At 47.1% G+C, this 57671-nt stretch carries 43 protein-coding genes, 2 pseudogenes and 1 other annotated feature (1 of these 46 running past the window's edge); of the genes and pseudogenes, 30 read left to right on the top strand and 15 right to left on the bottom strand.

Going from position 1 to position 57671, the window contains the following annotated elements; all coding sequences use genetic code 11:
• The 8 genes and pseudogenes from OXN25_15800 to OXN25_15765 all read left to right on the top strand — a co-directional run.
• Nucleotides 1–446, top strand: the 3' portion of a protein-coding gene (locus tag OXN25_15800; protein ID MDE0426316.1) for a thiolase family protein. 733 nt of this gene lie to the left of the window's left edge; only the last 446 of its 1179 coding nucleotides appear in the window; its start codon lies off the left edge, out of view; it ends in the stop codon at nt 444–446.
• Nucleotides 447–463: 17 nt separating this feature from the next.
• Nucleotides 464–1477 carry a lactonase family protein gene (locus tag OXN25_15795; protein MDE0426315.1) on the top strand — a complete coding sequence of 338 codons (1014 nt, stop codon included), beginning with the start codon at nt 464–466 and terminating at the stop codon, nt 1475–1477.
• Between the two features lie 11 nt (nt 1478–1488).
• Nucleotides 1489–2103: a dTMP kinase gene (gene tmk, locus OXN25_15790; GenBank protein MDE0426314.1), complete on the top strand. Its 615-nt coding sequence runs from the start codon at nt 1489–1491 to the stop codon at nt 2101–2103.
• A gap of 46 nt (nt 2104–2149) precedes the next feature.
• Nucleotides 2150–3106 (top strand): DNA polymerase III subunit delta', encoded by a 957-nt coding sequence (gene holB / locus OXN25_15785; GenBank protein ID MDE0426313.1) that lies wholly within the window; start codon nt 2150–2152, stop codon nt 3104–3106.
• A gap of 109 nt (nt 3107–3215) precedes the next feature.
• A pseudogene (gene metG / locus OXN25_15780) lies at nt 3216–5114 on the top strand (methionine--tRNA ligase).
• Nucleotides 5115–5136: 22 nt separating this feature from the next.
• Nucleotides 5137–8235, top strand: coding sequence for a PD-(D/E)XK nuclease family protein (locus OXN25_15775; protein ID MDE0426312.1), 3099 nt, complete (start codon nt 5137–5139; stop codon nt 8233–8235).
• A 148-nt stretch (nt 8236–8383) separates the two neighbouring features.
• Nucleotides 8384–8989, top strand: a complete 606-nt coding sequence (locus OXN25_15770) for a superoxide dismutase (GenBank protein ID MDE0426311.1) — start codon at nt 8384–8386, stop codon at nt 8987–8989.
• A gap of 395 nt (nt 8990–9384) precedes the next feature.
• Nucleotides 9385–10359: a hypothetical protein gene (locus OXN25_15765; GenBank protein ID MDE0426310.1), complete on the top strand. Its 975-nt coding sequence runs from the start codon at nt 9385–9387 to the stop codon at nt 10357–10359.
• Here the strand turns inward: OXN25_15765 and OXN25_15760 are convergent.
• Complete coding sequence (locus OXN25_15760) at nt 10328–13009, bottom strand: DNA methyltransferase (protein MDE0426309.1); 2682 nt, start codon at nt 13007–13009, stop codon at nt 10328–10330. The genes OXN25_15765 and OXN25_15760 overlap by 32 nt on opposite strands.
• A 326-nt stretch (nt 13010–13335) precedes the next feature.
• Here OXN25_15760 and OXN25_15755 point away from each other — a divergent pair, with 326 nt between their 5' ends.
• From OXN25_15755 to OXN25_15730, 6 genes are all read left to right on the top strand, one after another.
• Entirely contained in the window at nt 13336–13659 is a 324-nt protein-coding gene (locus OXN25_15755; GenBank protein MDE0426308.1) for a hypothetical protein, read from the top strand.
• 48 nt (nt 13660–13707) lie between these two features.
• Nucleotides 13708–13991, top strand: a binding site (T-box leader).
• Nucleotides 13992–14073: 82 nt separating this feature from the next.
• Nucleotides 14074–15750, top strand: coding sequence for a biosynthetic-type acetolactate synthase large subunit (gene ilvB / locus OXN25_15750; protein MDE0426307.1), 1677 nt, complete (start codon nt 14074–14076; stop codon nt 15748–15750).
• 100 nt (nt 15751–15850) lie between these two features.
• A complete protein-coding gene (ilvN, locus tag OXN25_15745) occupies nt 15851–16348 on the top strand; it encodes an acetolactate synthase small subunit (GenBank protein ID MDE0426306.1) in 498 nt (165 codons plus the stop codon).
• 4 nt (nt 16349–16352) lie between these two features.
• The gene (ilvC, locus tag OXN25_15740; GenBank protein ID MDE0426305.1) at nt 16353–17345 is read left to right on the top strand and encodes a ketol-acid reductoisomerase; all 993 of its coding nucleotides are present in this window, start codon (nt 16353–16355) and stop codon (nt 17343–17345) included.
• A gap of 97 nt (nt 17346–17442) precedes the next feature.
• The gene (locus tag OXN25_15735) at nt 17443–17865 is read left to right on the top strand and encodes a GNAT family N-acetyltransferase (GenBank protein ID MDE0426304.1); all 423 of its coding nucleotides are present in this window, start codon (nt 17443–17445) and stop codon (nt 17863–17865) included.
• Nucleotides 17866–17886: 21 nt separating this feature from the next.
• On the top strand, nt 17887–19002 hold the full coding sequence (locus OXN25_15730) for a VCBS repeat-containing protein (protein ID MDE0426303.1): 1116 nt from the start codon (nt 17887–17889) through the stop codon (nt 19000–19002).
• 31 nt (nt 19003–19033) lie between these two features.
• On the opposite strand, the gene OXN25_15725 is transcribed toward OXN25_15730, so the two are convergent.
• Nucleotides 19034–20125, bottom strand: a complete 1092-nt coding sequence (locus tag OXN25_15725; protein MDE0426302.1) for a hypothetical protein — start codon at nt 20123–20125, stop codon at nt 19034–19036.
• 449 nt (nt 20126–20574) lie between these two features.
• On the opposite strand from OXN25_15725, the gene OXN25_15720 reads away from it, so the two are divergent.
• Complete coding sequence (locus tag OXN25_15720) at nt 20575–23556, top strand: leucine-rich repeat domain-containing protein (GenBank protein MDE0426301.1); 2982 nt, start codon at nt 20575–20577, stop codon at nt 23554–23556.
• A 194-nt stretch (nt 23557–23750) separates the two neighbouring features.
• Entirely contained in the window at nt 23751–24599 is an 849-nt protein-coding gene (locus OXN25_15715) for a phytanoyl-CoA dioxygenase family protein (protein ID MDE0426300.1), read from the top strand.
• Between the two features lie 5 nt (nt 24600–24604).
• On the opposite strand, the gene OXN25_15710 is transcribed toward OXN25_15715, so the two are convergent.
• The 5 genes from OXN25_15710 to OXN25_15690 all read right to left on the bottom strand — a co-directional run bounded on the left by OXN25_15710 (nt 24605) and on the right by OXN25_15690 (nt 31093).
• Complete coding sequence (locus tag OXN25_15710) at nt 24605–26074, bottom strand: ABC transporter permease subunit (protein ID MDE0426299.1); 1470 nt, start codon at nt 26072–26074, stop codon at nt 24605–24607.
• 30 nt (nt 26075–26104) lie between these two features.
• Complete coding sequence (locus OXN25_15705) at nt 26105–27592, bottom strand: ABC transporter permease subunit (protein ID MDE0426298.1); 1488 nt, start codon at nt 27590–27592, stop codon at nt 26105–26107.
• Nucleotides 27593–27605: 13 nt separating this feature from the next.
• On the bottom strand, nt 27606–28394 hold the full coding sequence (locus tag OXN25_15700; protein ID MDE0426297.1) for a phytanoyl-CoA dioxygenase family protein: 789 nt from the start codon (nt 28392–28394) through the stop codon (nt 27606–27608).
• Nucleotides 28395–28410: 16 nt separating this feature from the next.
• On the bottom strand, nt 28411–29436 hold the full coding sequence (locus OXN25_15695) for a dehydrogenase (protein MDE0426296.1): 1026 nt from the start codon (nt 29434–29436) through the stop codon (nt 28411–28413).
• Nucleotides 29437–29500: 64 nt separating this feature from the next.
• Nucleotides 29501–31093: an ABC transporter substrate-binding protein gene (locus tag OXN25_15690; protein ID MDE0426295.1), complete on the bottom strand. Its 1593-nt coding sequence runs from the start codon at nt 31091–31093 to the stop codon at nt 29501–29503.
• 353 nt (nt 31094–31446) lie between these two features.
• Here OXN25_15690 and OXN25_15685 point away from each other — a divergent pair, with 353 nt between their 5' ends.
• Complete coding sequence (locus OXN25_15685; GenBank protein MDE0426294.1) at nt 31447–33423, top strand: tetratricopeptide repeat protein; 1977 nt, start codon at nt 31447–31449, stop codon at nt 33421–33423.
• 3 nt (nt 33424–33426) lie between these two features.
• On the opposite strand, the gene OXN25_15680 is transcribed toward OXN25_15685, so the two are convergent.
• The gene (locus OXN25_15680; protein MDE0426293.1) at nt 33427–37284 is read right to left on the bottom strand and encodes a S8 family serine peptidase; all 3858 of its coding nucleotides are present in this window, start codon (nt 37282–37284) and stop codon (nt 33427–33429) included.
• A 279-nt stretch (nt 37285–37563) separates the two neighbouring features.
• Here OXN25_15680 and OXN25_15675 point away from each other — a divergent pair, with 279 nt between their 5' ends.
• Both OXN25_15675 and mtnA read left to right on the top strand, forming a co-directional pair.
• The gene (locus tag OXN25_15675; protein ID MDE0426292.1) at nt 37564–39201 is read left to right on the top strand and encodes an acetolactate synthase large subunit; all 1638 of its coding nucleotides are present in this window, start codon (nt 37564–37566) and stop codon (nt 39199–39201) included.
• Nucleotides 39202–39275: 74 nt separating this feature from the next.
• On the top strand, nt 39276–40316 hold the full coding sequence (gene mtnA / locus OXN25_15670; GenBank protein MDE0426291.1) for an S-methyl-5-thioribose-1-phosphate isomerase: 1041 nt from the start codon (nt 39276–39278) through the stop codon (nt 40314–40316).
• Nucleotides 40317–40337: 21 nt separating this feature from the next.
• Here the strand turns inward: mtnA and OXN25_15665 are convergent, their stop codons facing one another.
• Entirely contained in the window at nt 40338–41627 is a 1290-nt protein-coding gene (locus tag OXN25_15665) for an amidohydrolase family protein (GenBank protein MDE0426290.1), read from the bottom strand.
• A gap of 893 nt (nt 41628–42520) precedes the next feature.
• Here OXN25_15665 and OXN25_15660 point away from each other — a divergent pair.
• Both OXN25_15660 and OXN25_15655 read left to right on the top strand, forming a co-directional pair.
• A pseudogene (locus OXN25_15660) lies at nt 42521–42721 on the top strand (cold-shock protein).
• A 761-nt stretch (nt 42722–43482) separates the two neighbouring features.
• On the top strand, nt 43483–44052 hold the full coding sequence (locus OXN25_15655) for a YkgJ family cysteine cluster protein (protein ID MDE0426289.1): 570 nt from the start codon (nt 43483–43485) through the stop codon (nt 44050–44052).
• 6 nt (nt 44053–44058) lie between these two features.
• Here the strand turns inward: OXN25_15655 and OXN25_15650 are convergent, their stop codons facing one another.
• A complete protein-coding gene (locus tag OXN25_15650) occupies nt 44059–44391 on the bottom strand; it encodes a DUF971 domain-containing protein (GenBank protein ID MDE0426288.1) in 333 nt (110 codons plus the stop codon).
• 118 nt (nt 44392–44509) lie between these two features.
• Nucleotides 44510–44767, bottom strand: coding sequence for a 4Fe-4S binding protein (locus OXN25_15645; GenBank protein ID MDE0426287.1), 258 nt, complete (start codon nt 44765–44767; stop codon nt 44510–44512).
• A 406-nt stretch (nt 44768–45173) separates the two neighbouring features.
• Between OXN25_15645 and recJ the strand changes: the two genes are divergently transcribed.
• Nucleotides 45174–47750, top strand: coding sequence for a single-stranded-DNA-specific exonuclease RecJ (recJ, locus tag OXN25_15640; GenBank protein ID MDE0426286.1), 2577 nt, complete (start codon nt 45174–45176; stop codon nt 47748–47750).
• Nucleotides 47710–49914: a bifunctional (p)ppGpp synthetase/guanosine-3',5'-bis(diphosphate) 3'-pyrophosphohydrolase gene (locus OXN25_15635; GenBank protein ID MDE0426285.1), complete on the top strand. Its 2205-nt coding sequence runs from the start codon at nt 47710–47712 to the stop codon at nt 49912–49914. Before recJ ends, OXN25_15635 begins: the two co-directional genes overlap by 41 nt.
• A gap of 49 nt (nt 49915–49963) precedes the next feature.
• On the opposite strand, the gene rpmB is transcribed toward OXN25_15635, so the two are convergent.
• Nucleotides 49964–50173: a 50S ribosomal protein L28 gene (rpmB, locus tag OXN25_15630; GenBank protein MDE0426284.1), complete on the bottom strand. Its 210-nt coding sequence runs from the start codon at nt 50171–50173 to the stop codon at nt 49964–49966.
• 251 nt (nt 50174–50424) lie between these two features.
• On the opposite strand from rpmB, the gene OXN25_15625 reads away from it, so the two are divergent.
• The 6 genes from OXN25_15625 to OXN25_15600 all read left to right on the top strand — a co-directional run bounded on the left by OXN25_15625 (nt 50425) and on the right by OXN25_15600 (nt 55132).
• Nucleotides 50425–51714: a glycosyltransferase family 4 protein gene (locus OXN25_15625; GenBank protein MDE0426283.1), complete on the top strand. Its 1290-nt coding sequence runs from the start codon at nt 50425–50427 to the stop codon at nt 51712–51714.
• Between the two features lie 64 nt (nt 51715–51778).
• Nucleotides 51779–52246 (top strand): hypothetical protein, encoded by a 468-nt coding sequence (locus OXN25_15620; GenBank protein ID MDE0426282.1) that lies wholly within the window; start codon nt 51779–51781, stop codon nt 52244–52246.
• Between the two features lie 167 nt (nt 52247–52413).
• Nucleotides 52414–53028 (top strand): RNA polymerase sigma factor, encoded by a 615-nt coding sequence (locus tag OXN25_15615; GenBank protein MDE0426281.1) that lies wholly within the window; start codon nt 52414–52416, stop codon nt 53026–53028.
• A 39-nt stretch (nt 53029–53067) separates the two neighbouring features.
• A complete protein-coding gene (locus OXN25_15610; GenBank protein ID MDE0426280.1) occupies nt 53068–54462 on the top strand; it encodes a hypothetical protein in 1395 nt (464 codons plus the stop codon).
• A gap of 47 nt (nt 54463–54509) precedes the next feature.
• Nucleotides 54510–54884: a DUF2752 domain-containing protein gene (locus OXN25_15605; protein MDE0426279.1), complete on the top strand. Its 375-nt coding sequence runs from the start codon at nt 54510–54512 to the stop codon at nt 54882–54884.
• Nucleotides 54881–55132, top strand: coding sequence for a hypothetical protein (locus tag OXN25_15600; protein MDE0426278.1), 252 nt, complete (start codon nt 54881–54883; stop codon nt 55130–55132). Before OXN25_15605 ends, OXN25_15600 begins: the two co-directional genes overlap by 4 nt.
• A 13-nt stretch (nt 55133–55145) precedes the next feature.
• Here the strand turns inward: OXN25_15600 and OXN25_15595 are convergent, their stop codons facing one another.
• The 3 genes from OXN25_15595 to OXN25_15585 form a co-directional block, all read right to left on the bottom strand.
• Nucleotides 55146–55502: a transcriptional regulator gene (locus OXN25_15595; protein MDE0426277.1), complete on the bottom strand. Its 357-nt coding sequence runs from the start codon at nt 55500–55502 to the stop codon at nt 55146–55148.
• A gap of 5 nt (nt 55503–55507) precedes the next feature.
• Nucleotides 55508–55846: a type II toxin-antitoxin system RelE/ParE family toxin gene (locus tag OXN25_15590; protein MDE0426276.1), complete on the bottom strand. Its 339-nt coding sequence runs from the start codon at nt 55844–55846 to the stop codon at nt 55508–55510.
• Between the two features lie 634 nt (nt 55847–56480).
• Nucleotides 56481–57071, bottom strand: a complete 591-nt coding sequence (locus OXN25_15585; GenBank protein MDE0426275.1) for a Uma2 family endonuclease — start codon at nt 57069–57071, stop codon at nt 56481–56483.
• A 170-nt stretch (nt 57072–57241) separates the two neighbouring features.
• Between OXN25_15585 and OXN25_15580 the strand changes: the two genes are divergently transcribed.
• On the top strand, nt 57242–57671 hold a 430-nt coding region (locus OXN25_15580; protein ID MDE0426274.1), incomplete at its 3' end, for a hypothetical protein.

The raw sequence follows: 57671 nt of genomic DNA, 5'->3' as shown, positions 1-57671 counted from the left end.
CCTCGCAGATGAGCGACGCTGCTGCCGCTGTCGTCCTGATGTCTGAGGCACGCGCGAAAGCGGAAGGTTACGAACCCTTAGTCCGTTTCGTCAGTTACGCGACAGCCGGTGTTCCTCCTGAAATCATGGGGATCGGACCCGTGCCCGCAATCCCAAAGGCACTCACATCCGCAGGACTCACTTTAGCGGATATAGATATTATAGAACTCAACGAAGCATTTGCCGTGCAAGCCTTGTCTGTAATTCAAGAGGTGGGATTGCCGACTGAAAAGGTAAACGTCAATGGGGGTGCAGTCGCTCTGGGACATCCACTCGGTTGCACTGGCGCGAAACTCACGGTAAGCCTGATTAATGAGATGCGTAGGCAAAATCACCAATACGGTATGGTAACAATGTGTGTCGGCGGAGGCATGGGTGCCGCCGGTATTTTTCAGATTTTTTCTTAAGAGGTAATTATAAAAATATGCAAACGCACGTCTATCTCTCTATAGCAGGAGAAAACAGAATCGCTATCTATACATTCGATGTCTCTAATGGTAGTATTGAATTACAGGAAAATATTGGTGTTAGTGGCTCTCCGGGTCCCTTAGCACTCTCGCCGTGTGGCAACTACTTATACGCCGGGCTTCGATCGAGTCGAGAAATCGCAAGTTTCCGTATTGATGAAGGGACGAGACATCTTTCACACTTGCGGACAGTCCAACTTGATGCCGATACGTGTTATATTGCAACGGACAAAACGGGGAATTTCCTATTATCTGCCTATTACGGTGCAGGCAAAGTTACCGTTCATGCAATCGGCGACGATAAAACTGTCCAAGGCGAACCGCTTCAGACCGTTGAGACCGATATACACGCGCACTGCATTGAGACAGATGCCTCAAACCGGTATGCCTTTGTCCCGCATACTGTCCCTCGCAATGCTATCTATCAGTTTCATTTCGACGAGGAGACAGGCACGCTCGCCCAAAATCCGGTTGGGAATCTCAATCCGGGTGCGCCGGTTGGACCACGACATTTCTGCTTTCATCCGAGCAAGCCAATCCTCTATTTCTCAAACGAGCAGGGATCCAGTGTCTCAGCGTATACGCTTCAAGAAGGGGAGCATCCAGGAATCTTGATGGATTTACAAGAAGACCTTTCTACTCTCCCCGCAGATTTTGAGGCAGATAACACCTGCGCCCAAATCCACATTGATCCGCAGGGGACGTTTCTCTATGTCTCCAACCGCGGGCATGACAGCATCGCAGAATTCACAATTGATGCAGAGAGCGGCAAATTAAGTGCTGTCGGTCATCAACACACTGAACCGACGCCGCGCGTTTTCAATATTGACGGAACAGGCAATTTCCTGTTTGTCGGTGGACAAGGCTCTGGCAGACTCGCCACCTATCGCATTGATCGAGACACCGGCAAATTATCGCCACTTGCAAACTACGCAGTTGGTGAAAATCCGATGTGGGTGCTTTTTATCTAAAGAGAGGAAATATGGCACGACGCGGAATTTTCATTACATTTGAAGGCGTAGAAGGCTCTGGCAAGACTACACAGGCACAACGGCTCGCAACCGCCTTGGGCTCAAATGTGCTACTGACCCGTGAACCCGGTGGCCCGCCTATTGCTGAGCGTATTCGCGATATTTTCCTCACATCCGAAGGCATAACGCCGATGACAGAGTTGTTGTTAATCGCTGCCGCACGGGCACAACACGTCCAAGAACTTATACACCCCGCATTGGCAGCGAACCAAATTGTCATATCTGATAGGTTTATTGACGCTTCAGTGGCTTATCAAGGCTACCGTGGCGGCATTGATCTGGCGTTTATTCACCAGTTAAATCGCATTGCCACGGGTGGGTTGACCCCTGACATCACCTTTATTCTCGATCTGCCCCCTGAGATCGGACTATCACGCCAACAGCAAGGGGGGGCGCATCGTGACCGTCTGGACAGAGAGGCGTTGGAATTGCATCGTAAAGTTCGCGAAGGATATCTATCTGTTGCGAAGGCGAACCCACATCGCGTCAAACTGATAGATGCTACGCAGTCTCCAGATGTTGTCCACGCCGAGGTCTTAGCCGAATATCAAGATTACGCATGGTAAGCGCGGTTTCCGAATTGCAGGTGCTTCTCCCTTTTTGGAAGGAAAAATGCAAAACCCAGTCATTGGACATCAACATATTATTGAACAACTCCAGCGAACCGTGGCATCGGATCGTATCGCGGGGGCATATCTTTTTGTCGGACGAACGGGTGTTGGAAAAGAGATGGTCGCTCGCTATTTCGCACAGCTGATCTTCTGCCAACAAGACGCACAGCCCCCTACGGTATGCGGAACATGTCTCGCTTGTCGGAAAGTGGATTCTGGAAACCATCCAGATCTACAGTTCATCCGACCTGAAGGCAGCCTACTGCGGATAGGACAAATTCGGGAGTTGCAAAAACAGATTATCTACGAGCCGCTTGAAGCGAGTCGGAAGGTTTACATCTTGACGGACGTGGAGCGGATGAATGCAGAAGCGGAGAACTGCTTGCTTAAAACGCTTGAGGAGCCGCCTGCCTCTTCTGTTTTGATTCTGCTTACGTCGAACATTCAAGTACTGCTGCCAACGACGCGTTCTCGTTGTCAGATCCTCCAATTTCACCCGATGCCGACGCAGGAATTAGTAGCGGTTTTGACGGATAGATTTTCAGTCACGCCGGAGCAGGCGACAACACTTGCAATTGCCGCAGGCGGGGCAATTGGAAAAGCAATCACCCAACTTGAAAAGGGGGGTGCACTTACCGAAGAAATCCCTGAGATCCTCAAGGAGACGGATTTATTGGCTGCTTTTAGGCTCGCCGAGAACTTCAAAGATAATCCTGAAACTTTAGATAGTTTGGTCACATGGTATCGCGACTTACTTTTTTTGCAACAAGGCGCACCACTCGAATTAATAACACATATTCATTCCGTTGAAGAGCTCCAAACACTTGTTCCCCATTATTCTCATCTGCGTATCCAACAAGCCATCCAGATCGTTTTTGATACCAAATCCCTTATCGAAAATACAAACACAAACGCCACCTTGGCTTTGGAAGTGATGTGTTTAAAATTATTGAAGTAGATTGTGTTTTTCGGTTTTAAGGGTAACAAAATTAGGCAGAAGCGGTTTGACAGACCGGTTCTCTTATGCTATAATTTTTTAACAAAAACCGGACTCCGAAAAAGGAAGGACAATGAGCACCTTTTACGTCACCACCCCGATCTATTATCCTAACAGTGAACCACACGCGGGAAATGCCTATACCACTATCGCTGCTGATGTCTTAGCGCGATATCACCGTCTCAAAGGCAATGAAGTTTGCTTTCTTACCGGTGTTGACGAACATGCTGCCAATGTATATAACGCTGCGAAAGAGGAAGGCCTCTCACCGCAAGCCTATTGTGATAAAATCGCGCCAACGTTCGTTAAACTCTGGGAACGCCTGAACATTTCACATGACATCTTTTTTCGGACAACAAGTGATGTGCACAAGCGCGGCGCGCAAAAATTCCTGAATGTGCTCTATGATAACGGTGATGTTTATAAGGGGAAGTACGAAGGGTATTACTGCCTCTCGTGCGAAGAGTTCTTTTCAGAGAAAGAACTAACGGACGAAAAAGTCTGTCCTGTTCATAAGCTACCACTGCAATGGTTGGAAGAGGAAAATTACTTTTTTAGACTTTCCAAGTATCAGGATCGTTTGCTCGCACATATCCACGAGAATCCGAACTTCGTCTATCCGCCAGCGCGTCGTAATGAGTTATTAAACTTTCTGGAATCTGGATTACAAGATGTAAGTATTTCTCGGGCTTCCTTATCTTGGGGAATTCCGTTTCCATTTGATCCGCAGCACATCATCTACATCTGGATAGAGGCTCTGAGTAATTATATTACTGCACTCGGTTATGAAACTGATAGCGAGCAGTACCGTACCTTTTGGCCCGCCGATGTTCACATGATGGGAAAAGACATCACCCGTTTTCACGCCCTGCTTTGGCCCGCAATGCTAATGGCTGCGGACTTGCCGCTTCCTAAACATATCGTCGGACACGGTTGGTTGACTAAGGACGGTGAGGCTCTGAGCAAAACGCGGGGTATCTTCATTGATATGGATGGCGACATCGCGACTTATGGGGTTGATCCCTTCCGTTATTACTTGCTGCGCGAATTCAGTTTCGGAAACGATGGTGACTACCGTCCTGCCCGTTTGCACGCCCGCTATAATGCCGATCTCGCAAACGATCTCGGTAATCTACTTAATCGCGTCCTCGGTCTACTCAACAAAAACTTTGAAGGCGTGCCTGCGCCAACAACACCCGGGGAATTCGATGACGAAATCAAAGCCATGGCGCAGACTACGATTGACCAGTTAGATGCGCATATAAAGACGTTCGCCTTTGATGCAGCGTTGGAAACCATCTGGGAGTTTGTCCGCCGCATCAATCGGTATGTCCAACAGACCCAAGTCTGGACGCTCGCGAAACCTGAAACGAAACCGAGAATGGGGACTGTCCTTTACAACAGTTTAGAAGCACTTCGGATTATCTCTGTCCTGATTTCACCTTTTCTTCCCGAAACGGCAGAGAAAATTCAGAACCAAATCGGTTTGACGACATTCGATACTGCCACAGAATGGGGAGGTCTATCCGTAGGAATACAGGTCAGCAGGGGTGAACCTATTTTCCCACGCATTGATACCAAAAAGCAAAAACAGCCGCAGCCGAAACCCAAGGCGAAACCGCAGCAGAAGCAGGAAAAGAAAACCACGGGCTTGATTTCCTTTGCTGATTTCCAGAAACTTGACTTACGGGTTGCGAAGATTCTCGCTGCTGAACCTATTGAAGGTGCCGACCGGCTCCTCAAATTACAGGTAGACCTCGGCACTGAAAAACGGCAACTCGTTGCTGGCATTGCTGAACATTACACCCCAGAAGTGTTGGTCGGAAAACAGGTCATAATCGTCGCAAATTTAGAACCCGCCACGATTCGCAACGTCAAATCACAAGGTATGGTGCTTGCAGGAAGCGGAGATTCTGTAGTTTTGGCAACCCTTGAAAAAGAGATGCCCCTCGGTACGCAAGTAAGGTAGCAAAAGGTTCTTAACTCGAAATATGGAAGGTCCAGGAGGGCTTTCCCCTCTATTCTTCCATACTTCCAATCGCTTTCCTTCATTTATTGAACAGATGCCAGGTATTGAAAATATCCTTAAAACCCGCATTCAGAGTAATAGAGCACACACCTTTGTCGTTGTTGTGCCGACCGATTCCGCACGTTTGCATCGCCAACGCGAATTGGTTGGTTATCATCCCAACCAAGCGGTTGCCAACTTGCGGGTCTATACACTCGGAAATTTCATTCAAAGGCTATATAACCAGGTCCGTCCAGCAAGACTGAACATCTCCCAAGGAGTCCAAAACCTCTGGCTGCATGAAATAGCAAATCCTCAATCGGTCAACCCTAATTCCCACCGTTATGATACCTTCCGACCCAGCCAAAACATTCCTGTGCCGGACAGCACGCTCTCTCTCATCGCAGACACAATTAACCGCCTTAAGGAATATGGAGAGAACGCGCTAAATATTGGAGATGGCGAATCACAAAATCCAACCGAAGATGACTTCTTTCGCATCTGTAACGATTATGAAACCAAACTCGGAGACCGTTGGATAGATGAACAAGGCAAGCGTCTGCACCTTGCTAACGCTAACAACTTTGATTCACTTATGATCGGGGCATTTCCAAGCATCAATCTTGTTGTTGTTGAAGGATTTACCGCCCTTTCTAAAGCCGACATCAAAATCTTGACTCACATTGCCAAGATACCCCAGATAGAAATGTGGTTCCGTACCGACTGGCTTGAAGGAAATGAGGGTTTATATAAAAACATCACCGATCTCGTCTCGCAATTTAGGACCGCAAGCGCCTACATTGATCCGAACTATGAACGCGATACCGATCAACATCCGCATTTCGCCGAGAACCTCTTTCGTGCCGATGCTACGTCCACGCATCTGAACCATAATGCTGATGACCCACCTCAGATTACAGTCCTGAAACCCGCTGACCGCTCCGAAGAGGTTGAGGAAATTGCACGCGGTATCCAAAAACACGTCTCAGACGACGACTGCAAGTTGAGTGAGGTCTGCGTTGCCTGCTACAATATAGGGTTGTACCAAGACCGTATCGCTGAGATTTTCCCTGCTTATGGGATCCCCTATTCGCTTAGGGAAAGCACGCCGCTGACAAAGTCAGAGGTTGCCAAATCAATCTTTTCTCGCCTTTCGTCAGATCGTACGCCACTAAACGATACTTATTTTTCTACGGTAAAGCCTGTATCCGACACACACCGGTTTCACCCAAGTAAGTTTCAGGAGTATGTTGATCACTTACTCAAAAAGGGAGAGGTCCTCCAGCGTATTCTAAACCCGATGTTCGGAAGAAGCCCGGAAGTTGTTGAAGCCGAAGTTGAGGCATATCGCCAATTCAATAGGATTGTTAAGAACCTCTGCAGCGTTTTAATGTCGGAAGGCGTTGGGTCTGATTTCCTTGGTAATTATATCCAGAAACTCCATCACATTGCAAAGCACACAAGCTATCAAAACAGAGTAATAACAAAGGCAGAAACCGTCAAAATTACTCGACTCAGTGAACTGAGAAGTTTGGAGTTTAACACGGTCTTTTTATGTGATTTTGTAGAGGGCAATTTTCCAGAGAATTATAGTCCGGACCCACTGCTTCCAAGTCACCCGTATCGGACTGAAGAAGAGCATCTGTACAATAATCGGTTTATGTTCTATGGGGTCCTCAAATCTTTTCAAAAGCGATTATATCTCCTTGTCCCACAACGTGAGCGTGAAGCCGAACTCATCCCTTCACCATTCCTTGAGCAATTGAAGGCAGTTGCTAAGATTAAGGAGGTTGAAGAAGTCGATGATTCCATGCAAGGCAGTATCCCCAGTTTCCTCAGCACCTACGGCAAGCACGTATGGGCAGCAGATACGCCCCTTGATGGGATATTCCCCAAGCGTTTAGAACACATGCGCCCCCTAATAAAGCATGTTGTTGAAGTCGAAAAAAGTCGAGAGGAGATACATGACCTTTTGGATTATGAAGGGGTGTTGACAGCAGGTTCGCTTTCTACCCAAAGCGGAGATCGTTTAAGAAAACGGAGACAGTGGACCTATTCCATCACAGATTTGGAAACTTACGCTAAATGTCCATTTCAGTATCTTGCATCTGAAGTTTTAAAACTCGGTAGCGAAGATGAAGAAGAAACTGAAGGCTTATCTGCCTTGGAAATGGGCGAGTTAGCTCACAACATTCTCGCTGAATTCTATGACCAGCGTCGAGAACAACCGGCTATTAGTCAGTGTGACGAAGCAGGCTTTGAAGCAGCAAAACGGCAGTTATCTGATGTCATAGATAAGGGGATCGGGGATCCTACATCCGAAGATCTATTTCGGGAGGTAGACAAAACACTCTTAAAAGTTAGGTTGAACCAATGGCTTGCAGTGGAACGACAATGCGATGTAACCACTGCCCCGCGCTATTTTGAGGTCAGCGTTGGCCGTCGGAAAGGCATAACCGATTCAGTCCTTAGCCGGGTCGAACCTATCTGTATCGGTGATGTGCCTCTCAATGCCAAAATTGACCGTATTGATATAGGAGAAGGTGTTTTTAATGTTATTGATTATAAAACCGGAAGTTTAACACCTGGAATCAAAGATATTCTTGAGGGACGAGCTCTCCAATTGCCTATCTATCTTGAAATTGTGAGGCAACTACTAGGGAATGGATACGAATCGGCAGCAGGCTTGTATCATAAAGTCAGGTTGAACGACTGCAAAATTCAACTCGGTATTGGAAAGGAATCTGCCAGAGGAGAGACATACGTGTTATCCCGAAGAACACAGCAGATGTTATCCGACGAGGAATTTGATAGGGTAATCACCCGCGTGAATGGTTATCTTGGACAATATGTTAACGAAATAAGCGACGGCAACTTCCCACTCATTACCCGCGTCAAAACCTTTTCACCGACCGACGCAGACAGCGTTGTAGAGACTGATGAATACGGGTTTGTGGATTCTGAAGAGCATGGTGATAAGCCATTGACCCCCCGTAACAAAACGCAGCCCTGTAACTATTGCGCCTATAAGCGGGTTTGCCGTGTCGGCGCAGTTTCTGAAGATAACCAATCGAACGACTAATCTCCGTCTATTATTTTTGACCCGTAAAGTTTGAAATCGCGCCCTTCAGAAAAAACTTGCACACTTCCGATAAATCTGTTATACTTTCCCTGATTGTTAAGCACTTTGCTTGAATATCAAAAAACACTATTAGGAGGCTATTTTTTAAATGGCACACACATTACCAGCGCTCCCTTATGCTCACGATGCTTTGGAGCCTCACATTGACGCACGAACCATGGAAATCCATCACGGTAAACACCATCAAGGTTACGTTAACAACCTCAACGCTGCCTTAGAAGGACTCGGGGCTGTCGCCGATATGGATGTTAACGAATTGCTCGCCAATCTTGATCAGGTGCCTGAGGATAAACGCCAAGCTGTCATCAACAATGGCGGTGGGCACGCCAATCATTCGCTCTTTTGGTCTACTATGAGCCCCAACGGTGGCGAACCCGGTGGAGAAATCGTAGCAGCTATCACCTCAACCTTCGGCTCGCTTGAAGCTGCAAAAGAGCAGTTTGTCACAGCTGCGACCACACGTTTCGGTTCGGGTTGGGCATGGCTCGTCCTTGGGGATAACGGCTTGGAGATCTACTCCACTGCGAATCAGGACAGTCCGATCATGCAAGGGCACGTTCCCCTGCTCGGTCTCGATGTCTGGGAACATGCATACTATCTAAAGTATCAAAACCTACGTCCAGACTACGTTGAAGCATGGGGAAACGTCATCAATTGGACGCGAGTCAATGAACTCTATGTAGCAAACGCCTAATTTGTAGTAGATTTCGGATTTCAGTAGCGGGAGGAGTGAAGGTGTTTCAATCCTACCCGCTATTTCTTCCTATTCATCTCAAACCGCTTCGCAACGACACAAGCCGTGGACCCAACTGGCAAAATTAGTGTCGTATGGGGCAGACTAAAATCTCGTCGATAGTTTCTACTTTAAGACTTGCGCACGAAAAGAATGATAAGTTCGGTTTGCAACGGTGCCGAATTCTGTGGGAATCGGTGTCTAATCATATCAGAATTGGTGTTCTAACGCAATTTTGCGTAAGTCCTATATCATTTTAACTGACCGGAACTATTGCGAGGGTAAATATGCCGAGACGCAAACCGTATACAAAGGTCGTTAAAACGAATCAGATTCGTGCAGAGCATGTTCGCGGCATGGGAGACGTGGTTTTCAAAGGGTTCCAGTGTTTAAATAGCGAATGTCTTGAATTTATCTTCGTTCGTAAAGACGAAATTGGCGATGATTTTGAAATTACCTGCCCGACTTGTGAAATAGTTATGTTATCAGGCGACGAAACTCAATTCTATGCGTACAAACTGGAAGACCAGAGAGACCACTCCATTATTGAAGAAGGGACATTTACGATTCTGCACGATGATTATATTGAGGAAGCGCGGGAATATAAGTATTGTATCATCTGTAATACGATTAAATCGCTTGATTTATTTGACCGACATAGTGATCGAAGGTCTGGCCGTCAGAGCGAATGCAAATTATGCAAAGCAGTTTACAACGCCATTAAAAATAAAACTCGGTTGACAGATCAACACCGTGAAGCTGCCCAAAAACGGCGAATGTATTTGGATCTCTCTGGAAGCCGAAAAATTGAAAGCGAAAATATCTACAAACGTTTTAGTTATCGTTGTTTTAAATGCGGGAAAGACCTACAAGGAGTTGGTACTAAAGAACGTCCACTTGATCATACCCTTCCTGCCGTTTTTTTGTGGCCCCTGACAACTGAAAATGCAACACTATTATGCAGAGAGCATAACAGCGAGAAGTCAGACAAGTGGCCTTCAGCATATTACTCAGATAGCGAATTAAGGAACCTTGCTGTCCTCACAGGCGTTCAGTATGAAACGCTTGCTGGGCAACCGCATTATAATCCTGAAGCAATTAAACGCCTTAGTATCTCTGAACAAGTAGATCAACTTTTAACAAAATATGCGCCTTATAGGTCAGAAATTATCAAACTACGTAATCGGATTTTACAGTATGAAAATTTTGATTTTTTTCAGCATTCGACAATTATTTCGCCTGCTTGGGTACGTCAAGCCAATCAGGAGTACCAGCAAGTAATTCATCAGGAGGTGGATTTTAATACAGAACAAGATACTGATGAGATGTAACTGTTCCTTTGTCGCGAATACCGTGAGATTCACAATGGGCAACGCTTTCGTCAAAAAGGTCTATTGACCGAAACCACCTCTTACCAAGTTCTCGTAAATGAGCCGCCATATTGCACTTAGCACTTTTGCCCAGATGCAAGACAACCACACCATTAGATTTAAGACGTTCTTTCGCTTGGCGAAGAATCGGAATATATACATCAAAACTACTTTTCTGTTTCTCATCAACAAAAACTGATGGTCCTGTTTTGAAATTATCAGCGGACCAGCCAGAGAACCATAATCTTAACCAATTCGCGGAATAGAATCGGGTGCTATCGAAGAACGGCGGGGACGTAATAACGGCATCTAATTGCTCTACTTCTCTAGGCCACCAATTCGTTGCATCTTGGAAAAGTATCTTTCCCTGCCGAAAATTCGTAGGCAAATCTTCAGCCAACCCTCGCTGAACTTTTGCCCGTAGTTGATTGATTAGGGAACGATATTCATAAGGTCCAGTGGGTTTATAAGGCGTAAGTGGATGAGAGCGGCGGCTAAGGGCATACGGACGATTACCGTGCAAAATATGGAGCAACGAGGCAAATACAAACCATTCCTCAGGTGTTTCTGGTGGATGAATTTGAAAATAGCGTCGTGCCAAGAGAACTTCCGCCAAAGTTTGGGACTCATAGTATTCCGTTACTTTCCCATTGAACCCGAAACGTTTCGCTTCAGTGATTTCTGCGTCTGTAGTTGAATGGCAGCCGATGAAATCTTCCACTGTTTCAATAACCGTTGTACAATCTTGTTCTGTAGGTGCTTGAACCTTTGCACTGGCGATCGCAAAAGCGGCAGGGCTTATCTCAAAACCGTAGGCGTGTTTGCCAGCCAGTGTTGCCTCGAATGGAATTGTACCAGCACCCGCGAATGGATCTAAAACTCGTCCATCTTCTGGAACAAATGTTTGTACCAAATGGTGGGCAATAGCCGGTTTAAGTTTACCGGGGTAAGAGCATAACGAATGCCGCACATGTCCCCAGTTCCGTTTTATAAAGGGGGTTTTCTGGTGAGGTAGGTTTTGCTTGAAGGTACCCCATTCAGTATGCCATGTCCCAACTCGTTGGTTAGATTTATATCTTCTTTGTTTCAAAGTGTGCCTAAAAACAAGTAGTGATTGTTTGAGCAACATTCCGCCTCTAGATTTGCGTTTTCGTAACGTCACGGAATCTTGTTGGACAAAATCCAGCTCTTGCAAACATGCCGACAACAACTTATCTACTGGAACATGAGTGCCCGCATAGCAAGAGTCCCCAATGTCGATTGCAACAGTCGCATCAGAAGTCAAGTGAGGGCGAATTGCTCGGAATACTTTTGTTATTTCGCCAAAATAACAGGCAATCATGCGTGGAATACGGGAATCATAGGCATTTTTTTCCAGTTTAGAAACAATCTTTTGAACATCTGGATGAGATGCCGGAGGCGTTTTAGAAACGGTCACATCGTTGATACCCGCCGTTAAAGAAGCCTCGCGAAATCTCGTCAAATCTTTCTTCTCTTTTAAACACCCTAAAAACCATAATTCTATCTTTGTGTTGCGAAAATAGTTTGTTCCATTCACATAGGGCGGGCTTGTTATTACGGTATCAATACCTAAAGGTGAGATACTATCTAACGAACGGGCATTTTCGCATATTAGCAACGGCTCATTTCTCAATCCGTCCACATCGTTTCGGATGTCCTGAATCATCTGATCAATATTTTGACAAATCCCTTCAACGAATGGGACCATTTGCCTTTCAAGTTCCTTGATTGTTTTGTATCTCAAATCGCCAGATCGTTTCATTCGAGATGAGGGGACAAGTGCTGACAGGGCCGCAACTGTGACGAGGGCGGCTAAGATCGGGTTTTCAAGAGAGATTTCATCAATCCACGAACGGATCTGTAAAACTTGGTCGTAAACGAGATCGTGAAAAAATAAACTATCACCAAAAGTTCGTATGTAGGCTTGGTGGAGCGTATGATTTAGTGGATATTTTTCAAGTTCTTTTAGTGAAACTTTGGCTTGTGCCAGTGCCTGAGCCAGTGTGGAACGTTGAGACGATTTTAATCGCCTGACTCGTATTTTAGTCAAACTTATAAACTGCAAAACCGGATTTACTTCGCAGAAATAGGCAGTTTTGTTGAGTTCTGACGCAGCGAAGGCAGTTGTTCCTGTTCCAGCGAATGGATCAAGGATGGTTTGGGCATCCGGAGCGTACCTTTCCAAGATAGATTCCACGAATTGAGTGGAATAACCTTCTAAATACGGGTACCATCGAGCGAAAGGCTCTTTTCGTCCACCCTTAAAAGTTACACTCACTGGATCGAATAATTCCGTTTTGGCATTGATGCCCGGTAGTTGAAGTTGAAAGGCAGGCTCTTGAATGAGATTTATGGATTCCTCTAATTGGTGAAGACAGTAAGTATTCAGAGGTAAGTTATCGGCTTTAGCATTCGCTACAAGAACCTGATAGTCACCACCTAATAGTTCACGGAGTTCAGCACTTGAAAGTCCTTTAACACATTCATAGATTTCATCTGTTTCCTTGCCGAATGCCAAAGTTAGAGATTTTTTCTGAGGTGTTTCCCCTGGATGCTCGGGAAAGTAGATAGATTTGTATTTTTGAGCCATCAATTTTATACTCCGGTGCTAAAAGTCATTGATTTTATACTATGATGCTGTTTATGTATATACTATCATAGTATGGTAGTTTTGTCAAAAATTAAATGTCCTAAACTGTTACATATAGAAAACATACCGCGCTACTTTAGGGCATGTTGATTAGATGTCTCTGTCCGAGTCCTGTTATAATCAATTTATTTTTATCAAACGAAATTTTATAAGCAAATCAAATTTCGTTTGACATCTCCCTTTAAATGTGTTATACTTAATAAGGTGTAAAGATAATTCCGTTCGGAAACGTCGTTAGCTGCTTTTTCAGGTGGAGGTGACGAAACATGGATGGAGCTATTATCGGTTGGATTGGTGGTATCTTCGGAGGTGTAGTCGGTACCATGGGTGGTGTACTTGGGACCTATCTGAGCATAAAAAGCGCGAAAGGTCCGATAGAACGCGCCTTTATAAGGAGGACCGCTGTTATTGCTTGGATCACGGTTTCGGTATTTCTTGGCTTACTTTTCACGATTCCTCAACCATATAATTTTTTGCTATGGATTCCGAACGTGATTCTGTGGTTAATCTTTGTCCCTAAATTGCGAAAAAAGCATACCGAGATTAGGCGATCAGAGTCAGGTGATGAAACCTTTATTAGTCATTTGTAAAATTGCTATCTAAAACGGCGTGCTTAATAAAAAATTAAATAGATTACCCAAAAAGCGTTGAAGGGGAGGAGTAAGTCGTCAAGGCTTGCAAGAGAGGGAGACTCACGGGCTGAAAGGTCTCCTCAAGTTCCCACGACTGAAGGTCGCCCTGGAGCTGCGAATCTGAACAATAAGTAGGGTTCGCCGGTATGATGCCCGTTATTGCGTCCCAAAGAGTGCTCTTTCTCGTGACAGATGGACTTTGTAAGTCCTAATATCGTCAATAAAAATGAGAAAGGGAATTGGAGTGGTACCACGGTAAGGTCAGTGTAAGTGTCCTTCTCGTCTCCAAAGTTGGAACGAGAGGGCTTTTTTAATTTCAATGAGCTACGGCACAGCGGAGTGTGCCTACTACCATTTATGAGGGAAATTGGCATGGAACTTTCAGGAGCGCAGATCCTCATTGAGGGTCTCAAACGGGAAGGTGTCGAATATATCTTCGGTGTGAATGGTGGCGCAGCGATGCCGATTTTCGATGCCTTATACAGCGAGCCAGACATCAAATTAATTCCGATGCGGCATGAGCAAGGAGCTTCCCACGCTGCTGACGGGTATGCCCGCGTCACCGGAGATGTCGGTGTTGCGCTCGCCACCTCTGGTCCCGGAGCAACCAATCTTGTTACCGGTATCGCTACTGCCTATATGGATTCAATTCCGATGGTCGCAATTACTGGACAGGTTTTCACACACTATATCGGCAGCGATGCCTTCCAAGAGTGCGATGTTATTGGCGTAACCCGACCGATCTGTAAACACAGTTACCTCATCAAAAGTAACGACGAGATCGCAGATGTTGTTGCCGAAGCGTTTCACATCGCCAAGACCGGGAAACCCGGGCCAGTTATCATTGACATCGCCAAAGATGCACAGATACATAAAACACTGTTTCAGTACCCAGAATCGGTTGACATCCGCGGCTACAAGCCACAAGTACACGGCGAGCCAGCGCAAATTGCGAAAGCGGCGGAACTGATTAAGGAAGCCAAGCGTCCGATGCTTTATGCCGGTGGCGGTGTCGTGCTTGCCAACGCCAGTGAGGAATTGCGGCAGCTTACTCTTAATACACAAATTCCGATTACTGTTACTCTAATGGGGCTTGGTGCGTTTCCTGAAACCCATCCATTGGCGATGGAGATGCCCGGAATGCACGGCTCTTGTTGTGCGAATTACGCCTTCACCGATGCTGACCTTGTTGTCGCTATCGGCGCGAGGTTTGATGACCGCGTTACCGGCGATCTCAGTAAATTTGCGCCCAACGCCAAGAAAATCCACATTGATATTGATGCGTCGTGTATCGGGAAAAATGTGCCCGTAGATGTTCCTATCGTCGGTGACGCCAAGAACGTTCTAACCGAACTGAATAAGTTAGTCGGTCCGACAGATATTGACCCATGGCGCGCCCAAATCCAAGAATGGAAGCAGAAATATCCATTTGAATACGAGCAAAAGGGTGATAAGGTGATGCCGCAATACGTCATTGAACAGATTTATAAACATTACAGTGATGCAATTGTCGTCGCTGATGTTGGGCAACACCAGATGTGGGCAGCGCAATACTTTAAATTCACTGAACCTCGACAGTGGCTCAATTCCGGCGGACTCGGCACTATGGGCTTTAGCCTCCCAGCCGCTATCGGTGCACAGCTTGGATGTCCAGACAAAACCGTCGTCAATATCAACGGTGACGGGTCTTATATCATGACAATCCAAGAGTTGGTGCCAGCGATTACGATGAAACTTCCACTTAAGGTCTTTATCATCAACAATATGTATCTGGGGATGGTGCGTCAGTGGCAGGAACTGTTCCACGGTAAACGCTACTCCGCTGTCGATTATCATGATAATCCTGATTTTGCCCTGCTCGCAGAGGCGTTCGGTGCTACCGGAATTCGCGTCGAACACCCGGAGGATGTCGAACCGGCATTACAGAAAGCAAAAGGAATCAATGATGGTCCTGTTGTCATTGACTTCATCGTTGATGAAGAGGAGAACGTCTTCCCGATGGTGCCAGCAGGGGCGGGTCTTGGAGATGTTATTCGCGGGTTATCGTAACGATTTTAAGGGGTGCGTAGCAACCCCGGTTCATGCCACACGGTATGAATACCGTTGATTCAAGGCATTCATACCGTTGATTTACTGAAAACTATAAAAAATGAACTCAGAAAAACGACACATTTTTTCCGTTTTGGTCGAAAACCGATTTGGGGTTCTCGCGCGCGTCGCAGGGCTTTTCAGCGGACGCGGCTTTAATATTGACAGCCTCAACGTCGCCGAAACACATGACAAGGGTATTTCACACATAACCCTTGTTACGCATGGAGATGCCCAAATTATCGATCAGATTTACCAGCACTTAAACAGGCTCATTGACGTTATTGAGGTAACCGACCTCTCCACCGGAACGCATGTTGAACGAGAGCTTGTTCTTATCAAGGTTGCCATTGATGACCCGCAAAAACGCACGGAGGTTCTGCAAGTCGCAGAAGTCTTTCGAGGGCGCGTCATCGATATGAAACCTGCCTCACTTGTCCTTGAAATTACAGGTGATGAGGGTAAATTGAAGGCAGCAATTGATATTTTCAATACTTATGGTATCCTTGAATTATCGCGTACCGGCAAGGTAGCGATGCTACGTGGAAAGGAAAACTAAAAAAATGGCAACAATTTATTACGATAGTGATGCCAATTTTGATTTACTAAAAGAGCGCACTGTTGCTGTCGTCGGCTACGGCGCACAAGGGCGCGCACAATCCCTAAACCTCAAAGACAGCGGTGCAAACGTTGTTGTCGGACTATACGAAGGCAGCCGTTCAAAAGCACGCGCCGAAGCGGAAGGGTTAACCGTCAAAACCGTTGAGGAAGCCGCAGCAATGGCTGACATCGTTCAAGTTCTCATTCCAGATGAACGCCACGCTGCCGTCTACCGCGACCAGATCGCTCCCAATATGCAGGCAGGAAATATGCTGCTCGTTTCACACGGGTTCAGTGTCCACTTTGGACAGATTGTTCCGGCGAGTGATATCGATGTCGCAATGATAGCCCCCAAGGGTCCCGGTTCTCTTGTCCGTGAGGTTTTTGAAGGCGGTGGTGGTGTCCCGTGCCTCATCGCTATCCATCAAGACACAACAGGACTTGCGCGCGATGTTGCACTCGCTTATGCAAGAGGCATCGGCGGCACACGAGCAGGTGTCATTGAAACGACGTTCCGTGAAGAAACCGAAACCGATCTCTTCGGTGAGCAAGCCGTCCTCTGTGGTGGAACCGCTGCACTCATCAAAGCGGCTTTTGATACACTCGTTGAAGCTGGCTACCAACCGGAAATGGCTTATTTTGAGTGTCTCCATGAACTCAAGTTAATCGTAGATCTCATCTACACCGGCGGATTGAGCAAAATGCGCAATGATGTCAGTAACACCGCCGAATACGGAGACCTCACACGCGGTCCACAACTTATTGACGACGACGTTCGAGACAAGATGCGCCAAATTTTGAAGGACGTTCAGGGGGGTGTCTTCGCACGCGAGTGGGTCTTGGAGAACGAGGCGAACCAACCCGTACTCGGCGCGCTCCGTCGACAGGAAGAAGAATTACAAATTGAGGAAGTCGGCAAAAATTTGCGGAGTATGATGAGCTGGCTTGACGAATAGGAACCCTCGACTAAGGTAGGTGCGGTTTCTAACCGCACCGATTTGCTCTGTGGCAGCACCTAACTCATTTTTATCTTCATGAAATCATGCTAATGATATGGATACGGGTACTTTCTTCATCCGGGAATGCCGCCCAGAAGAAGCAGAGGCACTCCTCGCATTGTGGGAGGCTGCTGGGACGTCTCCAAGTGTCACGGATACAATTACAGACATCCGAGGGGCGATAGAAAGTTCAGCATCGGTATTGGTCGCTGAAGCGGATTGCTGCATCGTCGGTTCCCTCATTGCAACTTTCGACGGGTGGCGCGGCAACATGTATCGGATAGCCGTCCATCCTGACTACCGACGACGGGGTATTGGACGCGCCTTGGTTAGGGAAGGTGAGAGATGTTTGGCAGAACGTGGCGTTAAACGTATCACCGCACTCGTGGAGGAAAAATATCCGTGGGCTACTGCCTTCTGGTCATCGGTCGGCTATGAGATAGAGCCTGGGATAGTCCGATTTTTTCGCAATCCCTAAACAAACGGCAGGAGGTCAGCTATGAAGTTCAAGGGGTATCTACTTGACGACACCGTCAGAAGCGTTTACGGATTAGCAGTCGCTGATATAAACGGCGACGGTCAGCTCGACATCATCGCCGGTTCCACCGGTGAACCCATTATCGCTTGGTACGAAGCACCCGACTGGAAAAGACATCTCGTAACCAATCAGGGCAGCGGTCACATTACTATCGCGCCTTATGACTTGACTGGCAACGGCACTCCTGATCTCATCGTTGGCAGCGGTTTTAACCGTGGCGTAAACGCTGCCGAGGGGTACCTCCAGTGGCTTGAGGTGCCGGCAGAAGATGGGCAAAATTGGAAAAGCCACCGCATTGCGGATATCCCCTTCATTCACCGCGTCGCCCTCGCGAATCTTTCTGGAAACACTTCAGCAGCGTCTCCTTTTCTCATTGTCGCTTCCATCCGCGGTGAGGACGGCAAACCCGGTGAATGGCACAGTCCCGGCTCTGTATGGTGCTATGAATTGCCAGATACCCCACGAGACATATCCTCTTGGAAATCCCACCTTCTTGACGATTCCCTCCACATCAATCACGGCTTAAGTATTAACGACGTTGATCAGGACGGACGCGATGATGTACTAATTAGCTGCTCTGAGGGGCTAATTTGGTATGAACCTCCGGCATCGCCTATGACGGAAAAGTGGGGCAAATGGATCGTCAGTGACCGTGAGTGCAGCGATACATTTGCCGCTGATATTGACGGCGATGGTGTTAACGAAATTTTAGCAATTGAACCGTGGCACGGAAACAATCTCGTCTGGTATAAAGCCACTGGAGATCTAAGAACCGATCCGTGGCAGCGGTATCTCATCGACGATACACTTAACCGAGGGCATTCGCTCGCTGCTGTTGACGTTGATGATGACGGTGTACTTGAGATTATCTCTGGTTATAACGGTGAAGGCACAAGTTTACATCTCTACCGTCCAGAGAATCTGGAACAGAACCGATGGAGTAAAGAGACAATTGACGATGGTGGTATAGGTATCGGTCAGATGCACGTCTTGGACATGAACGGAAACGGTAGGTTAGACATCGTCGCCAGCGGTCTCAGCACGGGGAATGTCAAGTGGTATGAGAACCAATTTTAATGGATATTTACGGACAACTCATGCCTAACCACTATCCCTCAATCGCTTCAACATTTGCTCGAGGCAAAGTCGTCTCTTGACCATCTTCGAGTTCAACCCGCAACACCCGCACCCGTGCCTCTGTCTCCAAATTCTGAAGTTCTATCGGCAATTCCGTGACGCGTCCCAGTTGCCCGAAATACGGCTCCCGAATAATACGCACCGAGCTCCCAACCTCCAAAATGCCTTCCATGCTTCCATCCTTCCCAACTTCCACAGTTTCTACAGTGTCAGATACCAACGGAATCACGATCTCCGGACGCACAACGCCAGCACGAATCTGTGTTGCACCGTTAATAGAGGTTTTCATACCTTCCCGCGCTTTTAAAAGCGTGAATGTCTGTTCAGCCATCGCAATATGTCCAAACCCTTCTGTGATAACCAACGTAATCCCAATCTCCTCGGAACCCGTAATCGCCACACCGAGTTCATAGCCGAGAAGTTCCCGGAGGTCCGCATCGTCAATCCCACCGGCGATGACACCTCTCACACCGTTCTGGATCGCTTTCTGGATGGCATCCGTCGTGACCAACGAACCGCCCACCAAAATATTATCTCGATGTTCTGGGAGAATCTGTTCAGCCGTCAACTCATCATCCGACGATTTGGCGACAACGACCAAGTCTCCTACTGTCTCGCCACCAACCCCAAAGATGCCTTGGATATACGTCCCGTACGTCTCTACCGTGACCCCTTCGGTTGGAGCAGTCTCTGTTACGGTGCCGTCTGTGTACGCCTTGACTTCGACAGGGATAGGCGGTTCACGAAGGATGACTTGTCCTGTGACATCAGAGACGGCTTCAATTGTGCCATCAATCGGTGCGCGCGCCTGTGATTTGAAAAGCCCAAAGAGTCCTTTTGTTGTGGCGATAATCTCGTCTTTTGAGACAGATTCACCTACCGGTTTGAGCATATATTCAGCGACTTCGTTTGGAGGGACACTGAGTAGGTTCGCGACGTTCAAGAGTTGAACATTACCCGGCAGATCCGCCTTTGCAACGACATCTTCTGCCTTGACTGTCGCACCGGTTTCCACAAGCACTTCGCCTTCGAGTGGGAGCCGGCGTTCTTTTTTAATTGTCATCCCCTCGGTCACCTTGAGACCAGGGGTATATGCATGCGCCATTAAAAAGCCTCAATTTCAAGATATAATCTGTAATCTAAACTTCTCTAAATATATTATACCACTTTCGTTGCATTTGTGGTAGAGCGAAATCAGATTCCCGACTTTTTCTTTTTGAAAATTGAATGACCTTAAATTTTTATTGACATAATTTGCATTTTCCCGGAAAATACCGTATAATTCAGTTGTTTATAGACTTTTCATTTTAACTTGATAAATAAGAAAAATAGACCTATAATAACTGGATGGCGACACGTTCAACACACAGAAAACCCTAACTTGACCGTGTGTGCTACAAACAGAGCGTCGTAAATGTATAAAGTGAAGGGAATTTTAGGAAAATCGTAGAACCTTTTTTCGTCTATCCTTATATCCGTGATTTCAAACTTTTAAAGGAGCTTATGATGAAAATGTTATCTGAAAATAAAAGATATATCACATCAATATTCCTGGCACTTTTAATAACTTTTTGCGGACAAAACTTCGCTTATGGGGTTAACGTTGCTGAGAGAACGCCACAAGTGCGGGATGCGATTGTTGCTGCGCTGCCAGGTGTTCACAATGCCAATGATGTGACCGCAGCCCACCTCGCAGCGATTACATCCTTGAATCTGTCAAGTAGGAAAATCAGGACTCTGAAAACCGGTGATTTCAAGGGACTCACCGCACTCTTAACCCTCGATCTGAATACCAATTCAATCCGTGATATATCCGCACTTGAAGACTTGACCGCATTGAGATATCTCTATCTGTCTGGCAATTTAATAACGGATATATCGGCGCTTGAAGGGTTAACTTCCCTAAGACATCTCTATCTGCATGAAAATTCGATCAGTGATATATCACCGCTTGAAGGATTGACTTCCTTGACACGGCTCAGTCTGCATAAGAATCGAATCCGTGATATATCGGCACTTGAAGGGTTGACGGCACTGATAGGACTCAATCTGAGTCACAATGCGATTAGTGATATATCCGCCCTTGAGGACCTAACCGCACTGACATCGCTCTCTTTGCATAACAACTCGATCGGTGATATATCCGTCCTTGAAGGGTTAACTTCCCTGAAACAGCTCGATCTGGGTAAAAATTCGATAACGGATATATCCGTGCTTGAAGGCTTGACTTCCCCGATATCGCTGAATCTGTGGAAAAATGCGATCCGTGATGTATCTGCCCTTGAAGGATTGACTTCCCTGAGAGAACTCTTTCTGGGGGGTAATGCGATTTCGGATTATGGTCCCTTGCGTCGTCTCAAGGCAGCGATCGCTACGATTGCGAGTCATCGAGGTTTCTTCTTAGATATTACAATCCCTGAAGTCACTAATAATGCGCCTGTGTTTACCGATGGTGCCAGCACAACGCGTTCTGTTGCGGAGAACACGGCATCGGGTGAAAACATTGGGTCTGCGATTGGTGCGACGGATGTGGATAGCGACGACACCCTCACCTATACGTTAGGTGGCAGGGATGCGGGTTCCTTTCGTATTGTTTCGACCTCTGGGCAGCTGCAGACGCGTGCTGCGTTGGATTATGAAACCAAGTCGTCCTATACGGTTTCTGTTTCAGATAGCAATGGCGGTAGCGATAACATTGACATCACTATCGATGTCACAGACGCAGCTGATGCACCTGTGTTCACGGACGGCGATAGTACAACCCGCTCTATAGCAGAAAACACGGCATCGGGACAGAATATCAGCACGCCTGTCACCGCGACAGATCAGGATAACGATGTGCTTACCTATACACTAAGTGGCATAGATGCTGCTTCGTTTCGCATCGTCGGCACGACCGGGCAACTCCAAACCCGCACAGCCCTGGACCATGAAACAGACGACTCCTACTCGGTGACTGTTACTGCTTCTGATGATAATGGCGGTAGCACCGACATCGCCGTCACTATCACTGTGACAGATATTAACGATGCTCCCGTGTTCACCGATGGTGCCAGCACGGCGCGCGCTATAGCAGAGAACACCGCAGCCGGGCAAAACATCGGGAGTGCTGTTGCTGCGACAGATGTGGATGCAAATACCACTCTCGCCTATACACTCAGTGGCACGGATGCGTCGGCGTTCAGTATTGTCCGCACATCAGGGCAACTCCAAACAAATGCAGCCCTCGACTTTGAAACCAAGTCGTCCTACTCGGTGACGGTCTCTGTTTCCGATGACAATAACGGTAGCGATAGCATTCCCGTCACGATCAATGTCATACTTACAGTCAGTGCCCGCTCGGCACCTGTGCGTGATGCGATTGTTAATGTGCTTGGAACTCCTGATGTGTCCTTAGCGCAGCTCGCGACGATTACAACGTTGGATCTATCAAACAAGAAAATCGGTTCTCTGCATGGAGATTTCAGTGGGCTCACCGGACTGACAGTGCTCTATCTACAGAATAATTCCATCACGGATATATCTCACCTGAGTGGTTTGACCCAGCTGAGCTATCTCAATCTGGATAACAATAATGTCAATGATATATCTGCCGTGAGTGGCTTGATCCAGTTAAGCTACCTCAATCTGGATAACAATAATGTCAATGATATATCTGCCGTGAGTGGCTTGACCAAACTGACAGATCTCAATCTGTCTGGGAATAATATCAGGGATCTATCTCCGTTGAATAGCTTGTCTAACCTGATGTTTCTACGGATCAAAGGTAATCCAATTTCAGTTTCAGATTACAACCTTCTCAAGAAACTTCAGAATGACCAATCTCTGTCGTGGGTTGATATTAATTTATATAACAACCCACCTGTGTTCACAGAGGGCAGTAGCGCGACACGCACTGTTGCGGAGAATACGGCATCTAACACAAACATTGGAGATGCTGTGTCAGCCACCGATGCGGATAATGATACGCTTACCTATACGCTGGGTGGCACGGACGCGGATTCGTTTAGCATTGTCAGCACTACCGGGCAGCTCCAAACCAGTGCAGCTTTGGATTTTGAAACCAAGACATCCTATACGGTCACCGTCGATGCTTCTGATGGGAACGATGGCTTAGATCGTATCACCGTTACCATCGATGTCACGGATGAAGCCGCTGCTGCGCCATCGGTTGAAACACCTCCACCGCCTGTGATTCCTGTGCATACCGCACTCTTGACCAACTACCCCAACCCGTTCAATCCTGAAACGTGGATACCGTATCAACTCGCTGAACCGGCGGAAGTTACACTAACGATCTACGACATACGGGGTGTTGTGGTACGGGAGCTGAAGTTAGGGCATCAACCTGCGGGTATGTATCATACTCGGAGTCGTGCGATCCATTGGGATGGCAGAAACGGTGTAGGTGAGAAGGTCGCGAGTGGTCTCTATTTCTATACACTCACAGCCGGCGATTTCACCGCGACACGCAAGCTGTTGATACGGAAATAGGAGTGTATCACCGAATTGATGCACGGATAAATCTATTAACTGTAGGGGCAACCCTTGTGGTTGCCCTATATCTGTTGTCGTTGCTGCTGTATTCGTTGTGGTTGCCCTGTATTTGTTAATGACCCTAATATATTATACCATTTTCATTGGATTTGTGGTAAGATGGAATCAAAAATTAGACAAGGCGGAACAATATGGCAACCCAAGGCGTAACTTACAAAACCGATAAAGTCATGCCGACGTGGGAACAACTCGCTGAAATGGGACGCGACCTGCAGTTCCATCCCAGTATCACTGAACACCCCAAGCTGCTGACGCAAGAACAGTTGGCGGATTTCAACCGCCTCGGCTATATCAGAGGCATCCCAATTTTCAATGAGACCGAGATGAACGAACATCGGCAGTATTTTGATAAGCTCTTAGCCGATGTCCTCTCGGCAGGCGGAAGTAGTTACTCAATTATCTCCGCACACCTGAAATATGGAAAGGTTTATGACCTCCTTACACATCCGAAGATTGTCGCCTGTGTCAAAGACCTAATTGGCGAGGACGTTATCGGTTGGGGTGCCCACTACTTCTGCAAAATGCCGCACGACTCGAAAACAGTTGGCTGGCATCAAGATGCCGGTTACTGGCCCCTCACGCCATCCAAAACCGTTACCGTCTGGCTCGCAATTGACGATGCCACGGTCGAAAACGGGGCGATGCGCTTTATTGCAGGTTCGCATCACTCAGGGCATTTGACCGCTCGACACAGCACACCCGATGAAAACAGCGTACTGGGTCAAATCGTTGAAGAAGCCGAGCAGTACGGCGAAACTGTTGATGTTGAACTCAAAGCGGGTGAAATCTCTATCCATACCGACCTACTGTTGCATGGATCAAACGCCAATCCTTCACCGAGGCGACGGTGCGGTTTAACCTTACGCTACTGCTCCACCGATGTCCGAGCTTCCTTTCGATGGGATAGAGAGGGAGTCGTCGTGAGCGGAAAAGACAGAAACGGACATTGGGGGAACCCCTCACGTCCAACCGTCGATTAACCTATCTATTTCACATCGCTCCGCATAAATCCCAAGATTGCCGCCATAAATAGGAGTAGCATCAGTGAGACCAACAACATCAGATCCAACGCTGCCCCACTGAAAGCGGTGCCCAAGGTCAGTTTGTCTGAAAACTTAGGAATGCTATTAAGGATGACAGGTTTTTGGGATAATCCTTCTTTTACAAGATAAATGTGGTAACTTTCGTTATCCCCGCTGTCCTCTGATTGGATGAAATCAACAAACTGGTTTCTGTAGCGACGTGCTTCTTGGACAAATCGCTTATGTCTGGTAAATCCTGTGCCAGCCAGAGATTCTATAGCATATTTATAGATAGCCGCCGGAGACAGCCGTGTAATTTGTTGCGTGAACTCAATCTGCACAAACTGTTTGTTAAGATGCTCATCGTTGATGCTGCTCTTTGCAGTGGCATGTTCGTTTAAATAGTCAGCCCACATTCTTAACACCTCAATTTTAGGAGGCGGGTCGGAAGGCGAACCTGTTCGATAAAGTTTGTTTCCTTCTTTGTGCCGCGCGTCAATTTCTTCTTCTTGTGCTTTCTCTATCCGAGATATTTCGCTTCGGGAAGGAACCTGCTTGAAGCCGCTCGCCAAAACTCCCATTGTGTTTGGGATAAGCACCACAAAGACGATCCAAATTAGCAATAATACCAGCAAACTGCTGGACGAATTAGAAAATTGGCTTGAGATAAACAGTCCAAGCCATAAGAATATTGAGATGTAGATCGCAGAAATAACAAAAATTATCCCCACCCGCGCCCATTCGTCTCCGCTAAGCGACATCAATCTTGATGCATTGACAATCATTAGGTTAAGCAATATTCCAATAAACAAGGGAAGCAAGATTGTCAGAAACGCCCCGATGAATTTTCCGAGAAGCACAGTTGCACGGGACACGGAATTAGACATGAGCAAGCTTAACGTTCCTGTTTCACGCTCTCCAGAGATGGCATCGTAAGTGAACAGGATCGCCATAAAACTCATAATCAACCCGATGATGAACGTCCAATCCAATTCTGTGAAATTCGGCAATGAATCGTTTTTGCGGGATGTGTCCTGCGGATACTGAAGCCACCAGTTTGCTGACCAAGAATACTGGAAACTAAAGTCAGGCGTTGTCATACCGATACCGTAGCCGCCACTGGAGTCTCCTTCAACACGCTTCGGTAAGTTCGCATCTTTACCGGTAGCAATGAAGGTTAATGGACTCACGGATTTGTACAGATTCCCAGGACCTTTTACCGCAAGTTCACCTAAATTACTGCTTTTCTTTTCCAGCGATTCGACGGCTTTGCGGATATCTTCGGAATATTCCGCGATCCTTCTCGGGTATTGACTGCTCACGAATATCACGGCATTCATCACCATCAGCACCATTACCAGGATCAGGGTGAGTGCAAATCGAAAACGCGTCAAGTTATCAAGGATTTCTCGTTTTGCGATGTGCCAGATCATATCGCTTCCTTCCAGACAACTCAGAATCCGCTATACAACGTCGTAGCGTAGGAATGAAATGAATGCGCCCATAAAGAATAGGACGTTTAGAACCGCGAGTATCATAATGTTTAACCTCGCGCGTTGTAGACTGTTGCCAATGTCTTCGCTCTGTTCCTTAAATCTCGGAATTTTGCGCAAGTCAAAAGATTCCTCAAATTCAGTCGTGAACCATCTGCGTGAAGAAAATATTTCTTCGTCTCTCAGATAGTCGAGCCATTCACGCCGATACTGTCGCGCCTGCTCCATAAATCGCCAGAAACTGCCTAAGTCTGTTTCTGCAAGAATCGCAGCAGCATTGTAATAAACCGCTGCCGGAGATATACGAGACACGTTCAGTGCCAATAGGGATTGTCGGTTCGGATTTTTGTCGAGATATTCTTTGCGTATCTGCCATATCCGATCGGCGTATTGCGCTCGAAGATTTTCCTTGAATCCGTAACATTCTTGGGCAAAAGGTACACCCTCTTCGCCTCGAAAACCACTTACGCTGACTGTCTCGCCACTGTCGTAGTCGTTGACCCCAGAATTAACACCAACACCACCAAAACTGGCGCGATCCAGTGGTTTCTCAACCCCCCGTTTCTCAAAGTAATCTTTGACTTCGGCTTCGTATTGCTTCCACTGGTCTCTCGCCTGCTCTTTATAGGATTCCTCCGATTGTATGGGACTCGCATGTTCCACCAACAAAACCGTTAGATTCGGAACGATAAGCACGAAAAGCACCCAGACACACATTGAAAACATCAAAGTGATAGAGGATCGATCTGTCCGGGTAGAGAGAAAAAGTCCAATAAGAAAAAAGAGGGAGACATAAAGCAGTGACGCGAGGAAGATTAACAGTATCCGTACCCAATCCGAACTACTAAAAGAGACGTAAGGGGAGAAGTGTATCACCAATAAACCTGCCACAAAACTCGCAATGAGTGGAAGAGAAATAGACACCATTCCGGCAATGTATTTTCCCAAAAGCAGCGTCGGTCTTGAAACTGCGCCTGAGAGTGCCAATCTCAAGGTCCCGGCTTCTTTTTCCCGCGATATCGCGTCGTAAGCGAAGAGTAGAGCGAGTAGACTCATCACGACTTGGCAGATGACCGTAAAATCAATAGAGGAGAAGATGTTCAGATAGGGGTTATCAGAACCGTGTTGTTCAGCAACAGCAGGGACATAACCATGTGCGACGGTTACTGTGTTTCCCTTCCTTTTATCCACACCTTCGTTGAAAATGCTCAGTAGTTTCGGACTTCTATCACACTTTAGCGTATGCGTGAGTCCAAACTGAGAGTATCTCTCGACCTGACTGATCTTATCTTCATTTTCTCGAATCGCCGTTCGGTAACTTTGCAGTCTATCCTCATAGCCTCTGGTCAAAACGAAGAGATTTGTCACAATCAAGGAAAAATAGATGAGGAGTCCCATGAGGAATCTGAAACTCAAGATATTTGCCGTAATTTCTCTTCTAACAATTGTCCAGAGCATTACATTGCCTCAGTTATTGCAGAAATTCCAGTTCACGCAACCGGTCAATCCAACGTTGTCGTTTTTCACTGCCAGTTGGATTCGCGACCCAATCTGGATCATAAAGCGAAGCACCCGGTCGGTTGAAGTGTTCAGGGCTTTTGGCGTTGCTGCGTGCTCGATTGCGTGTGGCAGCCTCTTCCACTGAGGTCTTCGGGTTGTTGTAGTAGACCACCGTACACATGCGGCGATCTTCACTACCGCCCCAACTCGCATGCCAGCACCGCATATCGAAAGCGACTACATCCCCTGGCTCCGATTTACAAACATACCCTGGAACATCACAAATCTCCAGTCCCAATGAATTCAAATTCTCGCGCAGATCATCGTGTAGTGGGTTCTTGTGAGAGCCGGGAATCAGTCGCAGCGCCCCGCTTTCAGCATCAACAGGTTCAAGATAGTACGCAAATTTCACCCCATAGCAATCCTTGGTTGGATCGACATTATGGTCTGGGTGCCAACCCGTATTTCCTACATAACGGTTCGCGTCCGAGACAACAAAAAATACATCGTCGCCGTAGAGCTGTTCTGCGACTTCGCTGAATCGCGGATCTTCTGGCAGATTCGCGAAGAATGGCGTTTCAGGTGCCATCATCGGCAGCCAATGTCGGTGTGTCCCATCAAACGGCGCATGATGATACGCCGCCTCCATCGCTGCTTCAAACTCGGTGTGTATTGTGTTCAGTTCGTCTTTGCTGAACACTTGCCGAAAAATTAGGAAACCCAAGGTGTGAAAGTGCTTGATTTGCTGTTCTGTGAGCATGGTGTGCCTCCATGTTTTACCTCGCTAACTTTCGCTGTAGTTTTGGGCTATCTATAACATCTCGATTGACAATATACGAAGGGGTTTGCCCAGAAGCCACGTTGATGATACTCCCACACGCACTTTTGGCGTTGCCGTCAAAACATTCATCCGTCCAACAGATACTGTGCGGTGTAACAATAACGTTGTCTAACGTCAGGAGCGGATCGTTATCGTCAATCGGCTCCTGTTCAAAGACATCAAGCCCCGCCCCTTGAATCCGTCGATTCTGGAGTGCTTCTGTGAGTGCTTTCTGATCAACGATGGGACCCCGTGCAGTGTTAATGAAGTAAGCCGTCGGTTTCATTAGTCCGATACGTCTCGCATTGACGAGTCCGTGTGTCTCCTCGTTGAGTGGGCAGCAGACACACACGAAATCAGCAGTCCGCATCAAGGTGTCCAAGTCGACGAGTTCTACGCCGACTTCTGCCGCCTCAGCAGCCGTAACGTACGGATCGTAGGTGATATGACGCATGCCGAAAGGTTTCGCCAGTTGGAACGCCTCTTTCCCAATGTTCCCCATACCGACGAGTCCCAGCGTTCTACCGACCAACCCCATGCCTCTGTAGTTTTGTGTATTTCTCCAGCCACCAGCACGGATGAGTCGGTCCTTTATCAACAGCATGTGACTCAGCGATAAGACAAAAGTCATGATGGAGGTGGCAACAGGACGGCGGACACCGTCGGGAGCAATCGTGAGCAGCACACCATTTTCGGTACATGCTGGTACATCCACCTTATCGTATCCCACGCCGAATCGAGCAATAACAGCCAATCTGTCAGCATCTGTGAAAGTTTCTGCTGTGATGCCTGCTCCCAATACCAAGAGTGCGTCATAATCCTTCACTTGTGCAGCTTGTAATACCGGTGTGTTCTCTGCAATATATTCCCACTGTAGACCGGCTTCGTCAAAAAGAGGCCCGGCAATATCGTCTAAATCGCTCGTGCCATCGGATCCCAAAAAGTCCCGCGTGATACCCACGCGAAATACGGATTTATTCATTTGTTGTTCCTGTCTTTAGAATTCAGTATGATTGATGAATTGTTATTAGATACCCAGACTTCCTTTATTTTTCCAGCCAAATTTGGCGGAAGTATTTCCACATTAAAGGATGGAGTTTAAGTCCCTTAACCTTTTTGTTAATAACCAAAATCTGCTGCGCGTGCGCTAACGGCACCCATGGGGCATCTTTGTGAAAAATCTGCTGCGCCTCTTGATACAGCGAAACGCGTTCCTCTTGGTCCGTACTTGCCCTCGCCCGCTCAAGCACGTCCTGCATTTCGTCACTTCGATAAAACGCGATATTCCCAGCAGGTTTTTTGGCAGCGGTTTTGCTTAAAAGATAGTAAAAAAAGTTATCTGGATCACCTAAGTCGGCAAACCATCCTAACATTGCGATGTCGTGCTCCCCGTTTTTCGTTTTTTCCAAATAGGTGCCCCAATCGTAGGTCACGATTTTTGCCTCGATACCGATGTTTCGGAGTTCGGATTGCAACACTTCAGCGAGCGCGCGTCCGTCTGGGATATATGGACGTGGGACGGGTAGTGCCCAGAGGGTTGTCTCAAACCCATTGGGATAGCCTGCATCTGTGAGCAATTGCTTCGCTAATTCCGGGTCATAGGCGTAATCTTCAATCGAATCGTCATAACTCCAGAGCGTCGGTGGGATCGGATTTTTCGCTGGAACCCCCATACCTTGATATAGATGTTCAATAATCGCTGGTTTGTTAATGGCATGATTGATCGCAAGCCGGACCTTGAGATTATCGAATGGCGGTTTGTCCATGTTCATTGCAAGATAGCCGACACTCATACCGGGTTGCATGATTAACTCAAGCATCGCGTCATCTTGAATCTGTTGAAAGTCATCGGGGTTGGGAAACTCCATCGCATGAAGGCTGCCCTCTTGGAGTTTGATGAGGCGTACCGAATTATCGGGAATAGACTGAAAAATAACCCTATCCAACGGCGGTCTGCCACCCCAATAGTCGTCATTCGCTTCAAGCACAACCTTATCGTTCCGGTCCCATCGGACGAACTTGAAAGGACCCGTGCCAACAGGATGATTCGTAAAATCCTCACCCCATTTTTTCAGTGCTGTCGGACTCACAATTGCGAAGGCAGAGATCGCAAGTGTTGGAATGAACGGCGCATAAGCCGTTTTAAGGCGAATTTGGATTGTGAATTCGTCAAGGGCAGTAATTTTGTCCACAACTTCTGCTAAGCCGGTGTCTATCCAATAGTTATAGGCACCACCGACTTTATGGAATGGGTGTGTATCCTCGTGTTGTCGGTTAAGCGAGAAGAGGACAGCTTCGGCGTTGAAGGGGGTTCCGTCATGGAAAGTCACGCCTTGACGCAGTTGGAAAGTCCATGTTAAACCGTCTTCTGTACTCTTCCAACTCGTCGCGAGTGCCGGTTCAAGTTCCGTGCTTTCATCTTTGTATTGTATGAGTGTATCGTAAATATTTTCGCAGACTTTGAAGGATTCGCCATCCATCTCATGTGCTGGATCGAGCCCGATAGAATCGCCGCCGCGCCCGAAGATTAAAGTGCCGCCCCGTTCTATATGCGAGTCAGCAAGTGCTGATGAGAGGATTGTAAAGGGCAATATCAGAAGTGTAAGTAACAAAAAATGTGTAGAAAACCTATTTTCCATAAGTGCCTCCATATTTATTAAAAAGTTGTATTTATAATACAAACTACGCTGAGAAATGTCAAGTGTCCTTTGGAGAAAATTTGTTAACAGCATACCAATGTTTAGAAGTCAGAGATGCTTTAAAGATGAAAGCCTGCTTGACTTCCACACAAGTTAACCAAGTACCAACAACCAACAAGCAAATAAATGTATCCTTTCTCTATAAAAATCGTATTATTAAATGGATTAGTGTCTCAATACAGGGGTAAGGTTCTTCTGGGTTTGGCTAATTTTCAGTCTAAAAGTGTGTTCAGAACTTTACCGACAAAGGGCGAGCAAATACTGTTGGCAATAAATACTTCTATTAAAAAATTATGCCATCTTTTGACCAACTCATTCAGAATTTAACAGATACAACGCAACCGGTCGTCGTGCGTAGCAGTGCTATTGAAGGTCTTGCTGTTCAAGGGGACGCTCGCAGTGTAGGGTTCTTAATTGAGGCACTCTCCGATTCTGATTCGATGATACGGCGTGAGGCAGCGAAAGCACTTCAAGGTCTTGGGGCAACCGGGGCAATAGAACCTCTCCTTGAAGCATTGCAAGCTGAATCCAAAGATTTGACAGTTTGGGCAATGCTGGAAGCTATCGGTGAGTTGGGAAATCCCGAGGTCCTTCCGACCTTGGAATCGCTGAGCAACGTTGACTCTATGCTTACACGGATAGAGGTCAAGAAATGCATTAGTAAGATTCGCGAACGTTATGGTAACGGAAACACGCCTCAGCAGCTAAACCAAGAGGCGACTGTTCCTGCTCAAAAGCGTACTATCCAACCTCCTGAATCAACGCTATCTGAAGATACGCCGCGCCCGGACCCAGACCCTGTAGAAGTCGAAGAGGCGGAAAAGGGGCACGACTCACTTTTACATTACCTACTCAATAGGAGTAACCCGCGTACCTCTCGCGATGCTGAGACAACAGATAAACTGGATCAGGAACAAACAGAGGTTGCTGTAGAAGATACCTTTGAAGAACCTTCAGTAGAATCAGACTTAAGAACTGAGATTGAACCCGAAGAAATAGTAGATGAGGACGACTATAACCCATCTACTGAGACACCAGAGGAGACCGTAACGGAAACGGAACTTTCAGAAAACCGGATGCCAGATGCGGAGATGCCAGAATCGGATGAGGATAGCGAAATCCAGGATCCAGGGCCCTCAGACCCCGAAGCAGATACAGAGATTCCGGAGAAAAAATACCGAGATCCAGATGAAGATCCAGAAATAGACGATTTAGTGAAATCAATCTCGCAATCGCCGCGGCTTGCGGGTTCGTCTGTCGCGCTTCCTGTATTGGCACCGAATGCCGCCACTGTTCCATATCATCCGGATGTAGCACCCTCCGAAGAGGAACATGAGAACTTTTTTCTTGCTGTCCTGCACCCTGGAAAATACCTCTCCAAAAGGTGGGTGTCCCGTTCGCGCGTCTACCTGATTTTGTGGAGCATTCTCCTTGCCACCACAATTGGTTTTATGCAATATCAAAAGTATCGCGGCGCAAAGGAGACCCCTTTATTGAGTATGGGACTCTCGGCTACCGAAGTCCCGGATTTAGTAAAACGCTCTTTGGCTGAAGGCGATTTTTACATCCAAGAGGGACACTATAGACAAGCCATTAGTGCCTATCAGTTGAGCAGAGACCTTGGGGCACTCCCTATCCATTTCTATAGGAAACTTGGATTCGCATATTTCAAGGAGGGACAGTATGCGCTCGCAGCTGAAGCGTATGAATTGTTTCTGGAGGAGCGGGAGAATGTCCATCCAGGTGTATTTACCGCTGAAGCCTCGCTTAGCGGCATGTATCCAACGACTACTTCTGCTGAAGCAAAAGTTGTGCAGGACTACGAGACCTATAACATTCTTGGCACTACCTATATGAAACTTGAGCGTCTGCAAGACGCACAGCGCGCTTATGAACAGGCAATCCGTCTTGCACCGAAATATGGAGAAGCGTATAACAATCTCGCACGTCTCTATGTTGACGGTTACCAACAGAAACTGAACCTTGCTGAGACGTTAGCCTATACCGCTGTCACGTTAAATCCGAATGTCGCCGCTTATCATGATACCCTCGGTTGGGTTTTGGCGAAACGTGGGCAGATGAATAAAGCCATGAAAGCCTTAGAACGCTCCATCAATCTTCAAAGTGATGCTGTTGAGACACACTACCACCTCGCACAGGTCGCCTTAAAAGCAGGAGAACGAAAGAAGGCGATAAAATCAATTCGGAACGTTCTCAAACTCAATCCTGCCTATGTACATCTGAATGCGGGTCCCAAAAACTATAGATGAGACTTAACGGATGACCGAAAGTTTGCCGATACGTCGATCTGTCTCTGATTTAAGGACATAGACATAAATTCCGCTACTAATTCCAGAAAGATCCCAAACCTTTCTATCCCTCTCCCGTTCCGTCCTCTCAAACGCAGCGATGCAGTTTCCAGCGACATCGTAAATGTAAATATTCGTTCCAATAGGGAGTTTATCAAAAGTAACCGCATTGCCTTCCGCTGGATTCGGATAGACGATTGTCTCGGTTAGCGTCGGTGCTGGCAGTAGGACTGTCAATGTTCTCGCGTCGTCTGCAAGTTCCGCACCGTCCATATCCGAAAGTTGTAGTGCCTCAATCTGATAGCGATTTCCTGTGCGGAAAACGGCAGGGGAAAATGTAAGCACGACCCGATGTCCGGACTTATCCAGAATTGCTGAAGTCGGTGCATAACTTCCTGCATGACTCTCTGTTCCTTCTTGTTTGTGCAGCCGGTAACGTCCAGCGTGCGTCGTTGACAATCCCATCGGTTTGTCAAACTGTAGCAAGAGCTGATTTGGCGGTGAATAATCGGCTGCATGTAATCTGGGGCGTCGCGTCGGCGTAACAGACACCAAAGTGGACCCGCGTGAGCGTCTGCCGTTTGAGTCCTGCGACATAACCGCATACCAATAAGTTTTTCCCATTGTGAGTCCACTATCTGTAAACGCAGTTTCCCGAATCCCTTCACGAATCGGCTGCAGCGAGTCCCGACGCTCTCCACGATAGAGGATGTGTGTTACGGATTTCTCCGAGGTGTGCCATGAGACCAACACGGAACTTTCGTCAACCGGTTTCGCTGTAATACCCCATGGTGTGCTAAGGAAAATTTTCGGCTGCGAACTTGAAAATGCCGAGGCTTTAAAGACCGCTAAGGCGTTATCGCTATTGAACAACAGTGCATTCATCCTATCCCCGTTGATGTCAGCCACGATCGGATTAGAGGTGTTTGTCGCCGGATGGTGCCAGAGCGGATGGTAGCCTCCGTTATCGTATTGAATAACGTAGAAATTTGGGGCAGTGGCGAGGCACAATTCATTCCGTCCATCGTTGTTTATGTCCGCAATAACCATTCCGTTTCCACCATCACGCACGTCACGAATCCGTTGTGTCCATACAGCGCGATAGGCATCATTACCTTCCGAAGTGAAAATGGTCAATACCCAGTGATAGTAACGAATATCCAATGGTGTAGTGCCGATTGCGGTGCCGGTCTGCGCACAGATAGCGAATTCCGCTTTGCCATCGCCGTCCATATCACCAGCGGCAAAGAGTTGTGGATCACCTTCAGGGAGTGCGTGAACCCATGTCTGTCTGTATGTGTTGTCCCCAATTGCCTCGTACAAAAATAGTTCACTGTCATTATCGCCAGCTAAAATTTCTATCTGCCCATCGCCATCGAAATCATCCGTCACAAAATTTGCGCTGAGTCCATTGTGCCCTAACGTCGGGTTTTCGAGTATAGCCGTCCTATAGTAGTTGTTATCTCCGTTTGCCTCATATACATAAATGGCGTCAGTAGCGTCGTCGCGCGCGATAATTTCATCTATCCCATCCGCATCCGCATCTATAATCGTTTTGCTCCAATTCCCTTGGACCTCCCAAATGCGTTCTGTCGGGAACATGCCCTGTGCGGGTTGCTCCAGTAAAAAGATTACGTCTAAAGCGTTGCACAATATTTCTATCCGTCCGTCCCCGTCGGTATCTGATATTGCCCGGGGCCATAGCGGTTCGGCGAATGAAAAGATTGCCGCAAATCTGCCGTTATCTTGTATCTCAAAAATCTTTGCGGAACCCGTGTCTATTTCAGTGGCGATAATTTCCAATTTCCCATTTCCGTTCATATCCACTGGCGCGACAACTGCGTGCAACCCCTGTTCAGCGGATGCGGCTTGCAAGAGGGGCAACGGCTGAATCCGGGTATTCTGTGTTTCAATCTGATACAGTGACCCGTTGTTATCATCGATGCGTAGAAGTCCAACGCGGTTTGCCACCAACAATCGGTACATATAGCTGCCCGGTGGGATACCTAAATCGGATACATTCACAATATGGAGAAGGTTCTCTGAATCTGAGCGGGCAGCCCTGCTAATGTTTCCCGTTATATCAAAAATCTCAATCTCACCGATGGATACTTCGTCGGTTTGCCACGTAACGACCGAGTCGGTTCTGTCGCCTGCAAGCCATGTCTGTAATTCGTGTCTTGAAATGAGCGGTGCTGTGTGACTCACGTCAACAACGACTCTGTCTCTCTTGATTTCGCCGTTTTCTGTTTTGACGCTAAGTCTTAGTGTGTATCGGTTCTCCGCTAAGTCAGAAGTGTCCCACTTATGCAAACAGGCATTAAACTTAGGCTTCGTTTGCACAGGTCCTAAAGGCAACCATAAATTTGGGACTTCACCGACCCCATACTCCAGCCAGTATTCAATAAATCCAGATCCGCCAGCACTGCCGAAAATCTCGATATTACTGGATCCTTCAACGTGGGATGCTATTTGGTGCGCGTCAATTTGAGCGATGACCGCTGTTGAAGTCGTAAGCACGGCGTATGCGTCAAGTGACCCCGCACCGACGAGAGAATTGATAAATAATGGTTCTGCAGTGGCGGTGAGGGCTTCTTGGACTTCTGTGTTGCTATAATTTGGGTTCGCAGCGATTACCAAGCCTGCGATGCCAGAGACATGTGCCGCTGCCATTGACGTGCCAGACCTGTTTTGGTAACCACCGTCAATATCTGTACTCGGAATTTCTTCGCCCGGGGCAGCGATGTCAATTGTTGCCCCGAAATTAGAATCGCTATACAATTGTTTTTCCTGCCCAAGTCCAGCGACGGAGATAACGGTTTTAAGACCGGCAGGATAGTAAGATCCCAGTGATCCTGAGTTTCCCGCGGCACCGACCAATACGCAACCGCGGGCATAAGCGTATTCTAAACTCGCTTCTATGATGAAGGCGTTCACAGTATCTCCCCAGCTCATATTAATCACTTGTGCCCCATTATCCGCTGCATAAACGATAGCCGCAGCAAGATCGTCGTTTTGGAGATACTCACCGCCCCCAAATTTGAAACCGGCTCTCAACGGCATGAGACGACATTCCGGGGCGATCCCGGCAATCCCAAGCCCGTTGTTTGCTTTCGCAGCGATAATCCCGGAGACATGTGTCCCGTGTCCAGTCTCGTCCTCAGGTTCATTGTCGCGCACCCTCCAATCACCACCACCGGGTAGCGTCGGCGCATCGCTAAAATCCCAACCGTTGATGTCATCAATATAACCGTTTCTGTCATCATCAATCCCGTTTTGAGGTATTTCACCCCTATTTTGCCAGAGTTGTGAGCGGAATTCAGGATGTCGTGTCGCTATACCACTATCCACAACAGCCACTGTTACCTGTGGACTTCCTTGCGCAATACGCCACGCTTCTATCATATTTATTAATCTCAGGTTCCACTGCTCGCTATAACCCGGATCATTTGGCACCGTTCCTACACAAGGCTGACTGAGACGGTTCAATTCGACTGCTTCAACAGCAGGATGTTGTTCATAGTGCTGCAGCAACGGCTCTAATGCCCATTGTATTGGGAATCGGATGAGGTAGGTATTCTTAAGACGCGGGTGTTGTCCGGCAGGTGTCGCTGGTGAGAAAATAGGGGCGGCAGATACAGCACCGAGCCGTTTATTCAACCTGTCAAGTGCTCCAACGGAAGCATCTGAATGTAGGCGTACAATGAGTTCACCAGGGGTGTTTGTGATATGAAGGAAGCCTTCTGAATTACTTTGGGCAAAAACGATTTGTGTGTTTACGAATAACACGAGAATGTAGAGATAGATAAAATTTATTTTCATGAGCCTTCGTATATTTATTTACAGAATGATGTGGGCGAATTTATCTGTGGATGCCCGAACTTGTTCGGGATGTTGTAAAAGCCATCATGAATAGTTCTGTGCTCTGGATTTAAGTCTGTATTTTTTAGACGCAATCTGTTATATTATTGCACAGGACGGAATCGAAAAAAACAAATTTTTGCTGATTGTCATCAATATTTCTAAGTTTAGCGTTAAGAAATTCTGGAAACTAACTTAGGACTCATTATCTATTAGCAATACATCTAAGGAAGTCGAATCATGAAAGCATCAGAACTCACCGTTAAATGCCTTGAGAACGAAAATGTTGACTATATTTTCGGAATACCTGGCGAAGAAAACTTGGATTTGATGGATGCCCTCTTGGAGTCAAAGATTCAATTCATTCAGACACGTGATGAACGCGGGGCCGCCTTCATGGCGGATGTCTACGGTCGTCTCACTGGACGCGCCGGTGTCTGCCTCGCTACCCTCGGGCCCGGTGCCATGAACCTTGTTACAGGCGTTGCGGATGCCAATATGGATCGGGCACCGCTCGTCGCAATTACTGGACAAGCCAGCCTCGACAGGATGCACAAAGAATCGCATCAATACATGGATGTTGTCTCCGTCTTCAAACCGATGACGAAATGGAACACGCTCATCCACCTACCCGAAATCATACCGGAATCTATCAGTAAAGCCTTCAAAACAGCAACGAGTGAGAAACCCGGGGCAACCCACATCGATTTTCCCGAGGATGTCGCAGAGATGCAGATTGATGCCGAACCTATCCGACACGACTATCCGAGCGAAGCGGAACCTGTCGCATCCTGTCTGGAGCGCGCTGCGCAATTGATTAACGATGCAAAACAGCCTATCATCCTTGCAGGAAATGGGGTCGTCCGACAAAAAGCCTCACGAATACTGACCCAATTCGCTGAAATGACAAACATTCCGGTTGCCCACACTTTTATGGGGAAAGGGAGCATCCCGTGGACACACCGGCTCTCCTTACTCAGTGTTGGATTGCAAGCCAACGATTTTGTCTCTTGCGGGTTTGACCGGGCAGATCTCGTCATCGCTATCGGCTACGATATTGTTGAATACCACCCTCGGCTCTGGAATCCAAATCGCGACAAGAAACTCATTCATATTGATACCGACGCCAGTGAAAGTGATGCCGCTTATGTCACTGATGTCGAGATGGTCGGGAACATTCGGCAGAGCCTCAGACATCTGATGGCAGAAGAAATTTATCCTAAAGATTCGGAATATGCCTCAAATACTTTGCGGAAAATTATACTCGATCAACTCGATGAACACCGAGATGACAAAGGATTTCCGATAAAACCCCAAAAGATATTGAGTGATGTCCGTTCTGTACTTGCTGAAGACGATATTCTCATTTCCGATGTCGGTGCACATAAAATGTGGATTGCGCGGATGTATCCGTGTTATAAACCCAATACATGTATCATCTCCAACGGATTTGCTGCAATGGGCATCGCTGTGCCGGGGGCTATCGCCGCCAAACTTATCTATCCTGAACGTAAATGTTTAGCCGTCTGCGGCGATGGCGGATTCTTGATGAACTCTCAGGAAATTGAGACTGCTGTCCGAGTCGGAGTCCCTTTTGTCACACTCATCTTCAATGATGAAGCTTATGGGCTTATTGAGTGGAAACAGATGAACGGATTCGGAAGACCTGCACATATTGATTTTACGAACCCTGATTTTGTCAAATATGCTGAAGCCTTCGGTGCCAAGGGCTACAGGGTTGAAAGTAGTGACGAACTCGTTCCTATCCTCAATGATGCTTTCAACCAGAAGGTCCCATCAATCATCGATTGCCCAGTTGATTACACCGAGAACCTACGGTTGACCGATGAACTGGGTCAGCTGACATGTCCGATTTAAAGGATAATTTTAGTTTTTTGTTTCTTTACTTACCAACATACTTCGTTTTTTTTAGGGAGGGGATGCTGCGAAAAATGGCATTTTCAACAATTGAATGGGCGGATGGTAGAATCCGACTCATCGACCAGACGCTGTTGCCCAACGAATTTAAGCAGATTTATTGTGACGATCTTCCATCGATCTGGGAAGCGATTAAGTCGCTGCGGGTGCGAGGTGCCCCCGCAATCGGCATTGCCGGTGCTTTGGGTACGGTGCTCGGAATCTGGAATTCTACGGCGAAAACTTATGACGCTTTTGCGGCTGAACTCAAAGCCGCAACCGATTACTTGGCTACCTCGCGACCAACAGCCGTCAACCTCTTTTGGGCACTCGATAGGATGACGCGAGTAGCCGAGCAGAACAGCCACCTTCAGATTTCTGAACTCAAAGAGGTGCTGCTCACAGAGGCCTTAGAGATTATCGCTGAGGATAAAGCGATGTGTCGCGCGATTGGACAACACGGAATGGCATTGCTAAATGAAAACGATACCATTCTGACACACTGCAACGCCGGCGGGTTGGCTACATCTGACTATGGCACCGCGTTGGCTGTGATGTTCAGTGCACACGAAGCCGGTAAGCAGATACAGGTTTATGCCGATGAGACGCGTCCCTTGCTACAAGGCGCACGGCTCACCACTTGGGAGTTGATGCAAGCTGGAATTGATGTGACCCTTATCTGTGACAATATGGCAGCACAGGTTATGAAAGAAGGCAAAATTCAGTGTGTTGTTGTCGGGGCTGATCGGATCGCTGCCAACGGCGACACTGCAAACAAAATCGGCACTTATAATGTAGCTATCCTCGCCGATGCACACGACATTCCTTTTTATGTCGCCGCCCCGACTTCAACATTAGATTTTTCACTTGAAACCGGTGCGGAAATTCCTATCGAACAGCGTGCACCGGAAGAGGTAACCGAAGGGTTCGGAAAGGTAACCGCACCTGAAGGCGTGAAGGTCTATAGTCCAGCCTTTGATGTCACACCCGCGTCACTCGTCACGGCGATTATTACTGAAAAAGGCGTGGCGCGGTCACCTTATACAACGAGCCTGCAAGCCTTACGCGACGCATAAACGCAATGTTCACCTGTAACGTCATGCCGCTTTTGCAATGTTTGCACGGGTGCCATCGATGTCAAAACAGGCATACTGATTTGTATTCATAATCCGAGTCGCGAACGCCATCGCCTGTTTCTCCGTGAGGTAACCGTCTGCGATTTCTGCCTCAAGGGCACGGCGGATCTCGTTTCTCGCTTGGATGGCATAAGCCATTGCACTCGTCGGCCAACCCGTGTCACCGCCAAAGGCGAATAACTTATTGGACGGCACGGCGTGGATGCACCGACGCAGGAAATCGCGTGAGCTGTATGGATCAATGCTCCATGCCCAACAGAAGTCTACCCAGATATTTCGGTAGTGCTTGGCGAGTGCGACCAGTTCATCGTTGTAAGGGTAGGCGATGTGCATGAGGACAAACTTCGCGTCAAGATACCGAGCGAACAAAGCACACATATTTCCAGCAGGAATACGGCGGACGGGCATCCGATCATTGCCTGCATAGTAACCCGTGTGAATTTTGAAAGGGAGATTGTGTTCAATCGTGAGTTCAACACCGCGTGCCCAACACCAATCGCCGAGACACAGGCGTGTCGCTTCATCGACTTCTGAAGCAGGCTGTGTTAGCACAGTATTCAGGGCATCGGAAGCCTCAGCGTCACTGCGTTCGATCCAGTTGAGCGTGCGGTTGTAAGCATGTTGCGATTTTACAGCGATAGCACAACCGGCGTGTTTAGCAAAGATCGCCTCCATTCCACGTTTGAGAGAGGCAAGATTGCTGACTTCAACACCTGTTTCGGCGTGAATGGCACTTGGATCTATCTGTCCGTTACAAAATGTTGCCCAAGAGAGGTCATAAAGAAAAAAGTCAGGACCGGAAGTGTCCGGGGTACACGGCCAGCTGAAGTCGTCTGTTTGGATATGGTCAAGATTTGCGAGGTCGTGTAAAATGTGATAGCGTTTACCGGGAGTGCGAAGCGTCTTTAGGTTATCGGCACTTGCGAGTCCATCGCCTGTGAGTTCGTCAAGGCCATAGATATGTTTGGCAATGAGGCTGACAGCCTCACCATACCCGGTGAACTGAGTTGCTTCCCATGCCTCTCGGATGCCTTCAAACCGCGACGCGATATCCTTGGAAGCGTCCATTAGATCGCCCATTGCTTCTGGAGAGGCACCCGCTGTTACTAAATCGGCGGGAACATAGTTCCCGAACAAGTCTTGGAGAATATCGGGACCGTTCTCGACCCAGTCGTTTTCGCGCCGCATATGCTCGTGTGTATCAACGAGGCGGATCGACTGAATATGGTGTGCTAAATCGGTGGTTGCCATGTAAGGTCTCCTAAAAATTAGACACTCGAAACAGAATTTCCATTTCGGCTATTTAGATTTGGGTTGGGTTTGCTGATATTGGCGTTCGCGTGAAATATCGCGTAACTTTTCGGACTACATCTCGTAAGAATATTTACATACATCAAGCAAAGCAAGTATATAAAACGAATTGGCAAGAAATGTTCACAACACTATACTTGACAAATATATTGAATTATGTTTTACTATATAACGTTATAGTGGGCAGGACGTAATTTGTGGATTCTCCATATTATTAAAACGCGTAGGCTTGCAAAAATTGCTACAAATGCGCAAAGTTGCTCTATTGTGATAGACCTCGCTCTAAAGAGTGAGGCTTCTGCAAAAGTAGTCTCTACAGAAGATTTCGTGCGATCAACGACCTCTGCTTGCGAGCAAGTCTTACGAAGCCTCCTGCAACAGACGCTACCCCGACTGCGACACTGAAGTGTCCTTACGAAAAAATTTGATACACATTTTCAAATGGGATTCAGCATGACCTGTCTTTCCCTACTGTGTATGTCAAGCAGATTTTCAACAAGTTTTGAGGTGTAAGGCTTTTACATAGTCGTCTCACTTGTTTAGCATATCTACCACAGCATCAACTACAACCTATGCCGATTACGCTCAATATTATAGCAGGTTTAGCAAATCACTTCAAGAAAAAACAGTGTCTACATCCCCACGCTAAAGCATAGGGTTTTGACGCTGAAGAATTTGATAATACAGCAGGTTTATTGTGTGAATAAAAACAATAAATTCAGAGAGGCTGACGTGCCAGCTTCTTGATGAAAGAGAAATGCTCACATAGGAACGCAAATGGTGAATGTTTAGCGTCAGCTTCCTGAAAATGGACAAGACGCCAGGAGCATATAATGCCTACAGGACGGATTAAGTACTACAATTTCGATAAAGGTTTCGGATTTATCGCCCAAGATAGCAGTGATGCTGATGTCTTCTTACACAGTTCCGCCATTAAGCAACCCGAATACGAGGAACTCCGGGTCGGTCAACGGGTCAAATACAACATTGTTGAAGGTGAGAAGGGACTCGTCGCCCAGAATGTTGAAGTGTTGCTCACTCCCACAGAACGCCGATGGCTGAGACAAGGAAAAGCGATCATTCCGCGTGGCTACTCAGGTTTCCCAGGGCAACATCAAGACCAATTCCTCAGTAATGAACGTACTACCTTTAGGGAAGAAACCCCCCGGTCAAAGCCGATTCGGAGCCGCCGCGACCGCAGTGTCTCTATAGCGACTTCAAAACCGACTGCGAAACCGAGGAGCCAGCCAATCTCCCCCAGAGATTTCGACACTGCTGAAACTTCGACCCAGGATCCGAAAGAACAAACTTCAAAACAGCTCAGCTTCGGAGACCTTTACATCCTCAAACAGATTAACTTTGAAACCCCGATGTTTTTCGCATTGCCCGACGATGTTCAACTTCCCGCAACGGTCCTTGAAATGACGCTCTCACGTTTGACCCTCAATAGCAATGGAACGGAGCGGCACGTCGCTAAAACGGATGTTAAATACTGCTATAAGGATGTTGACGCGGAACGGGTTCAGGCAGCTATTGATATTGATGAAGATGTCAAGGCACAGCAGTTAACGCAATTAACTTCTGATGCCGACACCTGTGAACTGGATACCGAGGCAGTGCAGAGTGCCCGAAGAAGTAAATCTATGATTGAGATCACACTCCGAGAGGGAGAGATTTTTCATGGGACGATAGACTGGGTGAGTCCTTATGAGATTAAGCTGATTTTAGCGAATGGGGCAAAAGTCGTTATCTTCCGCCATGCTGTTTACGCGCTTTCCTTGGATTAGGTGTTGCTATGGAAGCCTATCGTGAACTTGTTAGCGAGATTCAGCGCGATGTTGAACGTTTGCGTGAAGCGTCGGGGGGCACACCGTGTCCAACTGACTGCTTCTCCTGCTGCCAGAATACAGCAACAATGGCGATTAGTGAGGTCGAAGCTCAGGACTTGAAGATCGGGTTGCGGATGCTTTCTCCCCAGCTTCGCACGCATGTCCGCCGGAAAGCCGAGCGGACTATCAAAAAATTGGAGACGCACGGCTACAATGTTGAAAACATCATACCCGATGCAGGCATGAAAGCAATCGGGGTGATAAAAGGCACGCCTGAAGGTCAGTGTCCGATGCTAATAGGCGGAGTGTGTGCTGTCTACGAGCACCGTCCAGTCATCTGTCGGGTCTGGGGATATCCGATTCATAACGGCAATGAATTAGCGTGTTGTCATAAAACCTTTATTACACAACGCCGCCGATACCGACCCCTCAATTATACGCGTTATTGGAATGAATGTAAGAGGCTTAGCAGTGAATTAGGGGCTGAGAAGAAGACACCTAACTGCTATCTTGTTCTGCAACTGCTGTCCGAATAGCACCCACTATACCTTATCATCTTCAGTTACCAGAGCATCTTCGCTGAGTTCTCGCAAAAACTGGAACGTATAAATTCCGGTACGATGTCCATCATTCCAAATCAACCGCACCGCATAACGCCCCACCAACTGAATGTCTACAAGCTGTAAATTTTTGAAAAAGTCATCAGACGGTAAGATATGAAAAGGGTCTTTACCGGAACGCGTTGCGTCGCATCGCGCACATGGACACTTTTGGCGGAGAACGGAGTAGGACAACTCACTATGATGCGAATCTTTCCACTGAATCTTCAAACTTGCGTTACTTCTTTCAATGTGAGTAGGTTGAAATTTTTGCATAATACGCCCAAATCAGTGAGGACAAAAAACACGGTTGCCGATTTGCAGCATCTTAAGTAGGCGCACAAATCAACAACCGTGCAAGATGTCGCAACCCAAGGGTTGCGGGGACTATCCGTTATTCAAAGTATTCAGCATTAATATCTATGAACTCTTCCCATTCCTCCGGGACATCTTCTTCCATGAAGATCGCTTCGACCGGACATTCGGGTTCGCAAACGCCACAATCAATGCACTCTTCCGGGTCGATGTAAAGCTGATCGACATCCTCAAACTCATCAGCATCGGGTAGCGGGTGAATACAGTCCACTGGGCAGACATCAACGCACGCGCTGTCCTTAACTTCAATACAGGGCTCACAAATCACATAGGTCATGCGAGAAAACTCCTTTCCGCTTGATTTACAATAAAGCCTCCGTATTATACAACAGGGCAACTTCATTTGACAGACGAGGTTAATCCCTATTCGATGAAGGCGTTAGAAAAAACATTATCATGTATGGCGTTTTTTTTCAAATTTCGCCAGTTTTTAGAGTTCGTTTTCGTTTACAAGTTTTGCCAAAATCTGCTGTTTACTGAGTTGCGATTAGGGTACTATAAATAATACCACGTGCAATTCATTTTGTCAAGTTATATTTAAATTTACACTGCCCCAAAAACTAAAAGACTTGACAAACCCGAATTTTTATGATAATATATCAAGAGTCAAAGACGTGTTGTTTGCAATCTCTCCATGTTGTCGCAAAATGCAGATTTCCGATGTCAGCAACGGAAGGAGCATCATGAAAAAACCCTCCCGCAAAGTGTGGCGGTTCCTAAATTCAAATTTTGATAGTAGTGTAAAATTAGCGTCGGAATTGGGGATTTCTATCTTCACTGCGCGACTGCTTGCCAATCGCGGGATAAAGGATGCTGCCGAGGCGCGAACGTATCTCTATCCGTCTTTTGATGAATTACACGACCCTCTTGAATTTGCTGATATGGGTAAAGCCGTTGACCGAATAAATAAGGCGATGGCGCGGGGTGAAAAAATCTGTATCTATGGGGATTACGACGCTGACGGTACAACCGCAACGGCACTATTACTCAACACGTTTCGCCGGTTGGGTGCTCCTGCCGATTACTATATTCCGAATCGGTTCGGAGACGGTTATGGACTGAGTGAAGATACCGTGAAAAAAATCCGCCGCGAAAAGAACACCAAACTGCTGATTACTGTGGATTGCGGTATCAATGCTGTTAAGGCGGTCGCGTTAGCCAATCAACTCGGTATGGACGTTATTGTCACTGACCACCATCAACCAGAGGGAGAGCAGCCACCCGCATACGCCGTAATTTCGGCGAAGGTGCCGGGAAATACATACCCTTACACCGAACTTGCAGGGGTCGGGTTAGCCTTCAAATTGGCGCAAGGGTTAGTAAACGATAGATCATTTCTTGAGTCCCAACTGGATTTGGTCGCCTTAGGGACAGTTGTGGATATGGCACCCCTCACTGGGGAGAATCGAATTTTGAGCCGTTTGGGGTTAGCCGAGCTTAACAAGCGCGAACGTCCGGGAATTCACGCGTTATGCGAAGCCGCAGGACACAAACTCGACCAACCGCTTGATGGATATAGCCTCTCTTTTAAATTGGGGCCCCGTATCAATGCCGCTGGGCGGATGGACACTGCGGATAAAGCGGTTGAGCTGCTCACCACCGATTCCGATGACGTTGCGGCTCGGATTGCACCGCTACTCAATAAGGCAAATCAGGAGCGGCAGGAATTAGAACGCGAGATTCAAGAGCAGGCTGTTGAGATAATTGAAACCGAAATAGCGGATAACACCATCGGGATTGTTGTTGCCAGCGACAGGTGGCGAGGAAAAGCACAAGGTGTTGTCGGGATTGTCGCTTCTCGCCTGCTTCAAACCTATTACAAACCCGCGATTGTGCTTGCTATTGACGGTGATGAAGCGACTGGATCCGGACGTTGTATAGAAGGAATGAACCTCGCCGATGCACTCGTTGATTGCACGGAATTGCTCGTGAAACACGGTGGACACGCAGCGGCAGCCGGGCTGACAATCAAAACTGAGAATATCCCGCAATTCAGAGTCGCTTTCAACGAAGTCGCTTCTAATTGTCTAACGGCAGCGGAACTACAACCGAAACTTGACCTTGAGTTTGAAACACATCTGCCACTTCTAACGTTAGAAACACTAAAGGAATTTGAGCAATTTGAACCCTTTGGACAAAACAATCCTAAGTTCCTTTTTGGAGCACGCCGCCTCAATATTAGTGACGGCCCTTCCCTGATGGGACCGGAGAAAAATCATCTACGTATGACGCTAACAGATGGAAAGATCGGACGGCGGGCTATCGCATGGCGCGCAGGAGAAAAACGCGTCGACTTCATAGGTTCCAACCTATCCCTCGATATCGCCTTCTCTCCACAAATCAACGAATGGCAGGGCAGGCGATCTGTCCAACTCACCCTTGAGGATTGGCAGGTTCGCCGCGAAAGTAGGGGGATGAAATGGGACGTGTTTCCAAAACGCGACGAGCCCTCTCCTGTGAAGCTCGTTGACAAACGGAACGGAAATAAAAAAGAATACCTTTTAAACTTGCTCGCCAGGGAAGAGTCCTGTATAATTTATGTACAGGACGAGGAGATGTTGGATCTTCTCCTCACCAAACTTTTACCCGAGAGTATTGAAGGCATCGCGCGGCACGATGCAACAACCTCGATGGTTGAAACGGCTGAGTTATTGAAGCAGCTCCATAGTGGTGAACTCCGAGCAATCGCTTCAAGTAGCACTTTTTCGCACTATGAAGCGTTTCCGTATGTTCCACACTTTGTCTTCTGCCACCTAACACCGAATTCCGATGCATTTTTCAAACGGTGTAGACCTGCTTTCGTCTCTGACAGCACCTCCTATCTGCATCTTATCTATAACGACACGGATGCAACGCATATACACAATTGGATTGCTCAAAAATATCCGACAAAAGAGGTTTTACGTCACTTATACGCCGATATGCGAAAGGCTATCCAATCCAACGGTGTCGTCGGCTATCCCGAAGCAGAAATGCTTAATGGTAAACTCGGTGGAGCCCTGACTGTTCAAACTGGACTCACGATCTTTGAAGAATTGCGGTACATTACACGACATGGTGAACCGGGGCAGAGGCTTGTCAAACTCCTTCCTGCCGAGAAAAATGATTTATCCTTTTCTGGTACATATCTTGAGGGGGAATGGATTAAACAGACATGCCCCGCTTTTATTGAATTTCAACTGAAGGCAAATATTGAATCTATGTGGGAGATTATAGAAGATGAGTCTCAAGTCCCTAATAACCCAGATTCAAGCATATAATCCGGATGCAGAAGTTGAACTGCTGGAGCGATGCTATCGCTTCGCACAAGATGCCCATAAAGGACAACGTCGGAAATCTGGTGAACCGTACTTCACGCATTGCGTCAAAACTGCTGAAATACTTGCCGAACTCCGGCTCGATACGCACACAATCTGTGCAGGACTCATGCACGATGTCCTTGAAGATACCGGTATCACACGTCAAGAGATGCAGGTAAGGTTTGGTGCGAATATCGCGAATCTTGTTGAGGGTGTCACAAAGATAGGTCAATATCATCTCAATGTCTCTCTTCTGCCTGCCCCTGTTGCTACAACCACGGTTGAGGACCGCGTCCATCGGCAGCGCCAAGCAGAAACCTACCGCAAACTTCTTTTAGCGATGGCGGAAGACATGCGGGTCATTCTTATTAAACTCGCAGATCGACTCCACAACATGGAGACGTTGAAATTCCTTTCGAGCGAGAAATGCCAACGGGTCGCAAAAGAGACATTGGAAATTTACGCACCGATCGCACACCGATTCGGCATCTGGCGTATCATGAGTCGTCTTGAAGATTTAGCGTTCAAGCATCTCTATCCTGGAGAATATCGGAAAATTGCTGAACTCTTGAATCAAAAACTTGACGAGCGAGAGGCGTATTGTGAGAAAATGGTAAAGCAGATTCGACAGGAACTTGAGAACCGCAGCATTTTTGCCGATGTCCACGGCAGGACAAAGCACATCTACAGCATCTACCAGAAAATACAACAGAAAGGGACACCCTTCAGCGAAATCCGAGACCTCGTTGGACTCCGGATCCTCGTCAAAACCAACGTTGACTGCTATACCACACTCGCTGCACTCCATCACAAATGGAGTTATCATCCAGACCGACTTCGCGATTGGATCGGACAGCCTAAGAAAAACGGCTATCAATCCATCCATACCACGATTCTTGATGACGGTAAACCGGTAGAGGTCCAGATTCGCACATATCAGATGCATAAGGTCGCTGAAGACGGTATCGCTGCGCATTGGAGTTATAAGGAAGGGGTTCCCAGAAGTGAGCAGGGACGTTCGATTTTCGCCAGTTATAAGCAGATACTTGACGATATACAGGAAATCCAAGACAGCCCACATCAGTTCGTGGAGTCAATGAAACTTGAACTCTTCCAAGATGAAGTATACGTCTTTTCTCCGAAAGGTGATTTGTTTACCTTACCCGCGGGGGCTACTGTCATCGATTTTGCCTATAAAATTCATACGGATGTCGGGCATACATGTGTGGGGGCAGAGGTAAATGGGAGTGTTGCCCCCATTCGACGCGTGCTTGAGAATGGAGACCAAGTTAAAATTCGGACACAGGCAAATGGGAAACCGAGCCGGAGTTGGTTACCTTACGTCAAAACCGCTACAGCCCGTGGGAAAATTAAACACTGGTTTCGTGAAAAGGATAGGGCTGACGCACTGGAATTAGGCAAAAAATTTCTCGACGCTGAACTGCGTGCTGCCTCTCTTACCTCGCGTGACTATCTCAATTCTCCGAAGTTATTGGATATCGCGAAGCAACTCAAACTCAAGAACCTTGATGAACTTTTCGTCCGAATCGGCAACGGCAATGAGTCGGCAACTCAGGTTGTTAATTTGTTAAAACCTGAGACCCCGAAACCTGAGGCTGCGAAAGAGAGTATCCGAGCGCGAAAAACCGCATCAGCCCCAGCCATACAACTCGAAAATGACATTGATTTGGGCATGATGCGGATCATGAAATGCTGTAATCCGATACCAGGGGATCAGGTCGTCGGCTACCTAACTCGCGGACGCGGTGTTTCTGTCCATAGAGCAGGGTGTATCCGTGTCCTTGATGAACCCGAACGACTTTTATCTGTGACCTGGCTCGAAAAGTCTCCCGCCGACAATGGAAACCATCCTCCTGACATCTATCCTGTAAAAATCTTTGTGGAGTGCAGTGACCGTCCCGGGATGCTCGGTGAAATCACAACTGCTATCGCAAAGTACAAGGTAAACATCCGATCTGGGAATTTCCAACCCTCCATAGAACGTCTTGAGGCAACAGCTTCTGACTATTTCACAATCGACGTTACAGGGGCTGGACAACTCGAAGAAGTCATGCAGGCGATTCGTCGTTTAAAGGGTGTACAGCGTGTCACCCGTAAGTTCTAATCTCACTTCGTGGTGTGAGCCTAATCTTCAGTCGAGACGTACTTCCCTATTAAGCCGCTGGCATTTTCGATATAACTTTGGTAATTTTCCCGCTCCGTATACATTTGGCGCAGACACGGATTCGCTTCGTGCCTTCCTCGGTTTGAACCCGAACCCGTTGTAGATTTGGCATCCAACGGCGTTTTGTGTGCCGGACGGATTTACTAATCTGGTTGCCTGTTATGGGACGTTTACCGCAGACCGTACAGATGCGTGACATGTCTCACTCTCCTCTCTTCTTTTTCACTAAATCCCTTTTCTAAACCTAAGTATTAATAATACCACAATTACAGGGGAAATGCAAATTTCTTTGTCATCGACAACCGATAGCCGAAGCCCCAAAATAGATGTGACTTTTTTCTCAGAATCTGATATACTAATACTACATACCCAAGCCTTGCATGCCCATTTCTTTCAATACGGGAGAAGTAATTTTCGTTTCCTTAAACATTGGTTACCAAAATAAAAAATATGAAAGTCGCCTATATTACCGCAGGTGCTGCCGGAATGTACTGCGGAACTTGCATACACGACAACACTATCGCCACAGTTCTGAAGAAACAAGGGCATAACATCGCGCTTATACCTACCTATACCCCTACCCGAACAGATGAGACGAATGTGAGTTTAGACCGAGTTTTTTTCGGCGGCGTTAACGTCTATCTCCAACAGAAGCTTTCGATCTTCAGGCACACGCCATGGGCATTTGACAGACTGCTGGACAGTCCAACGCTGTTGAACGGATTGGCGCGGTTTAGCAGCTCAACCGATGCGCGAGACCTCGGGCAGTTGACTGTATCTATGCTCCGGGCTGAACAAGGGCATCAAAAGAAGGAATTGACGAAATTGGTCAAATGGATCGCTGAGGAGAATAGACCCGATATCGTCTACCTCACCAATTCCATGTTGGTTGGATTCACCAGAGAAATTAAAAAGGTGTTAGATGTTCCAGTTATCTGTGGCCTTCAAGGCGAAGACATCTTCCTGCAAGATCTAATTGAGCCGTATAAAACGGAAGCCTTGGATCTACTCCAGGAGCGTGCTGCTGAAGCGGACGGATTTATCGCACCTTGTCAATACTATGCGCAATTTATGGCGGATGTCTATCTTAAATTGTCTGTTGATAAGATTGACGTGGTTCCACTCGGATTAAACATGGACGGACACGGTCTCCCTATTGAGAAACTCGAACCGCCACCTTTTATTATCGGCTATTTGGCTCGCATTTGTCCTGAAAAAGGATTACATATTTTGGTGGATGCTTTCCGTAGAGTCGCTGAGACATTCGGTGCTGATAACGTTCAACTCCATGTCGCTGGATACCTTGGGAAGAAAGATGAACCCTATCTTGAAGAACTCGTAAACCAAATTCAGGCGTGGGGGTTATCAGACAGTTTTGTGCATTATGGCGAAGTGACGCGCACCGAAAAAATTGATTTCCTCAATCGTCTGCATGTCTTTTCAGTTCCTACCGTTTACCGTGAATCTAAAGGATTATCTATCATAGAGGCACTCGCTAACGGAGTCCCGGTTGTCCAACCCCGGCACGGCGCATTCCCTGAGATGCTTAAGGCAACCGGGGGCGGTGTGCTTGTCGAACCTGAATCGGCTGAAGCAGTGGCAGCCGGCATTATGGAGCTCCTTAACGATACCGATCAACGTGAGCATTTCGGGAAAACCGGAAAAATCAATGTGCATCAGCACTTTAATGATGAAGTCGTAGCGGAACAACTCTTGAAGGTGTTTGGAAACTATACCTAATACTTTAACAACTACGGGCGCGCTTTGGAAGCGGACTCGCCAAAAAATCGAAAAGGAACGAATTATGGTTAAATGGTTGATTTTTGTTTTCATGACCGTCTCAGCATGGGGACTTTACGGTGTCTTTCTACATCAAGGACAGGTTTCGATGGCAGATCCCGTACATGGACGTTACAAAGCGTTTCTCTTTGTCGGACTTGCCTACCTACTCGCCGCTGTCATCGGCTCTGCCTTGATGCTCATCGGATCTAACTGGCAATTCACAGGCAGTGGGGTTTCTTGGTCCTTCGTGGCAGGACTTGTTGGTGCGATTGGAGCGTTTGGGGTCTTACTCGCTTTTGGTGCTGGCGGTAGACCTGCCGTTGTGATGTCGATTGTTTTCGCAGGCGCGCCTATTGTAAACGCTATCGTTGCGACCCTGTCACATCCGCCTGCAGGGGGATGGGGCACAGTCCGCTGGCAGTTCGTTGCAGGCATCTTGCTCGCTGCACTCGGTGGATGCTTAGTTATGCTCTATAGACCTACTTCATAGCACATCTTCTAAAGGAAGCCGTTGCGCCTCTGACATTGATCTGTCGGAGGTCAACGGCTGTGTTTCTTTTCTTACCCTTCCGCCTATCGGCGCACTTTCAAAAAAACGCACTTTTTACTATCCTTTTCACACAAGGTGTCTCTAATAAGCAAGAAGGGAGCGTTTTCATGTCTGTAGGCGAAGCTTGTAAGCCGATATTACAAAGTCAAGAAGTAACTGAAGTAGGTGATGCCGAGTTGGTCGTCGCGGCACTTGCAGGGAATACATCAGCGTTTGATGTATTGGTGAACCGTTATCGACGCGCGATGTTGACAGTCGCACAGCAGATTGTCCAAAATTCTGCCGATGCAGAAGATGTCGTGCAGGACGCGTTTTTGCGTTCTTTTGAGGCACTCCCACAACTCACCGATCTGAACAGATTTGGGGCATGGCTCCACTCTATTACTCGAAACCGCGCTTTGCGTTACTATAAGAATGCCAGCCGCTACCAACCAGAAGAAGATATGGAACTCCATTTAAATAGAGTATCAGATACATCACAAGCGGATCCAGCGCGCATTGTAGAACGGGAGTTAACGCAAGAGGCTATTAGAGATGCCATACAAGATCTTCCTAACGATTATCAAGAGGTTATTCAACTCTACTATTGGGCAGAGATGCCGCAAAAACGGATCGCTGAATTCTTGTCTATTCCGCTGACGACTGTCAAATGGCGGTTGCACAAAGCGAAGGATCTCCTGAAAACGATCTTGGAAAAACGCGGGTACGGAGTGGATATATAAGCGAGTTGTTAGTTGTCAGTTACAGAGAGGTAAAAAATTATGGAACAACCAAGACCGAACGAACTCAAAGCACTGTTTCATACGCTTGAGCACACCGCAAAAATCACAGAGGATGCAGCCTTGACAGATGCCTTTAAGGGCGGCGAACAGCGATGCATCTCCCAATTCAATAACATCCTCAAACGTCTGCGCGACCTGAGTGCTGTGCCTGATAGACTTTTTGAAGAACTTGCGGACGATGCGTCTTTTGGTCAAATCGGAATCGCATGCCATCAGCTCGCAGCATACCTCAACGAAGAATTGGACACCGTTTCCGATTTCAAGGGATGGTTCGATAGTTTTTTCGGAAAAAGGTTCATGGAAAACCTAACAGAGGAACTCACAGATAAACCGTTCGGTGATTTGATTCGGCGAGCGGTCCCAGATTTCTTAACCGAGACCACGCTTGAAGATATAACCGAAGTGTTTCCTGTCGCAGCTGGGGGCAAGTTAACCGTCAATACGGACTTCGGCGCAATTGACGTACAGAGCGCGGAGACTGACACTGTTTCCGTGCGCGTGCAACGTTCTGCACAGTTGAAAGCAGACCGACGGGCAGGAGAAATCCTCAAGAATTTCGAGGTCCAGCTGACACACGAAGCCTCTGACCTTAAAATCGAAGCAAAATTCAGAGGCTCCGAAAAACAGTGGAAAAAGGCACAAAAACGTTTAGACATTCAGTTTAGTCTCGTTGTGCCTCGACACTACTCCCTCGATTTGAAAACAGCAAGGGCAGAAATTTCCGCTGTTGATATAACCGGAGACGTGAATGCTAAAACAGCTGGGAGCCGACTCCGTTTGGAAAATATAACAGGATGTATTCAGGGGAAGACCTCCGGTGGGAACATTGATCTCAAGGCATTCAACGGCGATGTTGACCTTCAAACAAGCGGCGGGAATATGACACTTGAGACAGGAACGGGTGATGTCAAAGCGAAGACCTCTGGCGGAAACCTTCAATTTGCCAATGTCACTGGGGTCGTTAATGGAAGAACCTCCGGCGGGAATATCACACTACGTCGCTGCAAAGGCGGCGCAGACGTAAAAACGGCTGGTGGCAGTATTGAAGTAGAAAACGATGGTCCCATCCTTGCGAAAACGACGGGCGGCACTATCCGTTGCCAACTTCAAAAGTCGTCTACACGTCAAAGCCTATTGCTGGATTTAGAGGCGATAGGAGGCGGGATGAATATCTCGCTCGTTCCAGATATCGCAGCGACAGTTGAGGCAAAAGTACTTGGTGGTGCGGTAACAACAGAATTACCGGTGACGGTCGAGGGAGGTCCCGTCAAACCTAACGAGTTGCAGGGAACGATCAACGGCGGCGGTCCGCTTCTCAAGCTCCGTTCCGTTGGTGGAAGTATCATGCTCAGAAAAACCGAAGAAGAGAACTAAAAAGGTAGGCGCGGTTTTCCCAACCGCGCCAATGAAAGAGGCATAACATGTTCGGCAATAGACGTAGCGAATTAATGTTAGTTGGACTGCTCGTCTGGCTCATAGTGAGTATGGGGGTCCTTATCGTGCTTCTGCTGCCATTTATCGTGCCGCACCACCAGTTAGCGCAATTCGTCCCCGAATGCATATCGCAAGTCAAATTTCAGAAACCGTGTGCTTTCTGCGGAATGACCAGCGCATTCTATGCCATCTCACGCGGAGACTTCACGGAAGCGTATCACTTGAATCCGTTGAGTCTTTATATCTACTCTCTATTTGCACTCAATACGTTCTGTGCAGTCCTCACTTTAAAATACACAACACGTTTTGTTAAAAATCTGGGAGCGACGCTTCCCAGTCATAACTTGGAGATTAATTCATGAATCTACTCTCAGGTCTCAGTTTAGTTTGGGGGATATTGGCTATTCTTGGAATGGTCGTAGGTTTTATCCCTTGTCTCGGTTCTATCAATTACCTTAACATCCCATTTGCCGTCTTTGGATTACTTTTCAGTGTCCTCGCGCTGGCGCTATCGTCAAACAAAGAGTATGCGATTGCCGGGTGTGTCCTTTGTGCCGTCGCTATTTTCTTGGGAGCCATCCGCCTCGTCTTGGGATTCGGAATTTTCTAATTTCGTTGGTTGCCTAACTGCCTTGACTTTCATTGTGCTTCTCCATGACGGCATGTTTTGAGTGGTGGGCATCTTTTAACGTGGAGAGAATATCCAGCACTTTATCCAATTGGGGTGGGTGCTCGGTATTAAGGAGATAGGTGAGAGCCTGTGGACTGAGATTTGTCCACGCGACAAGTTCTTCAATTCCGCCCTGCGCTTCTGCAATATCTTTCATGGAGAGTAAGAGCATCTCAATGTTGCCATCTTTATCAAAATCTTGGAGTGCAGCTTCAAGATAACCTTTTGCAAATTCTGGTTGTGCAAGGTCTTTAAGAAGATAGTCTTTAAAAGGGGTTGTGCATTGTTGAAGTTTAACATTTATATTCATGGTAATTATTCCCTCATTTGCTCCAGGAAGTCGTCCCAATAGTTTTGTGCCCTAATAATATCCCGTCGTTGTGTTCCTTTGGTCCCTCCACAAAGTAAAATCACAATGTCATATTGAAAGACCCCAAAGTAGACGCGATACCCAGGTCCGTAGTGGATTCTCAATTCGTATAAGTCTTTATTCAATCGCTTGAAATCGCCAAAGTTTCCTGATCGTAATCGTGAAATTCTATTTGAGATTGCTATCTGGGTCTTTTGATCCTTAATTCGCATGTACCATCGCTGATATGGATTGCTTCCGCTTGACGTAATATAGTGGAGTATCTCTCTGGGGCGAATTTGCATATTTTAAGGATAAAGCATTTTTAGCGAATTGTCAACTCTTTTCACGGCGTAGGGGTGTGGACATATTTTGGCAGCGGATTGTCAGAATGCACGTCGCATAAATCAACGGTATGAATGCCTTAGGGAAACCTGAACCGGGGCGAGTACGCCGCAAATCAGAATGGACAGGATTCAAGGATTTGCAGGATTATACAGCCGTGAATATAGTTTTAACTTAACAGCATATTTTTCAGGCGATCTGGCTTCAAAATGTTACACCAGTGTAACATTTTGTGTGTGGCGTGTAACTTTAGAAAACCCAGTGGCCGTAAGGGTTTGTTGACGTTTAATTTTCTTTTCTGAAAAAAATAATTTGGCGAAAAGTGTAACATTTTTGGTTAGCGGTCAGCGGTCAGGGCGTTCCACTCTCAGCAGTCAGTAAAAAACTTCTGTGGTCGGCTGAAAACGTTTGTGTCGGTTTCCGCGCCAGTACTTTGTAGATTGATACAATGTTCGTCCCTTTGGGAAGTCTCATACTATATTATACTCTATTTGCTAAATTTTGTCAAGTTAAAATGTGTTGGTAATTTATATCCTGATTCAGACAATGAGCAGCACATGTTTTCTCCTTATTTTGTATGGCTCGCCGAAAGTCCTAATCAGGAAATGTGACGCGCTCGTAAATTTCCTGCAAAGGCAATTCGCATTGGATAGAAGGGAGGGGCAGAATTTCATCGAGGGTTTGGAAATCGGTGAGAACCCACTGTCTCTCTTGACGACGGTAATGTTCAACAAGGACTCGGTCTTGGGCAACAAGGATGTACTCCTGCAACGATGGGAGTTGACGATAGTGTGCGAATTTGTCACCTCTGTCGTACGCTTCGGTTGATGGGGAAAGCACCTCTACAACAACAATCGGGTTCAGAAGCGTGTCGAAAAGGTCATCTTCAAAACGAGGTTCTTCACAGACAACACCGACATTTGGATAGAAATAGGATTTGGCTTCGGGAATGCCGATACGCATTTCGTTGATGAAAACAAAGCATTCAGTGCCTTTCAAACAGGTATGGAGTTCACCAGCGACATTGCCTGTGATAAGATTATGTGCCCGGTTAGAACCCGACATTGGGATAATATCTCCGTCCATATACTCATGTCTAACTATCTCTGAATCGGGCAGGAATTTGCGTTCAAACGCGATGTATTCTTCCGGTGTGAGGTGGGTTTGTGCTGCAGGGGTCGCCATGATTCTTCTCCATAAATTTTTAGTAATTTTATTATAGCGCAGTTCCGGGCGGATGTCAAGATTTTTACATGTCTTCACCCAAGATAAAACAAGAGATGCCGATTGACACGTGAACATTGTTAAGATAAAATGGATTTAATGAATCATATACCACATCGAAAGGAAAAACAATGCATTGTCTTGATTATGGACTTTCTTTTATCAACACTGTTGGTAACGGAAATGCCCCGCGCTTTTGGGTCGAATCTCGATGCCGCATCATAGATGACACAGATGGCAGTTTCAACGATTATTACCAATGCGGTTCGTGTAAGAGTGAACACACCTTTGCGGAGAAAAATCTGTTCATAAACCCAAACTATGACTTCCTCCCCGTTTTTGGTGAAGAACATATAGCGGTCTTTAGAAGGCATGCGTACTGCAACGATAACTACGTCGAGTATAGACCGGCGCGGGAGTATTGGGGAGGTCCCCTGTTTGATGTGCAAGAGGCATCGCCGGTCCAGGTCCTTGAGAGCAACGCAGCCATTTTTGAGGCGACACAGAAATGTCTACGTAGTGTTTACATTTTGTTAGCAGTGATCAATATAGCTGCGAAAT

The organism is Candidatus Poribacteria bacterium, assembly GCA_028820845.1.
Taxonomy (GTDB): domain Bacteria; phylum Poribacteria; class WGA-4E; order WGA-4E; family WGA-3G; genus WGA-3G.
This window is presented reverse-complemented; position numbering and strand designations above follow the sequence as displayed.

Coding starts and splice junctions, on each gene's coding strand:
- OXN25_15775 (MDE0426312.1), top strand. CDS start 5,137: ATGGAAGGTCCAGGAGGGCTTTCCCCTCTATTCTTCCATACTTCCAAT.
- ilvN (MDE0426306.1), top strand. CDS start 15,851: ATGAACTCAGAAAAACGACACATTTTTTCCGTTTTGGTCGAAAACCGA.
- OXN25_15695 (MDE0426296.1), bottom strand. CDS start 29,436: ATGAATAAATCCGTATTTCGCGTGGGTATCACGCGGGACTTTTTGGGA.
- OXN25_15615 (MDE0426281.1), top strand. CDS start 52,414: ATGTCTGTAGGCGAAGCTTGTAAGCCGATATTACAAAGTCAAGAAGTA.
- OXN25_15765 (MDE0426310.1), top strand. CDS start 9,385: ATGGGAGACGTGGTTTTCAAAGGGTTCCAGTGTTTAAATAGCGAATGT.
- OXN25_15620 (MDE0426282.1), top strand. CDS start 51,779: ATGGTTAAATGGTTGATTTTTGTTTTCATGACCGTCTCAGCATGGGGA.
- OXN25_15605 (MDE0426279.1), top strand. CDS start 54,510: ATGTTCGGCAATAGACGTAGCGAATTAATGTTAGTTGGACTGCTCGTC.
- OXN25_15680 (MDE0426293.1), bottom strand. CDS start 37,284: ATGAAAATAAATTTTATCTATCTCTACATTCTCGTGTTATTCGTAAAC.
- OXN25_15710 (MDE0426299.1), bottom strand. CDS start 26,074: ATGATCTGGCACATCGCAAAACGAGAAATCCTTGATAACTTGACGCGT.
- ilvB (MDE0426307.1), top strand. CDS start 14,074: ATGGAACTTTCAGGAGCGCAGATCCTCATTGAGGGTCTCAAACGGGAA.
- OXN25_15645 (MDE0426287.1), bottom strand. CDS start 44,767: ATGACCTATGTGATTTGTGAGCCCTGTATTGAAGTTAAGGACAGCGCG.
- OXN25_15635 (MDE0426285.1), top strand. CDS start 47,710: ATGAGTCTCAAGTCCCTAATAACCCAGATTCAAGCATATAATCCGGAT.
- OXN25_15735 (MDE0426304.1), top strand. CDS start 17,443: ATGGATACGGGTACTTTCTTCATCCGGGAATGCCGCCCAGAAGAAGCA.
- OXN25_15760 (MDE0426309.1), bottom strand. CDS start 13,009: ATGGCTCAAAAATACAAATCTATCTACTTTCCCGAGCATCCAGGGGAA.
- OXN25_15730 (MDE0426303.1), top strand. CDS start 17,887: ATGAAGTTCAAGGGGTATCTACTTGACGACACCGTCAGAAGCGTTTAC.
- ilvC (MDE0426305.1), top strand. CDS start 16,353: ATGGCAACAATTTATTACGATAGTGATGCCAATTTTGATTTACTAAAA.
- OXN25_15625 (MDE0426283.1), top strand. CDS start 50,425: ATGAAAGTCGCCTATATTACCGCAGGTGCTGCCGGAATGTACTGCGGA.
- OXN25_15755 (MDE0426308.1), top strand. CDS start 13,336: ATGGATGGAGCTATTATCGGTTGGATTGGTGGTATCTTCGGAGGTGTA.
- OXN25_15720 (MDE0426301.1), top strand. CDS start 20,575: ATGTTATCTGAAAATAAAAGATATATCACATCAATATTCCTGGCACTT.
- recJ (MDE0426286.1), top strand. CDS start 45,174: ATGAAAAAACCCTCCCGCAAAGTGTGGCGGTTCCTAAATTCAAATTTT.
- OXN25_15655 (MDE0426289.1), top strand. CDS start 43,483: ATGGAAGCCTATCGTGAACTTGTTAGCGAGATTCAGCGCGATGTTGAA.
- OXN25_15585 (MDE0426275.1), bottom strand. CDS start 57,071: ATGGCGACCCCTGCAGCACAAACCCACCTCACACCGGAAGAATACATC.
- OXN25_15725 (MDE0426302.1), bottom strand. CDS start 20,125: ATGACAATTAAAAAAGAACGCCGGCTCCCACTCGAAGGCGAAGTGCTT.
- OXN25_15715 (MDE0426300.1), top strand. CDS start 23,751: ATGGCAACCCAAGGCGTAACTTACAAAACCGATAAAGTCATGCCGACG.
- OXN25_15665 (MDE0426290.1), bottom strand. CDS start 41,627: ATGGCAACCACCGATTTAGCACACCATATTCAGTCGATCCGCCTCGTT.
- OXN25_15650 (MDE0426288.1), bottom strand. CDS start 44,391: ATGCAAAAATTTCAACCTACTCACATTGAAAGAAGTAACGCAAGTTTG.
- OXN25_15685 (MDE0426294.1), top strand. CDS start 31,447: ATGCCATCTTTTGACCAACTCATTCAGAATTTAACAGATACAACGCAA.
- OXN25_15595 (MDE0426277.1), bottom strand. CDS start 55,502: ATGAATATAAATGTTAAACTTCAACAATGCACAACCCCTTTTAAAGAC.
- OXN25_15610 (MDE0426280.1), top strand. CDS start 53,068: ATGGAACAACCAAGACCGAACGAACTCAAAGCACTGTTTCATACGCTT.
- tmk (MDE0426314.1), top strand. CDS start 1,489: ATGGCACGACGCGGAATTTTCATTACATTTGAAGGCGTAGAAGGCTCT.
- OXN25_15795 (MDE0426315.1), top strand. CDS start 464: ATGCAAACGCACGTCTATCTCTCTATAGCAGGAGAAAACAGAATCGCT.
- holB (MDE0426313.1), top strand. CDS start 2,150: ATGCAAAACCCAGTCATTGGACATCAACATATTATTGAACAACTCCAG.
- mtnA (MDE0426291.1), top strand. CDS start 39,276: ATGGCATTTTCAACAATTGAATGGGCGGATGGTAGAATCCGACTCATC.
- OXN25_15700 (MDE0426297.1), bottom strand. CDS start 28,394: ATGCTCACAGAACAGCAAATCAAGCACTTTCACACCTTGGGTTTCCTA.
- OXN25_15600 (MDE0426278.1), top strand. CDS start 54,881: ATGAATCTACTCTCAGGTCTCAGTTTAGTTTGGGGGATATTGGCTATT.
- OXN25_15590 (MDE0426276.1), bottom strand. CDS start 55,846: ATGCAAATTCGCCCCAGAGAGATACTCCACTATATTACGTCAAGCGGA.
- OXN25_15705 (MDE0426298.1), bottom strand. CDS start 27,592: ATGCTCTGGACAATTGTTAGAAGAGAAATTACGGCAAATATCTTGAGT.
- OXN25_15675 (MDE0426292.1), top strand. CDS start 37,564: ATGAAAGCATCAGAACTCACCGTTAAATGCCTTGAGAACGAAAATGTT.
- rpmB (MDE0426284.1), bottom strand. CDS start 50,173: ATGTCACGCATCTGTACGGTCTGCGGTAAACGTCCCATAACAGGCAAC.
- OXN25_15770 (MDE0426311.1), top strand. CDS start 8,384: ATGGCACACACATTACCAGCGCTCCCTTATGCTCACGATGCTTTGGAG.
- OXN25_15690 (MDE0426295.1), bottom strand. CDS start 31,093: ATGGAAAATAGGTTTTCTACACATTTTTTGTTACTTACACTTCTGATA.